Source organism: Photorhabdus sp. RM322S (assembly GCF_042879395.1).
In the GTDB taxonomy this organism is placed as follows: Bacteria; Pseudomonadota; Gammaproteobacteria; order Enterobacterales; family Enterobacteriaceae; genus Photorhabdus; species Photorhabdus khanii.
Genome location: NZ_JBHFKW010000017.1, coordinates 1 through 57,671 on the forward strand (window position 1 = coordinate 1; position 57,671 = coordinate 57,671).

The 57,671-nt window shown below is 41.1% G+C and carries 47 protein-coding genes and 1 pseudogene (1 of these 48 running past the window's edge); 37 read left to right on the top strand and 11 right to left on the bottom strand.

Annotated features, from left to right (window positions below; translation table 11 throughout):
• From ACGF63_RS11745 to ACGF63_RS11780, 8 genes are all read left to right on the top strand, one after another.
• Nucleotides 1–490: DNA/RNA non-specific endonuclease (locus ACGF63_RS11745; protein WP_387630922.1), on the top strand; the 490-nt coding region annotated here is incomplete at its 5' end.
• A gap of 3 nt (nt 491–493) precedes the next feature.
• Nucleotides 494–1,024 (top strand): SMI1/KNR4 family protein, encoded by a 531-nt coding sequence (locus ACGF63_RS11750; protein WP_387630924.1) that lies wholly within the window; start codon nt 494–496, stop codon nt 1,022–1,024.
• Between the two features lie 1,017 nt (nt 1,025–2,041).
• Nucleotides 2,042–3,586, top strand: a complete 1,545-nt coding sequence (istA, locus tag ACGF63_RS11755) for an IS21 family transposase (protein WP_387630927.1) — start codon at nt 2,042–2,044, stop codon at nt 3,584–3,586.
• Nucleotides 3,587–3,601: 15 nt separating this feature from the next.
• Nucleotides 3,602–4,354 carry an IS21-like element helper ATPase IstB gene (istB, locus tag ACGF63_RS11760; RefSeq protein ID WP_387630930.1) on the top strand — a complete coding sequence of 251 codons (753 nt, stop codon included), beginning with the start codon at nt 3,602–3,604 and terminating at the stop codon, nt 4,352–4,354.
• Between the two features lie 1,038 nt (nt 4,355–5,392).
• The gene (locus tag ACGF63_RS11765; protein WP_162524193.1) at nt 5,393–6,967 is read left to right on the top strand and encodes an Eco57I restriction-modification methylase domain-containing protein; all 1,575 of its coding nucleotides are present in this window, start codon (nt 5,393–5,395) and stop codon (nt 6,965–6,967) included.
• Nucleotides 6,891–7,886 carry a BsuBI/PstI family type II restriction endonuclease gene (locus ACGF63_RS11770; RefSeq protein WP_152963338.1) on the top strand — a complete coding sequence of 332 codons (996 nt, stop codon included), beginning with the start codon at nt 6,891–6,893 and terminating at the stop codon, nt 7,884–7,886. The genes ACGF63_RS11765 and ACGF63_RS11770 overlap by 77 nt, the downstream gene beginning before the upstream one ends.
• A gap of 558 nt (nt 7,887–8,444) precedes the next feature.
• A complete protein-coding gene (locus tag ACGF63_RS11775; RefSeq protein ID WP_239002484.1) occupies nt 8,445–8,687 on the top strand; it encodes a hypothetical protein in 243 nt (80 codons plus the stop codon).
• A gap of 846 nt (nt 8,688–9,533) precedes the next feature.
• Complete coding sequence (locus tag ACGF63_RS11780; RefSeq protein WP_132355232.1) at nt 9,534–10,550, top strand: formamidase; 1,017 nt, start codon at nt 9,534–9,536, stop codon at nt 10,548–10,550.
• A 132-nt stretch (nt 10,551–10,682) separates the two neighbouring features.
• Here the strand turns inward: ACGF63_RS11780 and ACGF63_RS11785 are convergent, their stop codons facing one another.
• Together ACGF63_RS11785 and ACGF63_RS11790 are read right to left on the bottom strand one after the other, a co-directional pair.
• Nucleotides 10,683–11,855 carry a MalY/PatB family protein gene (locus ACGF63_RS11785; RefSeq protein ID WP_387630936.1) on the bottom strand — a complete coding sequence of 391 codons (1,173 nt, stop codon included), beginning with the start codon at nt 11,853–11,855 and terminating at the stop codon, nt 10,683–10,685.
• A gap of 577 nt (nt 11,856–12,432) precedes the next feature.
• Entirely contained in the window at nt 12,433–13,161 is a 729-nt protein-coding gene (locus ACGF63_RS11790; protein WP_387630939.1) for a LuxR family transcriptional regulator, read from the bottom strand.
• Nucleotides 13,162–13,657: 496 nt separating this feature from the next.
• On the opposite strand from ACGF63_RS11790, the gene ACGF63_RS11795 reads away from it, so the two are divergent.
• Nucleotides 13,658–14,248: an AidA/PixA family protein gene (locus ACGF63_RS11795; RefSeq protein ID WP_166290224.1), complete on the top strand. Its 591-nt coding sequence runs from the start codon at nt 13,658–13,660 to the stop codon at nt 14,246–14,248.
• Between the two features lie 689 nt (nt 14,249–14,937).
• On the opposite strand, the gene ACGF63_RS11800 is transcribed toward ACGF63_RS11795, so the two are convergent.
• Entirely contained in the window at nt 14,938–15,669 is a 732-nt protein-coding gene (locus ACGF63_RS11800; protein ID WP_387630942.1) for an autoinducer binding domain-containing protein, read from the bottom strand.
• A gap of 643 nt (nt 15,670–16,312) precedes the next feature.
• Here ACGF63_RS11800 and ACGF63_RS11805 point away from each other — a divergent pair.
• The 22 genes from ACGF63_RS11805 to ACGF63_RS11910 all read left to right on the top strand — a co-directional run bounded on the left by ACGF63_RS11805 (nt 16,313) and on the right by ACGF63_RS11910 (nt 42,020).
• Entirely contained in the window at nt 16,313–16,834 is a 522-nt protein-coding gene (locus ACGF63_RS11805; RefSeq protein ID WP_166290228.1) for an AidA/PixA family protein, read from the top strand.
• A gap of 16 nt (nt 16,835–16,850) precedes the next feature.
• Nucleotides 16,851–17,492, top strand: a complete 642-nt coding sequence (locus ACGF63_RS11810) for an AidA/PixA family protein (RefSeq protein ID WP_387630946.1) — start codon at nt 16,851–16,853, stop codon at nt 17,490–17,492.
• Between the two features lie 194 nt (nt 17,493–17,686).
• On the top strand, nt 17,687–18,235 hold the full coding sequence (locus ACGF63_RS11815; protein WP_387630949.1) for an AidA/PixA family protein: 549 nt from the start codon (nt 17,687–17,689) through the stop codon (nt 18,233–18,235).
• Nucleotides 18,236–18,268: 33 nt separating this feature from the next.
• Nucleotides 18,269–18,826 carry an AidA/PixA family protein gene (locus tag ACGF63_RS11820; RefSeq protein ID WP_387630952.1) on the top strand — a complete coding sequence of 186 codons (558 nt, stop codon included), beginning with the start codon at nt 18,269–18,271 and terminating at the stop codon, nt 18,824–18,826.
• Between the two features lie 839 nt (nt 18,827–19,665).
• Nucleotides 19,666–21,333: a ShlB/FhaC/HecB family hemolysin secretion/activation protein gene (locus ACGF63_RS11825; protein WP_387630955.1), complete on the top strand. Its 1,668-nt coding sequence runs from the start codon at nt 19,666–19,668 to the stop codon at nt 21,331–21,333.
• Nucleotides 21,334–21,395: 62 nt separating this feature from the next.
• Nucleotides 21,396–25,838 (top strand): hemagglutinin repeat-containing protein, encoded by a 4,443-nt coding sequence (locus ACGF63_RS11830; protein ID WP_387630957.1) that lies wholly within the window; start codon nt 21,396–21,398, stop codon nt 25,836–25,838.
• 447 nt (nt 25,839–26,285) lie between these two features.
• A complete protein-coding gene (locus ACGF63_RS11835; RefSeq protein ID WP_387630960.1) occupies nt 26,286–27,533 on the top strand; it encodes an ATP-grasp domain-containing protein in 1,248 nt (415 codons plus the stop codon).
• On the top strand, nt 27,530–28,456 hold the full coding sequence (locus ACGF63_RS11840; RefSeq protein ID WP_162524191.1) for a DMT family transporter: 927 nt from the start codon (nt 27,530–27,532) through the stop codon (nt 28,454–28,456). The genes ACGF63_RS11835 and ACGF63_RS11840 overlap by 4 nt, the downstream gene beginning before the upstream one ends.
• Nucleotides 28,457–28,459: 3 nt before the next feature.
• Entirely contained in the window at nt 28,460–28,942 is a 483-nt protein-coding gene (locus ACGF63_RS11845) for a GNAT family N-acetyltransferase (protein WP_132355224.1), read from the top strand.
• A gap of 44 nt (nt 28,943–28,986) precedes the next feature.
• Nucleotides 28,987–30,291 (top strand): diaminobutyrate--2-oxoglutarate transaminase, encoded by a 1,305-nt coding sequence (gene ectB, locus ACGF63_RS11850; protein ID WP_152963326.1) that lies wholly within the window; start codon nt 28,987–28,989, stop codon nt 30,289–30,291.
• Nucleotides 30,288–31,598 carry a SidA/IucD/PvdA family monooxygenase gene (locus ACGF63_RS11855; protein WP_387630965.1) on the top strand — a complete coding sequence of 437 codons (1,311 nt, stop codon included), beginning with the start codon at nt 30,288–30,290 and terminating at the stop codon, nt 31,596–31,598. The genes ectB and ACGF63_RS11855 overlap by 4 nt, the downstream gene beginning before the upstream one ends.
• A gap of 5 nt (nt 31,599–31,603) precedes the next feature.
• Nucleotides 31,604–32,002 carry a cupin domain-containing protein gene (locus ACGF63_RS11860; protein WP_387630967.1) on the top strand — a complete coding sequence of 133 codons (399 nt, stop codon included), beginning with the start codon at nt 31,604–31,606 and terminating at the stop codon, nt 32,000–32,002.
• Nucleotides 32,003–32,028: 26 nt separating this feature from the next.
• The gene (locus ACGF63_RS11865) at nt 32,029–33,594 is read left to right on the top strand and encodes a class I tRNA ligase family protein (protein ID WP_152963323.1); all 1,566 of its coding nucleotides are present in this window, start codon (nt 32,029–32,031) and stop codon (nt 33,592–33,594) included.
• 6 nt (nt 33,595–33,600) lie between these two features.
• On the top strand, nt 33,601–34,173 hold the full coding sequence (locus ACGF63_RS11870) for a DUF3291 domain-containing protein (RefSeq protein ID WP_203448957.1): 573 nt from the start codon (nt 33,601–33,603) through the stop codon (nt 34,171–34,173).
• Nucleotides 34,174–34,283: 110 nt separating this feature from the next.
• Nucleotides 34,284–34,655 (top strand): cupin domain-containing protein, encoded by a 372-nt coding sequence (locus ACGF63_RS11875; RefSeq protein WP_387630971.1) that lies wholly within the window; start codon nt 34,284–34,286, stop codon nt 34,653–34,655.
• Nucleotides 34,656–34,658: 3 nt separating this feature from the next.
• On the top strand, nt 34,659–35,720 hold the full coding sequence (locus ACGF63_RS11880; RefSeq protein ID WP_387630973.1) for an NAD(P)/FAD-dependent oxidoreductase: 1,062 nt from the start codon (nt 34,659–34,661) through the stop codon (nt 35,718–35,720).
• A gap of 113 nt (nt 35,721–35,833) precedes the next feature.
• A complete protein-coding gene (gene yhjD, locus ACGF63_RS11885; protein WP_387630976.1) occupies nt 35,834–36,829 on the top strand; it encodes an inner membrane protein YhjD in 996 nt (331 codons plus the stop codon).
• Between the two features lie 54 nt (nt 36,830–36,883).
• The gene (locus ACGF63_RS11890; RefSeq protein ID WP_036846083.1) at nt 36,884–37,090 is read left to right on the top strand and encodes a 2-hydroxymuconate tautomerase family protein; all 207 of its coding nucleotides are present in this window, start codon (nt 36,884–36,886) and stop codon (nt 37,088–37,090) included.
• A gap of 441 nt (nt 37,091–37,531) precedes the next feature.
• Complete coding sequence (locus ACGF63_RS11895; RefSeq protein ID WP_387630980.1) at nt 37,532–38,206, top strand: helix-turn-helix transcriptional regulator; 675 nt, start codon at nt 37,532–37,534, stop codon at nt 38,204–38,206.
• A gap of 74 nt (nt 38,207–38,280) precedes the next feature.
• Nucleotides 38,281–39,282, top strand: a complete 1,002-nt coding sequence (locus ACGF63_RS11900) for a LacI family DNA-binding transcriptional regulator (RefSeq protein WP_387630982.1) — start codon at nt 38,281–38,283, stop codon at nt 39,280–39,282.
• 121 nt (nt 39,283–39,403) lie between these two features.
• The gene (gene nhaC / locus ACGF63_RS11905) at nt 39,404–40,858 is read left to right on the top strand and encodes a Na+/H+ antiporter NhaC (RefSeq protein WP_387630985.1); all 1,455 of its coding nucleotides are present in this window, start codon (nt 39,404–39,406) and stop codon (nt 40,856–40,858) included.
• A complete protein-coding gene (locus ACGF63_RS11910) occupies nt 40,845–42,020 on the top strand; it encodes a MalY/PatB family protein (RefSeq protein WP_387630987.1) in 1,176 nt (391 codons plus the stop codon). Before nhaC ends, ACGF63_RS11910 begins: the two co-directional genes overlap by 14 nt.
• Nucleotides 42,021–42,267: 247 nt before the next feature.
• Here the strand turns inward: ACGF63_RS11910 and xreR2 are convergent, their stop codons facing one another.
• A complete protein-coding gene (xreR2, locus tag ACGF63_RS11915; protein WP_387631080.1) occupies nt 42,268–42,477 on the bottom strand; it encodes a cell morphology transcriptional regulator XreR2 in 210 nt (69 codons plus the stop codon).
• Nucleotides 42,478–43,361: 884 nt separating this feature from the next.
• On the opposite strand from xreR2, the gene ACGF63_RS11920 reads away from it, so the two are divergent.
• The 3 genes and pseudogenes from ACGF63_RS11920 to ACGF63_RS11930 form a co-directional block, all read left to right on the top strand.
• The gene (locus ACGF63_RS11920; protein ID WP_152963318.1) at nt 43,362–44,036 is read left to right on the top strand and encodes a PAS domain-containing protein; all 675 of its coding nucleotides are present in this window, start codon (nt 43,362–43,364) and stop codon (nt 44,034–44,036) included.
• Nucleotides 44,037–44,070: 34 nt separating this feature from the next.
• Nucleotides 44,071–44,751, top strand: a complete 681-nt coding sequence (locus ACGF63_RS11925; protein WP_036846106.1) for a PAS and helix-turn-helix domain-containing protein — start codon at nt 44,071–44,073, stop codon at nt 44,749–44,751.
• 63 nt (nt 44,752–44,814) lie between these two features.
• Nucleotides 44,815–45,022, top strand: a pseudogene (locus ACGF63_RS11930) (hypothetical protein); the annotation flags it as partial.
• 24 nt (nt 45,023–45,046) lie between these two features.
• On the opposite strand, the gene ACGF63_RS11935 reads toward ACGF63_RS11930, so the two are convergent.
• The 7 genes from ACGF63_RS11935 to dppA all read right to left on the bottom strand — a co-directional run bounded on the left by ACGF63_RS11935 (nt 45,047) and on the right by dppA (nt 53,422).
• On the bottom strand, nt 45,047–46,537 hold the full coding sequence (locus ACGF63_RS11935; protein ID WP_387630992.1) for an insulinase family protein: 1,491 nt from the start codon (nt 46,535–46,537) through the stop codon (nt 45,047–45,049).
• 178 nt (nt 46,538–46,715) lie between these two features.
• Nucleotides 46,716–47,423, bottom strand: a complete 708-nt coding sequence (locus ACGF63_RS11940; RefSeq protein WP_387630995.1) for a HAMP domain-containing protein — start codon at nt 47,421–47,423, stop codon at nt 46,716–46,718.
• A gap of 235 nt (nt 47,424–47,658) precedes the next feature.
• Nucleotides 47,659–48,678: a dipeptide ABC transporter ATP-binding subunit DppF gene (gene dppF, locus ACGF63_RS11945; protein ID WP_387630998.1), complete on the bottom strand. Its 1,020-nt coding sequence runs from the start codon at nt 48,676–48,678 to the stop codon at nt 47,659–47,661.
• Nucleotides 48,675–49,655, bottom strand: coding sequence for a dipeptide ABC transporter ATP-binding protein (gene dppD / locus ACGF63_RS11950; RefSeq protein ID WP_036846118.1), 981 nt, complete (start codon nt 49,653–49,655; stop codon nt 48,675–48,677). The genes dppF and dppD overlap by 4 nt, the downstream gene beginning before the upstream one ends.
• Before the next feature lie 12 nt (nt 49,656–49,667).
• Nucleotides 49,668–50,567, bottom strand: a complete 900-nt coding sequence (gene dppC / locus ACGF63_RS11955) for a dipeptide ABC transporter permease DppC (protein ID WP_152963313.1) — start codon at nt 50,565–50,567, stop codon at nt 49,668–49,670.
• A 10-nt stretch (nt 50,568–50,577) separates the two neighbouring features.
• Nucleotides 50,578–51,597, bottom strand: coding sequence for a dipeptide ABC transporter permease DppB (dppB, locus tag ACGF63_RS11960; RefSeq protein WP_132355211.1), 1,020 nt, complete (start codon nt 51,595–51,597; stop codon nt 50,578–50,580).
• A gap of 214 nt (nt 51,598–51,811) precedes the next feature.
• Nucleotides 51,812–53,422 carry a dipeptide ABC transporter periplasmic-binding protein DppA gene (gene dppA / locus ACGF63_RS11965; RefSeq protein ID WP_152963312.1) on the bottom strand — a complete coding sequence of 537 codons (1,611 nt, stop codon included), beginning with the start codon at nt 53,420–53,422 and terminating at the stop codon, nt 51,812–51,814.
• A gap of 1,115 nt (nt 53,423–54,537) precedes the next feature.
• On the opposite strand from dppA, the gene ACGF63_RS11970 reads away from it, so the two are divergent.
• The 3 genes from ACGF63_RS11970 to ACGF63_RS11980 form a co-directional block, all read left to right on the top strand.
• Nucleotides 54,538–55,311: a tRNA-dependent cyclodipeptide synthase gene (locus ACGF63_RS11970; protein ID WP_239002482.1), complete on the top strand. Its 774-nt coding sequence runs from the start codon at nt 54,538–54,540 to the stop codon at nt 55,309–55,311.
• A 65-nt stretch (nt 55,312–55,376) separates the two neighbouring features.
• Complete coding sequence (locus ACGF63_RS11975; RefSeq protein WP_152963311.1) at nt 55,377–56,651, top strand: cytochrome P450, cyclodipeptide synthase-associated; 1,275 nt, start codon at nt 55,377–55,379, stop codon at nt 56,649–56,651.
• A 321-nt stretch (nt 56,652–56,972) separates the two neighbouring features.
• A protein-coding gene (locus ACGF63_RS11980) for a DHA2 family efflux MFS transporter permease subunit (RefSeq protein WP_152963310.1) crosses the window boundary here: on the top strand, nt 56,973–57,671 show its 5' portion. It continues 684 nt past the right edge of the window; the window shows 699 of its 1,383 coding nt (coding positions 1–699); its start codon is at nt 56,973–56,975; the stop codon falls past the right edge of the window.

A 57,671-nucleotide genomic window follows, 5' to 3' on the forward strand; every position in this document is an offset into this window, starting at 1 on the left:
GGGCCTGAATCCGTATGCGTATGTCCATAACCCGGCAAACTGGATTGACCCTCTGGGGCTAAGTGGGTGTCCAAATATTAAATATGGAGAATTAGATCATTTAGGTCGGCCCACTGGTGTGCAGGCTACATTAAATAAAAGTCATATTAATACTGGCACTCATGCTAATCCAAACGTACAGCCTCCGGGATTCATTACTGGAAAAGGTTCCAATAGGGCCAGAGGTCATTTACTCGGACGACAATTAGGTGGATCTGGTGATGATGTAAGGAATTTGGTTACTCTTCAACAAAGACCAGTTAATACTCCTGTAATGAGTAAGATTGAAGGCGATATAAGAAAAGCTTTAGAACGTGGAGAAATAGTTGAGATGAGTTCAATTCCTATTTATAAAGGACCCTCCAGAATTCCGGCTGGAGTTACAATAAAAGCTGAAGGTTCAGATGGTTTCTTTACACATGTAACTGTCCTTAACCCCCCAGGAATGTAAACTATGAGCATATTTAATTTAAAAACTATATTACCTCCTCCTGTATCTCCGAATGAAGCAGGTCAAAAGGGGAAATGGCCATTGATAGATAATAACTACCATTTTCCTAATGATTTCATTGAGTTCATAAATTGCTATGGAACAGGAAGAATAGCTAGTTTTATTAATATATTTAATCCATTTAGTGAAAATGATGATCTAAATTTCTTCAATCAGAAGGATTTGATTATTGAAGACTTTAATTATTTAATTGAGGATGATAAAGATTATTATCGGTTTTCTCTTTATCCTAATAAAGATGGATTACTTCCAATAGGAGTGACTGATAATGGTGATTATATATTTTGGGTTATATCACCAACAGATAACAGTGATTCATGGAAAATAGCAATTATTGCCTCAAGATCTCCAGAAGTCGAATACAGGCAAGAAGATCTAACATCTTTTTTAGAAGGTGTTTTATCCAAGAAAATAAAATGCAGGTCATTTCCCGATAATTTCCCACCTAATAATATAGTATTTGAAAGCATGTAAAAAATAAGCCGGAAAGATCCTTGTGATCTTCCGGCCTTATTGATGATCTATATCTACCGTGGCGCATACCCACGGTAAGCCAGAGCGGATTGAAGCTTAGAGATCGCATCCTTAATCTGATATGCTTCCTCGTCATTCACGGCACAGGCGCGTATCTCAGACCAACACAGCCTCTTAACCAGTTGAGCCAAGGCCAGTGCTTCAATGTGGGTTAAATGTACTTCCTTTTTGTGGACAATATGAGGACAAAAAAAGTGGTTTATTTTATAAAAGGACAGTTAATGGCATTTAATCGAAAATCATTTAACCGTTAATAAAGGGTTAAAAAGAAACCCGAACGTAAAAAATATTATCCGATAACGATGAAACTTAACAAAAAGCCGGGGTTAAAAGTGATAAAAACGACGATTAAAAATTGATACCAATTAAAACCATCAGTTAAAAAATGACTTTTAATCACAGGCTAAATCCTGTCCATTATAAAACGCAGGATAGGATCTCACTTTTTTACTCTGCCCTGTTTAATTTACTTACTAATAATTCTATTCTCCACTTATTTTATATTTGCCTAACCCACTATAATCATTTAAAAGCGCGAATATCGAAGTATTAAATCTATTATATCAAGACGGATTTGACACAATAAATGCAATTTTTCAGAAGGCGAGTTAATGATCTTTAATCGAAAATCATTAACCGTTAATAGCGAGTTGAAAAAAAACCTGTACGTAAAAGGATATTATCCGAACAGATGGGTATTCAAACACTTTATTATCGGTTATTTAACCGTTCCAGTAAAGATAAAGTGAATATTGGGTATTTTCATCCAAGCAGATCACCCAATAACATTCATCAAGATCATCTAATACCATCCAACGAGATCACCTAATAACATCGATGGAGATCACTTTTGTGTTCCAATGTTATTGGGTGAGCTCCATTAATGGGATTTTCTCCCTGCTCATAGGTTGTCTTTCACCTATCCTGAGGCTATTTCAACTGACCTCCAGGATGACTATGCCAACGCCGACTATCACTATGAGAAAACTGAAAGAGATACTCCGCCTGAAATACGGTGCTGAACTTACTCACCGGCAGATTGCACGAAGCCTGGCTATTTCGCCTTCCGTCGTCTCACGCTATGCCAACCGCGCTGCTCAGCTGGGGATCACCCAGTGGCCGTTACCTGCGCACTGGAATGACGCCACGCTCAAGCGTGAGTTTTTAAAAACGAAAGTCCAGCGCAGGAAGTACACGTTGCCGGACTGGGCAGAGGTGCATAAAGCGCTGTCGGCCAAAACCGTCACCCTGCAACTCCTGTGGGAAGAGTATGCCGAACGCCATCCGGGCGGGCATTACAGCTATAACCACTATTGCCGACTGTATAAAGCCTGGACAAAAACCCTATCGCTCTCTATGCGTCAGGTGCATAAAGCTGGGGAAAAGTTATTCATTGATTATTGCGGCCCTACGCTGCCCGTTATCAACCCTGACACTGGCGAATATCGTCAGGCCCAGGTCTTTGTCGCCACACTCGGGGCGTCCAGTTACACCTATGCGGAAGCCACCTGGAGCCAGACGTTGGAAGACTGGGTCATGAGCCACGTTCGCTGCTTTGATTACCTCGGGGGGACACCTGTTATGGTTGTCCCTGACAATCTGAAGAGCAGTACTTCCCGGGCTTGCCGTTATGATCCGGATATCAATCCGACTTACCAGCAGATGCTGGCTCACTATCAGGTTGCGGTGATACCGGCCAGACCGGCCAAACCCAAAGACAAAGCAAAAGTGGAGTCGGCGGTTCAGGTGGTTGAGCGTTGGATCATGGGCAAACTTCGCTATGAGACGTTCTTCACGCTTCAGGCACTGAACCAGCGCATCACCGAACTGCTTGAAAACCTGAACCAAAAGCCGATGCAAAAACGCAAAGACTCCCGCAAGGCATTGTTCGAGCAACTGGATAAACCTGCGCTAAATCCTTTACCCCAACAATCGTATCAGTACACGCAGGTGAAAAAAGTCCGGGTACATGTTGATTATCATATTGATATCGATAGACATTATTACTCTGTCCCCTATCAGCTGATGCGGGAACACCTGGAAGCGCATATCAGCAACGAATTGGTCACTTTGTATCATCATGGCGAGGTCGTCGCCATCCATCCCCGGCAACGCCACTCTGGTTACAGCACCCAGGAAAAACATATGCCAGCGGCCCACCGCCATCAGGGGAAATGGACGCCAGAAAGCCTGATTGAATGGGCTTCCATGGCAGGAGAGCACGTCAAAGCCTATGTGACCCATATTCTGGAGACCCGCTCCCATCCGGAGCAAGGATATCGTTATGTGCTTGGCGTGATAGGATTATACAAACGTTATGGCTATGCCCGTCTCGACAAGGCCTGCCAGCGTGCGCAGGCCACGGGAATTTATCGGCTGAAAGGACTCAAATCCATTCTCGAAAAAGGACTGGATAAACACGCCATTGTGCCAACACCGGCCTCGGATCCCCTTGCTGAACTTGACCACGATAATGTGCGTGGCAGCCATTATTACCACTGATAAAGGAAATGCCTGATGAATACCCTTTATGAACATCTCACTTGTCTTAGGCTCTCCGGTTTTCGTGATGCCCTGCGCCAGCAAGTTTCGTTGCCTTCTTCGTATAACGAACTGGGCTTCGAAGAACGTCTATTGTTGCTTGTTGAGGAGGAACTGACTCACCGTGAAAACCAGAAAGCCGACAGGCTCATCAAGCAGGCGCACTTCCGGCTTCGGGGAGAACTGGAAGCGTTGGATTACAGAGCCAGCCGGGGGCTGGAAAAATCGCAGGTCAGAAGCTTGTCACAAGGGCACTGGTTAAAACACTGCCAGAATCTGCTGCTGACAGGGGCAACGGGAAGCGGGAAAACGTATCTTGCCTGTGCGCTGGGGCGGCATTACTGCCGCCAGGGATATGTCGTGTATTACTACCGTTTAAAGGGCTTGCTGGAGCTTTGCAGACAATGCCATGGTGATGGAAGCTATCCCCGGCTGTTAAATAAACTGAGCTGTAGTCAGTTGTTAATCCTGGATGACTGGGGTCTGGAGGTACTGACCTCAGATCAACGCAGTGACCTACTGGAGATAGTCGATCAGTTCTATCAACGGGGCTCAGTGTTGCTGGTAAGCCAACTTCCTATTGAGAAATGGTATCAAATGATAGGTGATGCCACACACGCTGATGCGATCCTGGACAGACTGGTTCACGGGAGTATTAAAGTCGAATTAAAGGGTGAATCAATGCGTAAAGTGTGTTCAACGTTGACTGATGGAGATCAGTCAATATAGTTTATTAGCAGGTTCTATGAGTGGGGTAAATAGCGATCTCTATCGATGTTATTAACTGATCTCTTTCATGGTAATACTCAAATATGATTAGCGTTCATTAAACGTCATCCGACAATGATTAAACTTAACAAAAAGCCGGGGTTAAAAGTGATAAAAACGACGGTTAAAATTTTATACCGATTAAAATCATCAGTTAAAAAATGACTTTTAATCACAAGTTAAATCCTGCCAATTATAAAACGCAGGGCGGGATCCATTTTGGTTTACCCTTCCCTATTTAATCCATTTATCAGTGTTCCAATCCTCCATTTATTTTACATTTACCTAACTTGTCATAATCATTTAAAAACGCGGATATCGAAGTGTTGAAATTTTTATATCAAGAACGGATTTAACTCAATAAATGCAACTTTTCAGAAAAAGGGTTCATTACATTAATCGAAACCCATCAGACATAACGCAAACTCTATTAACGCGAAAGTTAAATATTTCAATAAGGTCATAAAAACCTATAATAGTTCTGTTTCTTATTATAACATCATGGAATATATCCTGTATTAACAGAATTCTTTATCTGAATCTGAGTGGCCTGTATCCCGGTAGCGTCAGCCAGCGTTTGTTGAGATAACCCTTTTTATTTACATAGAGAAAAAATTCAAATACCGACAGTCATAATATCTGCCTTCGTTAAGTAAAGTTATCCATAATTCTATATTTTTAGATCATTTTCCTGAACGCAACTCATTCAATCTAATTAGTCACATGAGATACGAAAATCATAGTCAATGAAATCATTTCATGGTCAAAATAAACTAAACCAGTAACACTCATAAATATATTTCATCTTAGAAGATATAGATGCAAACAGGAGAGTTAACTTATAAAATGATATTATTCTCTGGGAACTTTAAGAATATTCATGGTTTCCTTATTATTATCATTATCGTATAAGTAATATAAAAACGTATTTGGTGGTTGATATTTATCGGCATTCAAATTAGCATGAACCGCATTTAATGATTGATGGAACATTGGCAAATGATAGAAGCTGTTGCGCTTACTCAAGCCGACTACTTGACCAACAAACCTAAAACCATGCGTAAAGAGCTTGGGCAATATTTCACTGGCAGTGTTGTAGCAGACTACATGGCATCGTTGCTAACCCCTGTAAAAGCTTCCATTATTCGTATTCTTGATGCGGGAGCGGGAGCGGGTATCCTAACCGTTTCTGCCGCTATGCACTGTTTGGCTCTTGGCAGTAATCAGGTTCATGCTGTTCTTTATGAAATCGACGAAGATATTTTATCTGACCTTGAAATGAACATGTATAAAGTCGCCAAGGCTTTCAAAGAACAAGGAGGAAAATTTACCTTCAATGTCCATCATGAAGACTTTGTCCTGGCAAGGCCAGATCGAACAGAAGACCCCTTTCATATTTCTTCAATCAATCCGCCTTATTTTAAATATAATTCAAAAACATCACCTTATTCAGAAGCCACGGCAGACCTATTTCCGGGTAATCCGAACATTTATGCATCTTTTATGGCAATTGTAGCGGCCTGCATGGCCGACAACGGCCAGATGATAGCCATTGTCCCACGCAGCTTCACTAATGGCTTGTACTTCAAAGGCTTTCGACAATACCTAAACCGTACCATGAACCTTGAAAAGATCCATATTTTCCGATCAAGGAATCAATTATTCAAAGAACTTAACGTTCTTCAAGAAAACGTCATTTGTTCCTACCGAAAAAGCCAGCAAGGCGAAGCTATTGATATTTGTGCATCAAACGGACACGTTGACTTTAACCAGGCAGAAATAAATACCTATCCAACAAAGCAAATAATAGACAGTTCTAATACGCACGAAATAATCCGTATCCCAGAATCACGAGAAGATGCTCAGATATTGAGAAACGTAGAACTCTGGGCATCCAGCTTTCAGGATAATGGATATTTTATTTCTACCGGGCCCGTAGTAGAACATCGGACAAGAGAATACATCGTTAGTCCAGATAACAAAGCTGGCAGCATTCCATTACTGAGAATGCACAATATCAAAGCCTTTAAGACAGAGTGGACGGGCACGAATAAGAAAGATGTCCGCTTCCTGTTACTTGATGGCCATGAAAAGCATACCTCGAAAAATCAACCCTATGTCATCTTGAAGCGTTTTAGTTCAAAAAATGAAAAACGTCGATTAGTGGCTGGAGTACACAGCCCAAATACCATCAAAAGCAATCTGATTGCTCTGGAAAACCACTTAAACTACATTGGTCATAATGAAGGCCCTCTCAGCCAAGCCGAGGCATACGGATTGGCATTGCTATTTAATTCAACCTTACTGGATAAGTATTTTCGGTGCATATCCGGCAGCACACAAGTGAACGCAACAGAGATCAGGCTATTAAAACTTCCTACCCGCGACATAATCCAACAAATTGGGCTGGCTTATCAAACAAACAAAGCTATTACACAAGTACAAACCGATGCTCTGATAGAGCATTTTTTAAAAATAATAGGAACGCAATCTAAACATGGACAAAAGAGAAGAAAAACTGCAACAAGCTCAAATATTACTCAAAACACTTGGGTTGCCAAAACAGCAATATAACAACCGCTCAGCATGGGTTTTCCTTGCCTTAGCAAATATTAAACCAACAGATGACTGGAGCAATGCACAAGCCCCCATGCTCCCCACCGTAGATATTATGCAATTTATCCGGGAACATTACGGACAGGACTATAAGCCCAATTCCAGAGAAACAATACGACGCCAGACACTTCATCAATTCGAACAAGCTCGCATTATAGATCGCAACCGAGACGATTTATCCAGAGCAACCAACAGCAAGGATAACAACTATTCATTGAACCAGCCCATTCTTGAAGTATTGCGCGAGTTCCCCAATGGACAATGGCAACAAAAGATTGAGGAATACAAAGCTGACTTACAAAACCTCCAGGAACTTTACCGACGTACCCTAAACATGCAGAAGATCCCGGTAACACTGCCCAACGGACAGAAAATCAAGCTATCCCCAGGTAAGCATAACCAACTACATGCTGACATTGTGCATGAATTTTGTCCCAGATTTATTGGTGAAGGTGGAGTAATACTCTACATAGGTGACACAGCTAGCAGTCGTGAAGAAGGTGGCAAATTGATGATACTGGAAGAAGCAACATTGGTAGCATTAGGCGTCCCTCCAATGTCACATGACAAACTGCCTGATATTGTGGTTTACGACGAAAAAAGGAAATGGCTATTCCTTATCGAAGCTGTGACCAGTCACGGCCCCATATCACCAAAACGCTGGGTTGAACTAGAAAACACTTTAGCAAACTGCAAAATAGGCCGAGTTTATGTAACAGCCTTCCCAAATACAGCAGAATTTCGTAAACATGCAGCGGATATTGCTTGGGAAACTGAAGCTTGGATTGCTGACAATCCAGATCACATGATCCATTTTAATGGTGATCGTTTCTTAGGACCGCATCAAAAACAAAGTAACAACGATAATCAAGAGTAACGAGAATACCTCAATTTGCTGCCATACGCAGTTACGCATATTGGTAAAAATGAACTGGCGAGCGGCCCGGGAACCGGGAGGCTGATAACCCGACGGCCATCAGCAGCTTTGCCCCTTACACACTCCTGATGATAAAGCTGAGTCAGCCCTCCATTTGTAAGCGGTGCATTCAGACCGTATTAGCGGTGGCTAAGAAGTGAGATCGACCTTCCAAGGCAGCAGTTTATGCACCCGGTTTGCAGGCCAATCCGCGATATGACTGATGACATGGTAGCCAGATCTATTAAATAAGATTCGCTCCTACAGCCCGTTTAATTCTAACGACTCTACCTATAAAATAGCAGGCGATAGCACTGAATGGGGTAATAATATTAATCTTAAAGAGCTTATTAATATGAATAAAAATATGTATCCAGAAGTCATATTTAAATGCACTTAAAAGACAACCATATGAAAAATAATGACAAAATAATAGAATGGATTTTTATTTAATTATTTTATGACAACTTACCCCGTTATCATAATAGCTTAACCCGTCTGATAGATAATAATGATGATGTGTATGATAAGGCCAGGAAATCATTATCAAAATTAGATGATCAAGACAAAAAAGCTATTTTTTACCTCTTCAAGATAGTAATATCTGATACATCATCAACTATATTTGGAGCCATTGATGGTTCTCACTTTCCACCCAATATAGATGGTGATTTTACGTTAACCTATGAAGACGAAGAAATACAAGGAAGTTTACAAGACTTATTCATAGAAAAAGCTGAGAATAAAGGTATTTTTAATTAAAAAAGTAAGGCTGAAAGATACGCATGATCTTCCAGCCTTCTTATGATCTACCGTGGCGCATACCCACATTGAAACTTATAGATTACATCCTTAATCCAGGCAACGAGTAGTTCTGCCGTGAAAGCCGGTAATCATAGTTTTATAGAGAGCCTGAACAATCAGGCAAAAGTGGTTATAGCAACAACGTGAACAGATACCACGATTGGGAAGGAAAAATTTTCCCAATTAGCTCTTTATAAATCAGTAAAAAAGTTGTCATAGAAATAAAAATGGCTCACCGAAATGAAGTGGGCCATTTTTTTGTACATTTTTATTCAGAAATTATTTATGAGTTTTATTTGTTAATACTTTTATTAGTCAAATCTGCCATGTGTAATTACTTTCACTGTAATTTTATATTGTTTTTATATGATCATATTAAGGAATTAATTTATCATCATAAATTCAAATAAAAATACAGAAACTATTGATAGGCTATTTTTTCGTACAAGTTTCTATTAGCAAAAATGAATATAATTATTAGGATAAAGCCGATCAATACATACTCAATGTTTTGAACCCATCTTTCCACATGTCCCCATTCGACTAACTAGTCCGTTTACTCTCTCATCAGTGACTCATCCAAGGCAAGCTCATACTAATGTTAGTAAAAGTATTTTTTACTACAAAGTAATTAATTTTTTTATTTGATGTTGCAGATCGCATTTTGGTGATCAAAAGAGGCGCTATTATGCATTAGTAAAATCGCTTAACGGCGGATAAAGATAAAACCGCACTCTATTTGCCCGTATAACGATGAAACTTGCCATTCAATCTTAATCATTACTATTCATTCAGAGGTCTATTATGGGCAGTACCGGGAGTGTAAGTGCGTGGGATGAAGCATTATTAATTGCGGCTATTCAATATCCTGTTCCTGTGATTAAGGGACCTGAAGATATTCAGGTTCAGGTGCAGCAAATCTGTAAAACGATAGATTCAACTAAAGCCGGTTATCCTGATCTGGATTTAATTGTATTTCCTGAATATTCTGCTCAAGGGCTGAATACTAAAATCTGGACCTATGATGAAATGTTGTTATCACTGGACAGTCCAGAAGTTGATAGTTTTCGCCAGGCTTGTATTCGCAACGATATCTGGGGCGTGTTTTCGTTAATGGAGCGTAATGAAGATCCATCACAGCCACCTTATAACACGGCGATCATTATTAATAATAGCGGTGAGATTACGCTGCATTACCGCAAGTTGCAGCCTTGGGTGCCAATTGAACCCTGGATGCCGGGCAATCTGGGCTTGCCGGTCTGTGAGGGGCCTAAAGGTGCAAAACTGGCAGTGTGTATTTGTCATGATGGTATGTTTCCTGAGCTGGCGCGCGAAGCGGCCTATAAAGGCTGTAACGTTTTTATCCGCATTTCCGGTTATTCTACTCAAGTCAACGACCAGTGGATCTGGACTAACCGCACTAATGCCTGGCAGAACTTAATGTATACCGTATCGGTTAATCTGGCAGGCTACGATGAGGTTTTTTATTATTTCGGCGAAGGTACAATTTGTAATTATGACGGTAATATTATCCAACAAGGGCAGCGTAACCCTTGGGAAATTGTTACCGCCGAACTGTTCCCGCGTCTGGCAGATAAGGCTCGTGAAAACTGGGCGTTAGAGAACAGTATTTTTAATCTCGGTTGTCGAGGTTATGTTGGTAAACCCGGTGGAGAGAGAGCTAATTATTTGACCTGGGTGCGCGATCTGGCAAACGGTGAATATAAACTGCCTTGGGATGAAAACATTCGTATTCGTGATGGTTGGAAATACTATCCAGAAGGTGTGAAATTGGGGCCATTACCGAAAGTTGATAATTGACTGCTCAGTCTGGTATTTTCCTGATATGAAAGGTAAAGCTGAGTTCCGTTAATTACAGAACCCAGCCCTTATTTGTTTATCCTCTGACCGTAAATATAATAGAAACAGTTTACTTGCCAGAATTAATCATTCTCAGCAAAGCTTTTCCAATGCTGAGATTAATTTCCGGATACCCAATTCAACTTTGCTACGAGGACATCCTGCATTAAAACGCAGGAAACCATTACCAGCTTCACCATAAATTCTACCCGGCATAATGGCAACTTTCTCTTCATGGATAAGTATCTGCTGCAATTTATCATCGTCAATATGCAGATTACGCAAGTCGATCCAGGCCAAATAAGTCGCCTGTGGCGGCTGCCAGTTCAATTGTGGAAATGCTGCATTCAGTTCCTGAGCAATATAATTCAAGTTACCACTCAGGTAATCGCGTAGTGCATCAAGCCAGGATTGCCCTTCCCGGTAAGCCGCAATATGGGCTGATATCGAGAAAATAGCAGGAGAAGATAATCCATCACAATGCATTAATTGATGGGAATATGCCGCACGACTATGATCATCATAAATAAAACCATAAGCCCCCGTCAGCGCAGTAAGATTAAATGTCTTAGATGCCGAAGTGATTAATGCCCAGCGAGTCGTAGCAACTTCACTCCAGGGAATATGTTTCGTTTCTCCCCTGAGTATATCCATATGAATTTCATCACTGATGACACTGACATTATAACGCTTACACAATTCAGACATTGTTTTAAGTTCAGAATAACTCCAGACTTTGCCAGTTGGATTATGCGGACTGCACAGCAATAATATTTTTGTTTCCGGTTGAGCGAGCAAGGCTTCAAGTTGATCCATATCACACACCCAATCATTGCCTTGTTTCTCAAACGGGCAAGAAAGCAGTTGCCGCTGGTTCTCTTGAATAATTTTATAAAATTTATTGTAAGCAGGAGTATGGACAACAATACCTTCACCGGGTTCAGACCAAATTCGGATTAACTGCGAAACCATGTACATCACAGAAGGGCCATAAACCATCCAATTTGTATTGATTTCACAATTAAATTGTTGCTGATACCAATGACGTATAGCACCAAGAAATTCTTCATGCTGCCAGCTGCTATAACCTAATATGCCATGATCCACACGTTTCTGTAATGCCTGAATAACACAGGGCGCGGTGGCAAAATCCATATCAGCGATAGTAAAAGGGAGAAGATCGTCAGCACCAAAAAGATCTCCAACATAGTCCCATTGAATACACCAAGTACCGCGGCGATCAATAGGGGTATCAAAGTCAAACATTATTTTTTTCCTTTAAATTAATGCATCAAGCTCATCTTTTACCGACTGAACTTGCGGCCCGATAACAGTTTGTGAAGCATAATAACATCATGACTGCTGAGGGAAGTCCTCATCCCCAACATAATGACTTTAACGGGTATTGCTAAATATTGTTTAATAAATAGCACCACGGATCATTGGGTAAAATTACCCATCATCAATAAAAATTACAGAATAAAGTCTGACATTTACCGTTTGTTGGCTTAACAGGCGCATTACAACGACTTGAACTGTCATTAACAACCCCATCATACATATATTAAGCAGAGAACAGGCGGAATCGTAATATTACAATTCCGCCCAGGGAGAAGTACATTTAGCTGAAAATGTTTTTATATTTTTAATAAATATCATTTTTATCTCGTCAGGGAAAATCTTTCCAACTCCTATTTACAATAGTACTAATAAAGATACGGAGGTAAAAAGTCATTTTCTGTTAAAATTCTCCTATCAATTCATTTGCGTAATAATATTAATATTTCAAATTGATTTATGAAGTAAAAAATATAAACATCTGATAATTTCAAATTGATATTAATTATATATAACCAAGTAATATAGCTTTAGCTATCGCCTGAAATTTGTTTCTACAGCCAAGCTTCTTAACAATATTCATTAGGTGAAAATCAACTGTACCTTTAGTTACACAAATGGTTGCTGCAATTTCACTTGATATCATCCCATCTGCGGTATATCTTAGTATTTCTAATTCTCTCTTTGAAAATGAAGTTTTATCTATATAGAGCGATTGCAAATATTTTGCGTTTGATGTCAAATACCTTATTATCCTAATATATACTCCTAAAATTTCTCCACTGCATTTATACATTGTTTCGTTATCAATATGCCCATCTTTCCCCGCAACAGAAAATATTCCGTAAGTTCCTGAAAATGCAGGAATCCCAAAGGTGATCCCAGAGCGAAACCCATGTTTCTGACTTACATACCAGAGTTTTTGCCCATTAGATTCTGAAAAAAAATCTAAGTCCCATACTTTTGCAAAAGAAGGTGGAACAGGTCGGAAATTTAGAACGGGATCAATCATCCAATACTTCTTTTCTATATAAATGGTTCTCCAAGATTCATTATAGTTATTAAATAAATACACTTCACGGTTAGATATAGGAAAGCGTGACTTTAATATAAGAGAGAACAAACTAAATCCCGAAATTTTATTAATAATTTCACAAATTTCAGCCACAAAATGAGCATCTACGTCTAATTCGTGAAATTTATAGGGTAAGGTATATGACCGATAAATATTCATTCAATGTCCTCTTAAAAATTAAGAATATTGATAGTGAATCCCTGTATTTATTATAGTAGCAAAACTTTTACTCAATGGAAAATAATCACTTACTGTTATGCAGAAACAAAGTATCTGATAAGTCACAATGTACTTGTACTACCCGTAAACAAGATAAACCATATCAATATAATTGAAATTTTAATAATCTGGCAAAAAAACATATATAAGTATAATATATTCATATGAAACTATTTAAATAATTACCCAACATATTAATCTAAAGATTATCTTTTGTTTTTATAACAAAAAGTTAACTTAAAAATTTAACTATATAACACAATCCCTGATAAATATACCAGTAATTCTCCCGTATAAACTATGATTTATACCAGTGGATGTTTCGGCCTTAATAGTTAATTATTAAAAAAAAAGAAAATTATTAAAATAATAACTAGCAATCAAAATAATCTTACAATTTCCAACAGATAATTTACGTATGTAAAGAGGTGTTATAATGAGTGAGATCATTCAAGATAAAGATCATACTATTGAAGCCAGGAGCTCTGTTACCGCTGATGTTACTTTTGTTATCGATGTTGATTCAATTGTTGAATATATTAATGATAGTCAGATTAAAAGCTCTCTGGATCCTAAAAACCCAACAACAATCAAGCAGTATGTCTATATAGCAAGTTATACTCCAGAGTATGGACTGGTAGTTAGTAGTTCATCTGGTGCCCGTGTCATTGTTCCTATTAATGCCAACATAAGATGGAGAGCTACAACTGTATCTAATAATTTCGACTATACTATTATATTGTATAAATTCAAAAAGCTTAACCCAGAAGAGGATATTATCTCTATTCCATCACAAATATGGTCACATAACCCTAAAGGTAAAAAAATCCCAATGATCCCGTCAGGGGTAAACGCAGATGAGGATGAACCTAAACCAATTTTTGTTGAATCTCAAGATAGTTATTTTCAAGCAACAGCCTATAAAACCGGTGTGGAACGATATACATGGTTTTTTGCCGCTTATGACGGTACAAAGCTCCTGGGTTATTATCGATACGATCCATATATTGAAGTGAAAAGTAACTAATAGCTAAACATTTGTATACTGTCATTTCCTACTGGAAAATTATTAAAATAGTTTTCCAGTATTTTTATTTTCTACTTTATTAATTTTACCTAAATATCTCTAACTAACACCAACTTATATAATAATGGAACTTGGTTTCGCATAGTAAGTGCAACATCATTATTCTACGAGCAAATAGGTCCGTATTTATTTAAATAATTCGTTGGGAATTTTATCATATCGAGTTTTTCATGAACATAATTTTCTGTTTTTTCTGTGCGGACATAATGACTCCAGACGAGTGTTGTCTATATATCATTTGACGAAGTTGCTCGCTTCCGATAAGCATTTCAGAACAGCATTTGACGTTTGCCCTTTATTGGATCTTGAATCTATATCGAAAATTAAGCAAAGAACAAGCAGAACTGTAATATTACAATTCTGCCCAAAGAGAAGAGTGTTTGATTGAATGTGTTTTCCAGTTTTAAACAAATATTATTTCAATTTTGTCAGATAAAATCACTCCTGATCCCTATTCACAATTGTGACAATAAAACCAACAATAGTGAAATCGTCAAATATTTGTTCAAACTCACTCTTTAATCCATTCAAGTCGTTATCTATAACCACCATCGATATGATTGTAGTAATAATATATAGATTGTTTTATAAAGTAAAAGATATAATAACCTGAAAATTTCTAATTGATACTATTCTATATAACCAAGTAATGCTGCTTTAGCGATTGCCTGGAATTTATTCCTACAACCAAGCTTCTTAACGATATTCATTAGATGAAAATCAACGGTACTTTTAGTTACGCAAATCGTTGAAGCAATCTCACTTGAAATCATGCCATCTGCGGTATACCGTAGCACTTCTAATTCTCTATTCGAAAATGAAGTTTCATCTATATAGAACGTCTGCAAATACTTTGTATGTGATGTTAAATATCTTATTATCCTAATATATATTTTTAGAATCTCCCCACTACACTTATACATTGTATCGTTATCAATCGGCCCATCTTTCCCCGAAACAGAGAATATTCCGTACGTTCCCGATAATGCCGAAAGCCCAAATGTAATCCCAGATCGAAACCCATGCTTCTGTATCATATACCACAGCTCTTGCCCATTAGATTCTGAGAAAAAATTCAAGTTCCATACTCTTGAAAAAGAAGGGGGCACAGGTCGGAAATGTAGAACAGGATCAATCATCCAATATCTTTTTTCCATATAAAGAGTTCTCCAAGATTCGTGATAATTATCAAAAAAATACACTTCACGGCTAGATATCGGGAAACGGGTCTTTAAGACCAGCGAAAATAAACTAAATCCTGAAATTTTGTCAATAAGTTCACAAATTTCAGTTACAAAGTGAGCATCTACATCTAATTCATGAAATTTATAGGATGAGATATACGGTCGATAAATATTCATTCAATTCCCTCTTAAAGACTCAGAATATTGATAGAGAACACTAATATTTATTATAGTAGCAGAACTCCTATTTGATAAATAAAATTTTTATTTATTGTGATAAAGAAGAAAAAAATTTGGTAGCCAGCAATGTTTTATCCATTAATTGGAAAAACTATATCAATGTGATTGAGTTTTCCATAATCAAGCCATATAGAATATATACAAACATAATAACACTCTAGAAAGCATATTGAGCTATTTTAAAAAACATAAGCATTCACCTTAGTGCATTATATCAAAAATAAATTATTTTTAATTTTAAAATAATAAGTTAACAAGGAAGCAGACCAGGGTAAGATCACGAACATTTACCAACCACAAAATGATCAATTAACGCACTGAAATTAATTAATTAATGAACTTCATTAGTCATTAATGGGCCTTGAATGTTCAAAGCTTAACCAATGCGAGCAATAAATGCACACTCATGCTCTCACCCTGGGTGAGCAGACTATATCTAAGATAGTCTGTGATAAATATGTGAATAATTTCCTTATATAAACTATGATTTATATCAGTTGTTATTTCAACCTTAATGGTCAATTATTACAGAGTGATAACTAACCCTCCAAGAATCTTAATTCAATGAAGGAGCATAGAAATGAGTGATATTGTAGATATTCTTATCTGTGTAGATGTCAGATCTATTATTGAAAAATACCCTTCTTTAAGCCAAGATCCTGAAAATCCCACTCTAATAAACGATGAATTATTTTACTATATAGTTAGCATAGGCAATCTTTACATTCCCGGAAATAATGCTACAGGGAAAATGGAAATAAAAGCTTATGTTGGTGATAATATTAGATGGAGAAGCGTATCTTTAACACAACAATTTGAATATACAACGATTTTATATGAGATGACAGGAACAATTATTAATGAAACTATAACAATTCCAAAATTATATCAAAGTGAAATTAATTCTGGTTATATTTCAAACAACAGTGATAGATTAGATATAGAACAAGAACTAATAAAGAGATATTATTTTCAATCAATAGCTATAAGATCAGGCGGTGGAAAATGTTCTTGGATAATAGCCATATATCAACAAAAAGAATTAAAGGGATATGTTCAACATACTCCGTTAGAAATAGGTAAAATAATACTCCCTATGTAATTATTAGGATAACATTATGAAGAATATATATAATGCAGAAAACTTTATAGCTCTTAAAGATAATAGTGACCAATCCATTAACATCATTGATGTTCTTATCGCTGTTGATGTAGAACTTATCATACAAGATATCCAAACATCGGGATTAAGTTTTAGCCAAGACTACAAAGAACCAACCATAAGTGATGGTAGATATCTTTATTATATTACCAGCCAACAACAAATATATAACAATAACGGCCAATATAACAAAAATATAGATAAACTTAAAATTACAGGAAACATACATGACAAAGTTATATGGCGAGCTTTGAGTTTATCTGCCCAATCTGAATACCAAGTATTTTTATATGATATGAAAGAAATAACCGGTGATAATAATATTTATTTGTCTGAAAATATTATTAAAAATTCCCCTAACATTCCAATCCCACAAGAAAATAGAGGAATCCCCTCTATTACCTATCAAAAGGAGCATATTTCCTATCAGGAATGGATTTTACTCAACTCCGGCTTTTCCTACTGTACATTATATCTAGCCATTTATAATAGATCGAAGCTTATCGGTTATTATTCTCATGGTCCATCAAACAAGGAGTCCCTACAAAGCATAAAAGGTCTACCACTTGATGTCACAGTTAACAAATCCAATGCCTGAATACTGTGATTGAATATAGTTAAAAGCAAGACTCAATTATATTTCAAAAAGACATTGGTAAATATATAAGCAGTTTTCTTTTATAAACTATTAATTATACTAGTAGCTTCTTCAGCACTAATGATTAATTATATAAATAGTTATTGAACGACCTGAAACTAACAATCTAGCGCTTTTAGTGAAGGAGTATAGAAATGAGTAATATTGTAGATATTCTTGTTTGTGTAGATGCAGAATCTATCGTTAACAACTGTCTTCTGAGCCAAGACCCTAATCAAGGTATTCAGATAGATAATAAATACGTATACTATATAGTTAGAAGTAAAATTGACGATACATATCTTTATGCTCCAGAAGATAATGCTACTGGAGAAATGAAACTAACAGTCAATGTCGATGATACTATCAGATGGAGACCAATATCTCTAACTCAACAAATGAAATATTCAGTACTTTTATACAAGATGGACGGTGGAGAAGTAGGGGATCCAAAGAATTCAAGTGCACATATAACCTATCCAGAACTTCATTATGGTGAAATTAAAGTTCCTTATATGACTGATGAAAATACTTATGATGGGCATAGTGTAACAAGCTATTACCATCAGTCAGATGCTTTCAGAGCAACTTCAGAACAATTTGATACAACTCAAAATTATATTTGGCATATGTCTATATATAAAGGTTCAAATTTAGCTGGATATATTTGGCATGATCCTTTCATTATCGTTAAAAAGTCATAATATATAAAAATATCAAACAATGGAGAAAAAATTATGAGCCAAAGTACTGTTGATATTCTTGTTGCCATTGATGTAGAATCTATCTTATCTGACCACAAGAATTTGAGCAAAGATCCAGAAAATCCAACTAAAATTGATGGTAAATATTTTTATTATATTACCACTCAACACCAAACATACTCACCGAGTTATAATGCCTCAGAAAAACTTCAAATCAAAGGTAGGGTAGGTGATATAGTTAGATGGAGGACTACTAGTCTAACAGCCCAATTTGATTATCAAGTATTTTTATATCAAATGCACACAAAAAACCAAAGTTTCATTTCCACACCATCGTTCAAACCAGAAATATCTGATGTTGCTGCTCCCAGTAAAAACTCATCATCAATAGACAACGAAATATATCCTATTGAATCCAGCGAGATCCAAAATTCCTACCATGAAGCTACACTGGTTGCTTCAGGTGAAGTTGAATACACATGGTATATATCCATCTACAATAGATGGGAGGGTCTTGGAGAGCCGGATGAAGGATTGCTTGGTTATTGTACGTATATATCAGATGATGCAGTAATTAATATCCATAATTAATTTAAATATTATTCATGCTACTAACTAATGAATAAATACTTATACCCTATGGATTTCAAGATGCATCGCGACGGCAAGGGAGCGAATCCCCGGGAGCATAGCGAACTATGTGACCGGGGTGAGTGAGTGCAGCCAACAAAGAGGCAACTTGAAAGATGACGGGTATAGATGTAATAACTCTGTACTGGAAAATTATCAAAGTAATTTTCTAGTACTTTTATCCCTCATTTTCTAAGATTCACTTAATCCTTTTATAAAATAGCAAATTATATAATAGTAAAATAATATTACTATCCTAGAAAAACTTTCATCACATAAGTAAATTTTATTCCCCTCCATAAATTCAGCAATCCTCCGACAATTATTCTGTCATCAATTCAGAGGATATTCTTTCTATTATCTATTTCTTTAGCTAAAATAACTTACAGGAACTATTACATCTGACATTATCGTCTATCAAGCTAAATAACAGTGAATTAAAATTTAGCTTATTATTACTTACTTAGATTAAGCTTTAATTTCTTTAAAAATCTTCCTAGCACAGCCTTATCTATTATTAAAAAAACACCACCCGTTACTTATTCCACTTAAGTTAATTCATTAATAAGCCGTAAAATAAGTGTTCTTATTAACTAATTATTATCCTAATAACCGACTAATTAAAATTTCTGATAGAAAATCGAGATATAAAAGAAACGTCATCCATTAATCAGAGCAAGATATAACCCGGAGTGTGCTTTAATAACGAATAAATTAGCCAATATGTATGTCATTACTATCAGGCTATCACCCTATATTTATGTTTTATGGAATAAAATATCATCCTTATCGGTGAATGTATGATAAAAAGAATATCTATTTTAATATTGTGTGCTATTTCCTTTCAAATAACCGCTTCACCAGCAGAATTAAATGATAATCTGCCGATGACTGAGGCCAGGAGAACGTTGCAAGATAGTTCCCGGGAAATTAACCAACTGATAGAACAACGCCGATATCAGCAATTAAAACAGCAGGCTAATACAGTCCCTGAGTCAACGCCTGCGCCTGTACTGCCAGAATCCAGGCAATGTCTGCCGTTAACAGGTGTTTATCTGAAAGGGATCTCGCTTCTTTCTGTTCGGGAGTTAAATACTCTCAGTGCTTTATCCCCGGAGTGTATCAGTAGTCATGATATCAACCGACTCAGCCATGAGCTGACTAAGTTGTATATCAGTAAAGGCTATGTTACCGCCCGTATTCAGTTTATTGCTCCCGATGCCGACGGAGAGTTAGGGCTAAATGTTATTGAAGGATTTATTGAGAAAATCGAAGGGGGCGATCGTTGGGTTAACAGCAGGATGTTATTCCCCGGTCTGGAAAAACAGCCTCTTAATATCACGCAACTTGATCAGGGTTTAGATCAGGCTAACCGGTTACAGTCCAATAAAACCACTCTGGATATTTTACCGGGGACAGTTAATGGTGGCTCAGTCGTTAAACTGCATAATCAGCACAGTAAACCCTGGTTGCTGAATATCATCACCGATAATTATGGGCAGAAAAGTACTGGAAAATGGCTAACTCGCACCAATGCAAGCTTCGATAGCCCGTTTGGTTTATCTGACTTTATCAGCGTGAATGCCAGCAGCACGTTGGATAGCCCATCCCATCGCTACAACCGCGCAGCTACCCTTCTCTATTCAGTGCCCTACGGCGCAGCAACATTCAGTGGGTTTGGTAGTTATTCCCAATATGTCAGCCGCCCACATTTACAAATGAGAACCATAAAGATTTATGGTGATACTCAGCAAATCGGCATGCGTTCCGATTTTGCCTTCTATCGCAATCAGTCTCAGATTAATACGATCAGCGGGCAGCTTATTTATAAGAATTACAATAACTATATCAATGATGCCAAGATAGGTATCAGCAGCCAGACGCTGAGTGTGTTTGAACTCGGTGTCAATCATTTACACATTATTCCAACCGGATTAATCACCCTGAATCTGAGTGTTGAACAGGGTTTGCCTTGGTTTGGTGCTCAAACCGCCACAACTTATCTCGATAAGCAATTCACCAAAGGTAAGTTGATGGTCAACCTACATCAGCGTTTTATGCTGTTCAATTCATCTTACCAACTCAATAACCTGCTTTTTGGGCAATACAACCGGCACAGCCTGCCCGGCGTTGAATGGCTGAATATTACTGATCGCAACGCGGTCCGGGGATTCAGCAAAAATACACTATCCGGGGATAACGGCTGGTATCTGCAAAATACGTTGTCCCGCAACTTCCCAATTGCCAGCAGTACGTTATCTGTACATATCGGTATTGATGCCGGTCAGGTTCAAGGCTATCGCAGCCCTCAAGGCTGGCAAAGCAGTGCAGGATTCAGTTCTGGCGCCACGCTGAGATATCAGCACATGGTATTTGATATCGAAGCCAGCCGTGGAAAATTGCTTTCCAGCCGTAATTCATCTGTTGAACCCGTGCAGGTTCTAACCCGTTTTTCTTACACCTTTTGATGGTTTTTAGCAGTGCCCAACGTTGTACACAGTAATATAACTAAATATATAGAGACTCATGTATGAAAAATAAAAAATTCAGGTTATCTCCTACCGGCAAGCTTGCCGCTTCTATGGCAATCATTCTTGTTTCCTGCTCTACCAGCTTTGCCAACAACATCGTTGGTGGTGGCGATCCGGCACATCATCCCGATATTTTAGCTATCGAAGGTAAAGCAACTGTGGTGAATATCGTGACGCCCTCCTCTTCCGGGTTGTCACATAACCAATATCTGGATTATAACGTCGGCCAGTTGGGTGCCGTCCTGAATAACGCTCTGGAGGATGGGAAATCACAATTAGCAGGCCAGCTCACCGCTAACCCCAATTTAAATGGTCAAGCCGCCAACCTGATCCTCAATGAGGTTATCAGCAGGAACCCTTCCCTATTATTAGGTCAACAAGAGGTGTTTGGTATCGCAGCAGATTATGTGCTGGCAAACCCCAATGGCATCACCTGTAATGGATGTGGTTTTATCAATACTAACCGCGCTGCTCTGGTCGTTGGTAATCCATTAGTAGAACAGGGTAATTTGCAAGGTTTCAGCACTTTTGATAATCAAAATAGTCTGAAAATTAAATCAGATGGCTTAATCGCTAACGCGGTTCTTGATCTTATTGCGCCTAAAATTGATAGCCGGGGAACCGTCACCGCTCAAAAAGAGATTAATGCTCTCAGCGGTGAAAATAAAATCTCCGCCACGGGAGAAGTGCTCGATTCTCAGCAAAAATTAACCGGGGTGCTGGATAGTTATTATCTTGGCAGTATGCAAGCCGGGCGCATCCATTTGCTGAATACCGCCAAAGGCAGCGGGGTAAATCTGCAAGGTTCTCTTACCGGGAGTGACAAGATTATTGTTGATTCTCACGGCAACCTTAATTTAGAAGCCGCACATCTGCAAGGTGGTGATGTTGAGCTTCTGGGCGACAATATTCAGGTAAAAGGCAAAGTCAGCGAATCAAAATATAGCCGTGACGGTAGTAATAATTACCAAAGCTATTTCCGCAGTTCTTATACCAATGACAGTAAAAGCAGCCAGTCACTGGCCCGCACTAAACTGGAAGGTAAAAATATTTCATTGGTTGCTAAAAACAATAATCAGATGACGGCCACGGATATCGTGGGTGACAATGTTAATCTGAGTGGCGCTAATTTAACTTTAGATGGACAGCGATTAATTCAATCCACTAAAAATGTTGATAACCAACGGGGTTATTCTTGGCGGCATGAGGTTACTCAGGAGAGTGAAAAACAACATCAGGCAAGGAATACGATAGAAGCCCGGCAGAACGTTAATTTACATGCCATTGCAGGTGACGTTAAGGTCTTTGGCAGCCAAATAAATGCCAAAAATAAACTGGCTATTACAGCGAAAAAAGATGTGCAGATTGCGGGTCTGACTGAAACAGAAAAAACATCAGAAAAAGGTTACAAGAAAAATCACACGGCTAAGTTGCAAACGGGAAGTTGGGAAGAGAATAAACAGACTCAACGCCTGATTGCCAGTGAATTGCACGCAGGTGGTGATCTTGATATTAAGGCCGGAGCTCAGGCCGAACTGCTTGGAACAAAGGTTCACTCAGGTCAGAAACTAACAGTGGCAGCCGGTAAACAACTGCAAATCAATGTTCAGAAAATTGCTGACAGCCGTGCTGTACGTGATGATAAGCAATATTGGGGCGGTATCGGCGGCGGCGATAATAAAGACAACAGCGAGTTGAAAGAAACCAGCCATGCGTCGGAACTGACCGCCAATGGGCGTTTATTGCTGTCAGGTCAGGAGGGAATATCCATTACCGGCAGCAAAGTCAAAGCGGCTCACGGTGCTTTTGTACATGCTAATAGTGGCAAGTTAACTATCGATAATGCAGTCAGTCATCTCAATCAGAAAATTGATGAGCGAACGGGTACGGTATTCAACATTACCAACGGTTCACAAAGAACCAACAGCAATCAACAGAAATCTCATGGCAGTGAGTTAGTTTCTGAGGCTGATCTCAAATTACTCGGCGATGAAGATCTGAATGTGGTTGGCAGCCTGGTGCAAAGTGCCGGTGCCCTTAGCCTGAATACATCCGGTCATATCAAGGTACTCTCTTATGGCGAACAGAAACAGGTTGATAAGCAAAACACTTCTCTGGATCTGCAAAGTCAATTCCAGCAAAAGGGAGATAAGCAGTATCGCGCCGGCGTGGGTATTGAACATACCAGCAACGGTCAGAAAAATCAGACGACAACACAGCAAGCTTCTACGTTGAGTGGAGGGAGTATCACTATTGATACTGATAAAGACGTCACCCTCAGTGGTTCCAATCTGATGACAACCAAAGGTGATGCTAAAATCACCGGCGCAAATGTTCATCTGTTAGCCGCGAATAACAAAAAATCTGAAGAGAAATCTCAGAGTAAAGAGCACGTTGGTGTCTATCTTACCGGAGGAATCGATAAAGTGGGTTCCGGTATTCATGGTGGCTATGAAGGTAATAACAACAATCATACCCGCACCACCGCCGTTGTGTCCGGTTCGAAGATCGCGGGTGATTTGAACATTAAAGCCAACGGGGAATTAGTTCAGGAAGGTGCAAGCCATAAAGTCAATGGCACTTATACTGCTGAGGCAGGCAAAGTCAGCAATCTGGCGGTATCCAATACTGAATCAAATTCCAACAGTAAACTACAGGTTGGTACGGATATTGGCGTCAATATAGATTATAGCGCTGTCACCCGTCCGGTTGAGAAAGCAGTGAAAGAGCCCGTAAAATCAGCTCTGGATGGCACATTCGCCAAGAAAGGTACACCCAATCTGGGAGCGGATATTGCAGCCAACGGCAGTAGCATCCAGACAGCAAGCAAAAAGTCCGACGCTGTTGTGACATCTGTCAAGGCCAGCAATGTGGTTATTAAAACCAATAGCGAACTGTATGATCAAGGCACTGAATATCACGCCAGCAAGGGGAATGTCACATTAGAAGCCGGCAGCCATACCAGTGAAGCAGCACAGAATCACCGCGAAAACAGCCACAGTGAAACCAGCGGCAATGCTGACCTGCGTGTCTATACCACCACCGGTGAAGATATTTCTGCTAACGGTAAAGGCAAAGGCGGCACACAAAGCAACCAAACTTCCACAACCGAAGCCGTCACCAGCCAAATTACCGCAACAGATGACATTAATATCCATGTCGAGAGAGATGCCGAATATCAGGGTACATCCCTGAATGCCGGTGCCGGCAAAACCAGCGTAGAGGCTAAAGGTAATATCCGTTTTGATAACGCCACTAACAGCACGACGAAAACAGCGACCGGTTATAACGGTGAAGTATCAGCTAAAGGAGGAACCACCCCAGAAGGCAAGAATATCCATATCGGTCTTGGCGGCGGTTACAACACGGATAGCAAAAACAGCACCACAGCTCAGGTAAGTAAGATTGGCGGTAAGCAAGGTGTCAATCTGAGTGCGGGCAATAACCTGATGCTGAAAGGCGCTGAAGTGACAGGTAAGCAGCTCGATCTGAATGCCAAACAAGGAAATATCGAACTGGTCTCTGCTCAGGATCGGATTAATAACGATGGTTGGGAATTGAACCTGAAAGGCAGTGGCGGTAATGCAAGCTCGGTTAAAAAAGCTGAGGATGACAGTACAACCACTACCACAAAACATAACTTTGGCGGGGAAGTCAAAGTGGGTGTTGATCGCCTGCAAGCAACAACCCAACATAATAGTCATATCAAAGGCGAAAATGTCGTCATCAGCAGTGGAGGTGACACAACAGTAAGCGGAGCACGAATAGAGGCTGATCAGGTAAAAGGCAGTATTGGCGGTGACTTGCGTGCTGAAAGCCGGAAAGATACTGAACATGGGTTAAATGTCGGTGTTGATGCCGGTATTAATTACACGAAAGAATCTAAAGTCAAAAGTGATGACATTCCCAAAGATGAAGCAACTAAGGATAATGCACCTCAAGATGAAACCTCTAAAGATGATGTGTCGAAAGATGATCCATCGAAAAACACCACAGAAGAACCACAGCAGAAAGGATTACAAGAAAGACTAACCTCCGCGTTTAATAGCCTTAATAATATTAAAGGGATTAATGGTGTTACAGGTAAATTCAAAAGTAATGTTGATATTAAAGATCGGGAAACTGTCAGTGAACAATCGGTAATTTCCGGTAATCAGAGCGTTAATCTGGATGTAAAAGGAGATACCCATCTGATTGGTGGGCAAATTGGCAGTACGCAAGGTAATGTCATTCTTAACACCCAAAATGTGGAACAACAATCTGTCACCGGCTATGACAATGGTAAAGGTGGCAGCCTTGTATTACCTGATTCTGTTGGCGGAATTATTAAGGAAGTCCAGGAAGGTGTCCTGTCCGGTAAAATACCTTTGGTTAAAACCTATAGTAATGAAACTGAAAACGGCACAATTAATGGCGAAATAATTAACCGTAAATCTCATTAATTTGTTATTAATTTATTTATAAAAGATCCTTCAAATGAAGGATCTTTTTATTGCTATTTATATTTCATGTCCAATATTATTTTTACCAGACAAGCAAGGTAAGCCTTCATAAATTATATTGCCCATCCGTTTATATCTGAGCAATCCAATCAGGCCCCACTGTAATAGCCGATATTGACAGTGAAGACATAGCCATAGACATTAATATTATTCGGACAGTTAAATCATTATCACCGCTGCTCTATATTTGTTTCCTGATGTATAAACGCTGATTTATTATTTCAATGGTTGATATTATACCCATACCATCAATTAAGCGGGGCAGAATAGATTTTATCTACATAAGTCACAAAATATATAGTTTTGTTCTCTTAATGCAATAAGCCTATTTACTTTATGTATTTTTTATGCTTGGATGAATTTTAGTAAATATCGATGGAGTATCCCATGAAAACTGTTGCGATTGTTGACCCCTATTCCAGCGGGCAATATCTCGCGGGTGAATTTTATTCGCGAGGATTTTCAAGCATTTGCATTAAAAGCGGTGTAAATATACCGGCAGTTTATGCGGCCTCCTACAATAAAGATAACTTTATCAAAGAATTGCCTTATACCATATCTAATTTTGACAAATTGGTCAATAAAATTAATGAATATGGCTGTCAGGCAGTGGTGCCAGGGGCTGAAAGTGGTGTATTGCTGGCGAACACACTGGCTCATCACCTGGGTTTACCCTGTTGTGATCCGAACACTCTCCTCTGCTTGCGTGATAAATACCTGATGCAAGAGCGGGTAGCGGAAGCTGGGTTACGATCTATATCACAAATTAAAGTATCAAGCTTTGAAGAATTGAAGCCGTGGCTAGAACACAATTTATCATCAACCATAGTCATTAAACCCCTCAGTTCAGCCGGTACAGACAGCGTTAAATTTTGCCAGACTTACGCTGAGATAGAACAGGCGATCTCTGACATTGTGGGTAAGTGCGACGCGTTGGGAAATCGCAACGAATATGTCCTGGTCCAGCAATTTATCAAAGGGAAAGAATATGTCGTCGATAGCGTGAGTTTGAATAAAACACACTACATCACCAATACATCTCTGTACAAAAAACAAATATTGCCAAGTGGTGCAATTGTTTATTCGGAAGAACTTTTTATTCATCCTTCAGAAAAAGAGGTCAAAGACGTTATTGAATACGCAGTGAATGTCATGAATGTGCTGGGTATCCACTTTGGCGCTGCGCATTTTGAAATTATGGTCGATGAACGTGGACCCGTACTGATCGAAGTGGGTGCGCGGTTACATGGCGCGAAGGCACCAAGAAATGTTCAGTTTTTCTCAAATGTATCACAGCTTGATCTCCTGGTTGACGCGGCCATCGATCCGGAGCGTTTCCATCAACGTACACAATCGCCACCGGTTTACTATAAACATTCAAAAGCGGTGTCTTTGATTAACTATGATAAAGGGATAATCGTCGATATTCCTGGCATGAAATGGGCTGAAACACTGTCTTCCTATACCACGGCATTCTGGAATATTAATATTGGCCAACAATTATTACCAACCAGCAATCTGTTTGATAGCCCTGGTGGAATTTTCTTGGCTAACCAAGATCCCCGTGCATTGGAATATGATACCCAACGCATTCGGGAAATGGAAAAATCCGGTAAATTATGGGTGTTAAAATGAACAAGGGAATATTATTTGTTCTGACCTTTGATGTGTTGTCAGCAGCACAATCAGTCTGGCTCGGTTCCCTGCTACAGGGAATTAATGTCTATAATATTTTATTTATCAACTTTTCCATTATCACGATTATTTTTGCCATACTAAACTACTTTCACCGAGATAATCAGGCTGTACTGAATTTACGTAGCGTAATGAATTTCTTAATACTCAATGTCGCGACGCTTGGATCATGGCTCTTTTTATATATTTCATTACGATATATGGAGCCAGCGCTTACTGCCGCAACATTGTACGGGATTAATCCGTTGGCGACGCTAATTATCTCTGTTATTTTATTAAAACAAATGAGAAATTTGACACCTGTAAAATTACTGCTCAGTATTTTCACCATCATCTGTATGTTATTAGTTGGGTATACGGTATCGGAAGGTCATTCTGGTCTCGCTAATGTCGAACATCAACAATTGATTTTGGGCTTTATAATGGCAATATTAACCGGCTTTTGTATGGCTACCGTTAACGTTGTGTCAAAAAAAATCTATGATAGTGGCTTTACTCTTTATCAATTAATGTCGATGCGCTTTTTCTTGTTGCTTATCGTATCGTTTTATTTCAGTAAGGAGCTGACCATTGATCTTAATACACACCTGACCGCGTTCATGATCATTGCCATATTCGGAAATGTGGTGCCGTTATTTATGTTACAGAAAGGTATTGCTTTAATTTCTCCTGTACAAGTTTCTTATATCTTATTATTAACGCCACTTTTTGTATTTGCTTTCCAGATATTTGACAGTCGTCTGGCACTCTCCATCTACTCACTTATCGCAATTATCAGCGTGGTAGTCATTTCATTTATCGGTTTAAGGATAGAAAAAAAGCAGGAAGAGAAAACGAAACAACAATTACAACAAGAGGAATAATCTGTGACACAACTATCTGATTTACAAACACCGTGGAAAATAGTCTCTGTCGATGAGAATAATTTTTCCAGTCTACTGAAACTGGTGGCGGATTATCAAAGGTTCTATGGTGTCAGTGAACCTGATGAGAAAAAGAATAGGCTATTCTTTTCTCAATTTATCCATAATAAAGAGAAAGGCCGGCAATATCTTTGTTTGAATGAACAGGATGATGCTATAGGATTTTCGACAATTTATTATATTCTCTCCAGTGTTAATGCGGTGGAAAATGCATTATTAAATGATTTATATGTTATTCCAGATTATCGTGGCAGAGGAGTAGGAAAGAGCCTTATTTTACATGCACTGCAATGGGCAGAACAGCAAGGGAAATACTTTTCCCTGGACTGGACAACTCAGAAAAATAATACAACCGCCCAGCGGTTATATGACAGCATCTCGGACAGTAGAACCAGTTGGTATCATTATAAAATTGAATGTCGTTAATATTCTGCTTTTACCGGGAAACATTTATATCATAGAGGTTACTTATGAACCTTTCTGTTTTTGAAAACATAGAATCTGAGGTCAGAAGTTATTGCCGGAATTTTCCCTCTATTTTTTCGCGAGGAAAAAATGCCTTACTATTTGATAAACAGGGTAATGAATATTTAGATTTTCTTGCCGGAGCAGGCTCTGTCAATTATGGACATAATGATCCCTCCATGATTGAAGCGGCAATACATTATTTAAGTGAAAATGGCATTATTCAGGGGCTGGATATGCATACTGAAGCCAAGGAAATCTTTCTTACCACTTTACACGAATATATTTTGGCACCACGCCATTTACGATACAAAGTTCAGTTTACCGGACCGACAGGAACCAATGCTATTGAAGCCGCACTGAAACTGGCACGTAAGGTCACTGGACGACACACTATCGCCTGTTTTTCTGGCGGTTACCACGGCATGTCTTTAGGTTCGCTTTCCATTACAGCGAATCCTGCCAAGCGGCAGTCTACTGGTCTGCAAATACCGGGGGTATTACGATTGCCTTACGATCAATTTTCCGTCACAGATGCTGGGCAGCAATTAAGTTTCATGAGAGATATGCTGTGTAAGCCTGGCAATGGTATTGATCTGCCTGCCGCATTCATCCTGGAGTGTGTTCAGGGTGAAGGAGGACTCAACTGCGCCTCCGCAGCCTGGCTACAAGGGCTTACCACATTGGCCCGGGAAATTGGATCTCTGCTTATCATTGATGATATCCAGGCTGGCTGTGGCCGGACGGGAAACTTTTTTAGCTTTGAAGAGGCTGGCATTACTCCGGATATTGTCTGCATTTCAAAATCGATCAGCGGTTCTGGATTACCCATGTCAATCAACCTTATCTCTCCGTATCTCGATAAATGGTACCCAGGTGAACACAACGGCACCTTCCGTGGCAATAATCTCGCCATGACCACCGCAACCGTAGCTCTGAAGAAATATTGGGGAGACGCAAGCTTTTCGCAGCAGATAAAGAAAAAAGAGCAGTTTCTGAAAACTATTTTTCAGTCCGAACTACAAGATCTGGACACACCATTCTCCATTGTAGGCAAAGGATTGATGGTAGGAATTAAATTTACCGATTCAGTTCTGGCTAAAAAAATTAGTCGCTCTCTTTTCAAAAGCAAACTTCTGATTGAAACCTGTGGACCACAAAACGAGGTCGTTAAGTGTATGCCACCTTTAACCATTGAAGATGAAAGGTTACAAGAAGGGGCAGAGCGAATCATTGCGACGACCCGAAATATTATTCAGTCATTAAGGCATGCTGAAACAACAATATCCATCAAGAAGGTGAGCCTGTGAGTGATATTATTGAAGAATTCGACGTGATCGGTATAGGGTTTGGGCCGGGTAATATTTCCCTTGCCGTGTCATTAGAAGAAAAACAGACCACAGATTCGGTGTTATTTCTGGAAAGTAACACCGCACCGGACTGGCAACCTGAAATGCTACTGGCGGGTTCGGATATACAGCACAACCCGTTGCGCGACTTTGTCACACCGCGTAACCCCATTAGTCCCTACGGCTTTCTTAGCTATCTGAAAAGTGAAAACCGCTTGTTTGAGTATCTCAATCTTGGGTTGGAGTTTGCTTTAAGGAAAGATTATGCCCGCTATGTACGCTGGGTAGCACGTCATTTTGATCGCTGGGTGAGCTATGGAGAGACAGTCATCACCATTATGCTGGACAGCACCTTTTCCGATAGATACCGGATTGAAACCAGCCTCGGAAGAAGCTTGCGTGCGAAAGTGGTCTCTTTCGGGCCAGGAAGGACACCCTATATTCCACCACAATTCGAGCAGTGTCATTCATCGCGGATCGTTCATTTTACCCGCGTGACTTCAGCACTGTCTCAATGGCAAGCGGAAAGTCATTTAACATCTGTTGCAGTGATTGGTAATAGCCAGAGTGCCATAGAATTAATATTGGATCTTTCCTCCCGTTATCCACATCTGCGAATACATAATATTTTTCGAGGCTATTCTTATCAGCTCAAAGATGTTAGCCCTTTTACTGAACATATCTATTTTCCTGAATTTGTTGATGAGTTTTATCAGCTCAATATTGAGCAGCAAAAAGCGCTCACTCGAGAATTGTGGCGTAGTAATTACAGTTCCGCAGATCACGATGTGATCAAAATGCTTTATGTAAAACTTTACGAACAGAAGCTGGACGGACGAGAACATATTACGCTGCACAATATGACCGATATTTCCCAAGTTACAGAGAATAAGTCGGGCATAGAAATTTATTATAAAAATAAAATCTCTGACAAAGTCAGGAAATTACAGGTTGATGGCGTCATTCTTGCCACCGGCTTCAAAAATATGGGCAATGAGGAAAATCAGGAGCGTAATCATCCATTACTCTTCAATGTAGCTGACCATTTTAAGCGCCGGGAAGATGGATCTCTGCATGTGGCGCGGGATTATTGTTTAGAAAGCAATGATAAACCGTTATCGCCTTTTTTTCTTAACGGCTTATGTGAATCAACTCATGGTTTTGGTGACGCGGGTTCATTCAGTTTGCTTTCAATTCGCTCCTGGTTAATAGCAGAGAAAATCGAGCATTTTCTGACAAACCAGGTACAGAAACCACAGCATGGGTGAATGATATGTCAGAAGTTACTAACCGTAAAATTGAAACCCTGATCCGCCGTAAAGCAGATATCCAATATACCGATGAATATAACTGCAAACTCCGGCGGTTATTTCCCTGGAAAGAAAAAGTTAACACACAACGACCACTGACTGAATTTGGCTGTATCTGGGTGATGGTTGAACCCGGTGAAGATGTTGACCGGCATTCACATGACGAAGAAGAGACATTTATTGTTATCAGTGGTGAGGCTGAGTTATTCATCGACGGGGAGACGACCACCATATCCTATGGTGATGTGGTTTATTTGCCACGTTTTTCAGAACATCAGTTACGCAACCGTTCAGAAAAGATCCCATTTGTGATGTTAGATATTTACTGGGATATGGGCGGTAGTTCTGATTCCGTTTTTTAAATGATGATCAAATTAAGGCAGCCAAAATGACACCAACCGGTTTTATTATCACATTACCGCCTCCAACACCTAACGGCGGGCTACATGTTGGGCACATGAGTGGGCCGTTTCTGGCGGGTGATGTATTTGCCCGGGCAGCACGTTTGCAAGGCCAACACAGCTTTGTGACCTGTTACAGCGATATTAATCAATCTTATGTACGCGTGACGGCGGAACGTCAGCAGCGCGATCCGGAAACGCTGTATCGTTACTGGACCGATGATATTATTAAAACTCTTAAACTCTATCATATTGATGTAGCGGATTATTTCTCACCGGAAGAGGAAGCGGTAACTTGGGTGCGGGATCTTTTCCATCAGCTTTATCAGCGTGGTGTTTTAGTTAAAAAACGCTTTCCATTCTTTTACAGTGAAAAAGAACAAATCTGGCACGATGAAGCGGGTATTTCAGGTTACTGTCCGATCTGTTTAGCCACCTGTAAATGTGGCATCTGTGAAGCCTGTGGTAATTTGACGAATGCTGAAACCATTATTAAGCCGCGTGTGACAAACAGCGGGTCAACCGAGGTGACGATTCGCAACGCAAAGGTATTAGTACTCGAACTGGAGCGTTTCCGCCAGCCGATTACGCAATTCTATCAGCAAAACAAGCGATTTCGTCAGCGCTACCAATGGCTTGCAGAAGATGCCCTGTCTACGACTCTGCCGGATTTCCCGGTCACTATGCCGGGAAATTGGGGTATCTCTATGGCTCATGCTGATTTCCCTAGTCAGGTGATCAATGCCTGGCCGGAAATTATGGCTGAGTTGTTGTACAGTTATCAACGGGCTATTGAGCGGGATCCACAGCTAAATGATTTTCCTGTACCCGTTAATTTCTTTGGCTTTGATAACGCCTATTTTTACGCAGTGGTGCATGTCGCCATGCTGTCGCAAATCGATAACGGACGCTGGCTGCCTTGGGCAACGATGATTAATGAGTTCTATAATCTCGATCACGCCAAGTTCTCTACCAGCAACAATCATCTCGTGTGGGCATCTGACTTGGCGCAACGTTGCCGTGTGGATGCCATTCGCTTTTATGCAGCGTTTAATGCCCCAGGTTTTGAAAAAGCCAACTTTAATGAAGCGGATATGATGAGGGTGCTTGATAACTCTCTGGAAAAGAGTTGGCTAAACATTACCGCAGCATGGAATCAAAAAGTGGCAACCTGCGTTACGCCATTGCCGCCGCTGTCAGCAACATGGCGCCAAATTGGTGAATCTGCCCGTCAGCGGATTTTAGCCAGCTATACCCTGGAACGTTTTCATTTGCGGCAAGCAGCGGAAGACTTATTACATCTGATGAAATTTATTGAGATGACATTATCCCAATATCATGATGCAGAGACATTACGGGGGGTTGGCTGGTTACTGCAATGCTTCTCGCAGGCTGCCTGGCCTTTAATGCCACAGAGTAGTGAAAAATTATTCCGTCTGTTAACGGGAATAGACCAGATGACGCTGAATACTACAGACTTTCTTCACCTGTGCGATTTACCTTCGTCATTTTTTTCTACTCGTATCAGTGATCCACCTGAGCAAAGAGGTTAAAAGTGTATGACTTCCAAAGCTTGCCTGATGACCTTTTCCATACTTCGTACTCCATATGGCGATATACAGGTTCAGGAGTTTGACGATCGCACCCCCGATGTTTTTCTTGAAGCAGAAAAATCGGAAGGCTTTATCGACCGGGCCAAACCGGTGGAAGATATTGTCTGGATGGCAAACTACCAGAAAGACTGGGGACGATGGGGACCATTCGCCGTGCCGCGCTTTTATCTTGATGGAATATGCAATGGTCATACTAAACAGGCACAAACCCTTTCTCTTTGGCGTGATCTGGAAAGTGTTTATCACTTCGCCTATTACGGGCCATTACATAAAGAGGCATTACGGCTTCGCAAAGACTGGTTTGGCAAACAAAACTGGCCTATCTACGTCGTCTGGTGGGTATCTGAACATCATCAGCCATGCTGGCGTGAGGCTTGTCACCGGCTTGAGCATTTACACGATTATGGTGTTACACCCTATGCATTTACCTTCAAGCAGCCGTTTGATGCTCAGAGTGAGCCTTACGTATTACGCAGCGGAGTGAACCAGGAAAACAGAGATGTTACCAGAATAGATTAACCATGCCGGCTGTCTTCATGGTGGCAGTCAAGAGTTTTCCATCGGGCTAATGCAGCGATATGCCTTTTCTCATTAATTCTGCCTATTTTGAATACCGGGAGCAATGCAAGATGAGTGTAGTATCTAATACAAATATTCCTGACGATATTTTACATATCAATGAGTCTGAAACAGCTACCTTCCTTCCTGGCCTGCCACAGCCTTTTGCCGTGCTATTTGAAAGAGGGCAGCTCTCCGTTGAGCTCTTTTCTCCTGTCGGAGTGGATACTCAAACACCGCATGACAGGGACGAAATTTATATCGTCAGTTCTGGTCATGGTGTTTTCCGTCGGGGTGAAACCTATGTCAATTTCTCGGCTGGAGATTTTCTATTTGTTCCTGCTTATGTTGATCATCGCTTTGAGTCGTTCAGCCGCGATTTTAGAACATGGGTGATTTTCTTTGGCCCTGTTGGGGGCAACAGCATCCAAAACAGAGGGTGAGACATGGCTTCACAATGGGACCTCATTATCGTTGGGGGAGGACTGGCGGGTAGTGCATTGGCATCCTGGTGCAGTCAATTACCACTGAAAATTTTGCTGCTGGAAGCGACAGTGCCCGGTGCCGGAGGGGCAACAGCACATTCACGGGGGATCGTGCGCGTCTATGATCCATTGTATGCTTTGATGGCAAAGAGTATCCAGGGCATTAAGGTATGGAGCGAGATCGCAGTAACGCATCCCGATGTCTTTACCCGCTGTGGCCTGGTTTACCTGCTAAAAGCCGAACATCAGGCACTGGCTCGTGATCGGATTGCCGAGTTTTCTTCCGATGAGTACCCCATTCATATGCTAAGTGAAGCCGAATCTGCCTGCCGCTTTCCTGCGCTGCAACATCACTGCTTTTCCGACGGGCGCATTGTATTGTGGGAGCCGCTTGGCGGATATGTTAATCCTCGGCAAACGGCGCGGATTTTCGTCGATGAAGCGCGTTTTCATGGTGTAGAAATTCTCGAAGGCTCACCCGTCAAAGCGGTGCGGGAAGTGCCGGGCGGAGTTGAGGTGATCACCGGGATAGGTACAAAACTTCCGGCCAGGCTGGCAGTGATTGCAACCGGAGCTCACACACCACAACTGTATCCTGAGAGTCAGATCTTCAGTCGAACCATCCCGCTCAGTTGTCTGCAAAGTATGCAATCCGATGCACCTGAGCAGTGCATTATTGATGAATATTCAGGAGGCTACCTGCGCCCTGAATCTTCCTCTTTTTTCTTTGTGGGTGGAGCTACCCAGTATGATGCTTCGGATCCCGACCAGCTTCACTGGCAGCCAGAACAAGCGAATGCACGTCATCACCAGTTGGCAAATCAATTCCTTCTCTGTCAGAGCACCGTCGTAGACGGGCGAAATGGATATGATGGCTACACCGCCAACTATCTGCCAGAAATGCAGTGTCTACCTGATCACGATATTGCCATCTTCAGCGGTTTCTCCGGAAGGGGAGCCAAATATATTCCTTGGGCTGCACGTGAATTCAGCCGACAGTTAGCTGAACGCCTAGGCATTTAGTCCTGTAACATTTTAATATTTAAGTACCTGGGTATGTTGAATTGTTAATAATCATCTTAAAGTGGCATTATGAGATCACTCATGTTTATTCAAGGTCACTATTGAGGCTATTCATGCCAAAGGATATAGAAAGACAGAAAATAACAGAACATCAGCCGGAAAGGTTATCCAAAACACCTTTGGATAAGGGAATTCATCACGGTAAAAAAGCGATTTCTCTGACCGTCAGAGCAGGAAATTATATCCGTAATATTCCTATCATCGCTCACTTTATCCGGGCAACGCTACGCTTTAATGATCGGATGGGTAATCAGTTTGGGGCGGCAATCACCTATTTTTCGTTCTTATCTCTTATCCCCATCCTGATGCTCTCTTTCGCCATTGCGGGTTTTATTCTGGCTTCTAATCCTGATTTACTGGCAAGGCTAATCAATGGTATCGCAAACAGTATTAGTGATCCGACACTCGCCAATACGCTGAAAAATAGTGTCGATACTGCGATTAAACAGCGAACTACCGTGGGATTAACCGGTTTAGCGATTGCTCTTTATTCCGGTGTAAACTGGGTAAGCAATTTACGTCAGGCAATTCTCGCCCAGTTCCAGCCTGTCTGGGTAGGGAATCAGGAAGATAACGAGAAAATCTATTTTAAATATATTCGTGATGCCATTTCTCTGATTGGGCTATTGTTAGCTCTGGTGATCACACTGTCACTGACCTCTATCGCCGGCTCCGCTCAGGCAACCATCGTTAAGATATTAGGGTTAGATGGCATTGAGTGGCTGCGTCCATCGTGGTTCCTGATTGGCCTGACAATTTCTATTTCAGCCAACTATCTGCTTTTCCTGTGGCTATTCTGGGTATTACCCCGCCACCAGCCAGAACGCAAAGCATTGTTGAAAGGGACACTGATGGCAGCTATAGGTTTTGAAGTTATCAAATATATTATGACCATGACGCTGCCACGCCTCGCCAGCTCTCCTTCCGGCGCGGCTTTTGGCTCTGTTATCGGCCTGATGACATTTTTCTATCTCTTTGCCCGCTTAACGCTGTTCTGCGCTGCCTGGATAGCCACTGCGGATCATCATCAAGATAAAAATACCGAATAAATGTGCCCTGGCAGAGCCAATCTGCCAATAATAACCGTTGAAAAGGAGCTGTTTATGCCGTTTGTAAATATCAGAATTACCCGTGAAGGTGCTACAGCAGAGCAAAAAAAGCAATTAATTGAAGGAGCTACCCAGTTACTGGTCGATGTATTGGGAAAAAATCCTGCAACAACCTTTGTTATTATTGATGAAGTCGAAACTGATAACTGGGGAATTGGCGGTAAAAATGTAACTGAACTCAGAGCCGAGGCTAAAAAGTAGTCTTCCGAGCATGATAAAGGGCGGTATTCCCCTGAGGGATCCCCCTCCTGAGTCACGAAGTGTGAAGGTGGGGGAGGATGTCAATGAAGTATTACCCTAAAAAATTAGGGGATATTGCCGTTACTCGGTTATAAGCAAGACCTAAAATTGATATATAAATCACATTTTCACACTTCATGAAACCGGTTACATGAACAGCAAACTTATCTCACATTTCATCTAAACTGGATTTGTTACTCTATTGTAACAAACAATTCGAAACTGGAGTTTGAACGTTATGATTAAGAACAATCTTAATCTGGGACCACTCATGCTATTGAAATCATAGCAATACTATAACTTCCAATTATGAGGGAGTCATTCCCTATAGAACGAATAGCTGTTCTTACTGATTGTTGAAAGACTTTTCTACTTATATTCAATAATTATTGAAGGTCATATATGAGTCAAATTACTCCTCAGTTAACAAATATGTGGGATAGAAGTCATGAATCATGGTTTGTAAAAGATAAGAAATTTCGTTTTATATATGCAAACAAAGTATTTATTAAACTAAGTAAGTTACCTGAACACTTTAATGTCACAGGATATACCGCCAAAGAATTACCTACACCGTTTAATCATCTTGTTCACCTTTTTGAAGAACATGACCGTAAGGTATTACAATCTATGCAACGAGTATCCTCTATTGGGGCTTATCTTCAAAGTAATAACCAACAACTCAAGCCCTATTTTTGCGAAAAATACCCGTTAATGGATGAAAAGAATCACTGTATTGGAATAATTTGTCACATTAAAGAAATAAACCATTTTTCAGTCCACCATTATATTAAAAATGATACAACTATATCTGTTAAGCTTAGCCCCCCCAATAATATATTGACAGAAAAAGAATGGATAATAATCTTTTTATTCTGCCGCGGCATCAGTAATCAATGTATTGCTTATGAAATGAAAATTTCATACCGTACCGTGGAAAAGTACTTCCAAGATATCTATGAGAAATTATCAATCGGATCAATTATTGAGTTGAAACTATTTTGCGAAAAAAATAATTATAATCTATATATTCCACCAAAATACTTTAAATCTATGAACCATTTTTTGCTGGATTAAGAATGATGCCTGTGCTCTATATTATTCTATTAATTGGGATATGATTTATTTTACATAACTGCTGAGGAGAAAGCATGACTACTATGAAAGACGTAGCATATCAAGCTGGAGTATCCGTAGCCACTGTAAGCCGCGTCATCAATAGTACGGCTTATGTCGAACCAGGCACCCGTGAGCGTGTAGAAAAAGCCATGCGTGAGCTCAATTATCACCGTAATTTTGCCGCACTTGCACTGGCAAAACGATGCGGGAACATGTTGGGTTTACTCACTGGCAATCTGGCTGATCCTTTTTTTTCCCTTTTGGCGCGCGGGGTTGAAAAAATTGCCCGGCAGGAAGAGGTCAAGCTGATGGTTTGTAGTGGAGGATATCAAGCCGAACTTGAGAGATCTGCCTTAGATTTTTTAATTAATCAGGGATGCGAAGCAATAGTCGCTCATGTTAGTAGAATGAGCGATACAGATGTATTACGTTATGCCGCTCATACGCCAGGATTAGTGATTATTAATCGATATTTCCCTGCTATCGCCAACCGGTGCATTTGGTTAGATAATGTCAGTGCTTCTCAGGCTGCTACCCATTATCTTCTTCAAAATGGTCATCGAAAAATTGCTTGTGTAACAGCAGATCTACCAATCGATAATAGAAGGCTCCGCCTGGAAGGGTATCATGCCGCAATGACTAATGCGGGTATCACAGTACCTGGCAATTGGGTTATTAGCGTTCCATTCAACGAAAAGGGTGGGGAACTGGCAACAGAAAAGCTCTTAGACAGCGGCATCGGCTTTACTGCGGCGGTAACATTTAATGACGTTATGGCTGCCGGTATGATGCGATCCCTACATCAACGGAAAATCAAATTACCAGAACAACTGTCGATTGTTGGGTTTGATGATATTGTCCCGGCCCAATATCTCTATCCACCCTTAACTACCGTACACAACCCAATAGAACGAATGGCTCAGAGGGCCGCTAATCTGGCATTGCAGATCAATGCCAAAAAAGAAGTAGCTCCACAAATGAATATGTTTTCAGCCGAACTTGTCATCAGAGATTCCGTTTTTCTAATAGAGTAATAAAAAGCATCACACATAAACATAAGAGTAAAGAATAAGTAATATCTGTCACATCTCATTCAAAATAAATTCATTATTCTATTCTGTTTCAATAATTCATCTGGAACTGGAGTTTTAAAATATGGATGACAAGAAAAAGATTAATCTGGGACTTGCCATACTGCCAATCGCAGCAATGCTCTTACTGTTGGTTATTGGGTACGGTCAATTGAATTTACGCATCGAATCCCTATTGCTCATATCAGCAGGAATAGCAGCTACCTTGGCATATTGGCAAGGCTATCGCTGGAATGACATTATCGATACTATTGTGGCAAAGCTAGCTAAAGCAATGCCGGTGATGATGATACTGATTTGCGTAGGCGGGTTAATTGGGACCTGGATGTTCAGCGGAACCATACCTTACATGGTGTATTGGGGGTTAAAGCTGATTAGCCCTCAATACATACTTATTGCTGCTTTCTTTATCACGAGCGTTATCTCAGTTTGTACCGGTACGTCATGGGGGGCAGCCGGAACAGTTGGCGTAGCGCTAATGGGCGTCGCCGCTGGCCTCGATGTGCCTCTGGCGGCAGCGGCGGGCGCGGTTGTTTCAGGTGCGTATTTCGGTGATAAAATTTCACCGTTATCTGACTCGACTAACTTCGCTGCCATCGTCGCCGATACCGATCTTTACAGTCATATTCAACATTTGATGTATACCACTATTCCCGGCTTTGTTTTAGCCGCTATTGTTTATTTTATTGCGGGTCATACAAGCTTAACAGGTAGCGTAGCAACACCTGAAAAAGTCACAGACATCCTTCAATCTCTTGAAAGCCTGTATCACTTCAATTTATTGATGATTTTGCCACCAATACTGGTTTTGTGGGGAGCAATAACAAAACGGCCGGTGATACCCGTCATGCTGGCTGGCTGTGCATTGGCTATTGTGCTTGGTATAGGTCTCCAGGGACTCACCCTTAAACAGGGCCTTAATGCGTTGATAGAGGGTTTCAATCTCTCTATGTTCTCTGATCAGAGACACAATATCACCGGGGTTGTTAGCGACGTCCCACGTCTGCTCAATCGGGGGGGCATGTCTTCGATGATGAGTACCATCCTGCTTGCATTTTGTGCATTCGCGTTCGCCGGTGCTTTAGCACTCACTGGCGCCCTGACCGTCATCATCAACTCACTTCTACAAGTTGTTCGCACAACAGGGCAACTTATCGCTGCAACCCTGGCAACCACTATTCTGGTAACGGGCGCAACCTGCAACGGAAAGTTGGGTCTCCTCATCCCGGCGGAGCTGTTCAAAGGGGCCTATCATCGTATGGGACTGGATAATAAAAATCTGTCACGGACAATAGAAGATGGCTGTACCGTCATAGAACCGTTAATCCCCTGGACTGCTGCCGGTATTTATATGGCGACTACATTGGGTGTCAGTACGCTTGATCTGCTACCTTGGGCTATCCAGTGCTATGCTGCCGTCTTCCTGGCTCTCATCTATGGCTTTACCGGTTTTGGTATTGCAAGAGTCACACCGGAAAATGCCCTGAATAAAAAGGAAACCCAACGTGAAATCGCCTGATTTCAACCAGATAATCGATCGCCACAATACAAGCTCTGTTAAGTGGGACTTTTTAGGTCGTGACTTGCACTTAGACAAAACTGACCTGCTTCCAATGTGGGTGTCCGATTTCGATTTTCAATGTCCGGAAGCGGTCCTGCAAACACTCTACTCCCGAATTGAACATGGCATCTTCGGTTATAGCGAACGCGACGATCACTATTACCAGGCAGCAATAGACTGGTTTTCAAGGCACCATAAATTGACCTTGTGCCGCGACTGGTTCACGTCAATAGAAGGTGTCATACCTGGACTGGCTTTACTGATACAGATGCTGAGTAAACCGGGGGAAGGTGTGGTTGTACAAGGGCCCTATTATGCTTCATTCGCCAAAATTATTACTATGAACGGCAGAATGATGATTGAAAACCCACTTCTTGAAAGTCTGGACGGTTATAAGATTAATTATGATCATCTGGAACAGATGTTGGAGCAACACAGACCACCTCTGCTAGTGTTATGTAATCCACATAACCCTACGGGTAGATGCTGGAATAGTGACGAACTACGCCGGCTATTGATACTCTGCAAAAGGTACGGTACGACCGTAATTTCCGATGAAATTTGGGCTGATTTAATTTTGCCTGGGGAAAAATTCACCTCAATACTGCATCTGGGGAACGAATGGCATAGCAACGTCATTGCCGCCACCTCAGCAAGTAAAACATTTGGACTCTCATCACTTCGTATATCGAACTTTCTCATTCCCAATCCCGAACTTCGACGTGCCTTTAAAGCGCGGCTGGATGCTCATGGACTGGATGTATTCAACGCGCTATCTATGACTGCGGCTACAGCCGCATATCAACATGGGGATGTATGGCTTGATGAACTACAACATTACCTGGCAGAAAACCGTTGCTGGTTCGGGCAGGCTTTAACGTCTGCCGTTCCTTGGTGCCGAATGACTAAAGCGGAAGGTACATATCTGGCCTGGCTGGATTGTCGCGATTTGGGCTTGGATGATGACACCCTGCAACGGGCCTTATTACAAAAAGCCAAAATAGTCGTTTCAATGGGATGGAGTTTTGGTGATAAGGGGGAAGGGTTTATCAGAGTAAATTTAGGTTGTCCCCGCGAATACCTTGAAAAGGCAATTGCTGGTTTGGTTCAGGTGACATGATTAAAATAAAAAGGTATCCACGGAATTAGTAGAAATATAGGTGGATGTCAACACAAGATAAAAAATTAACGATTAATGTAGAAAAGGCATTCCGATGATAAATATCCTGAATTGGCCTGATTATATATTTTAATCAGAGCACGATAACAAAGCAGAGCGTTAATAGCTCTGCTTTTATTCTATTATCCTGCCTGAAGCTTTCCACGAGACATAAGATAAATTTCAGGTACTTAATCTCTTTTCATTATTATTTAGAATATCTACTTGGCCATATTTTGAAAGGCTCACAGTCTAAAGCGGTAGCAATGAGTCGTTCACCCTTAGGCCAGGGCCGGTGCAGCGCATTACTTAACGTGGATGATGCTAGCCCCGCTTCTCTTGAAACAGCAGATAATGACGTTCCCCGTTTTTTAAGTCCCGCAATAATATCCGCTGGGTGCCAGTCGATTTTTACAATCATTTCTTTCTTCTCTCCTCAGTTTGGTTATTCAAGGTGCTATATTCATACTCTCTTCAGATTGATATTTTTATGTTGTTACAGCTTTTTCCCTGAGTCCGCATTGGGCGGAATGCTAAAAAATGGCTGTACAAAAACATTAAACCCCGCCAAGTACAGCCAAATATTCTCCGAATAGGAAAATGTTATGTCTAACGACAAAAAGGTCATAAATGAACGTTAAATGTTCAGGAATGTTCTTTTGCGGATACTAAAATGTTTAAAAAGTTTAGTTATTTTTGTAAATGCTGTAAACGTATGAAATACTTTAACGAATGTCTTAAAAGAAGCTCTTCAGTTACGAGGAATGACACCAACAAAGTTAGCTCATTGGCTCGTATTCCATATTTATGTACAGATAAAGATGATGATCTATTTGCAATATCAATATCTCAAAATGACTTATTTGAGGAAGGGGCAACTATGGTTGTTAACAAGCAGGGAAAAGGAAACGTTTTTTTTCTTATTGAAGATTATTCAATTCACGTGTAGAAGAAAAACTTCTAAATGATCACGCAAGGTTCCGATTTGATACCAAATTTAAAAATTTTTATGTGATATATGACAACATAATATATCATATCTTTATAAAGCAATCCATCTTAACAGATTGCAATGTTATGTGCGTGAAATTTTTAACTGGTAAAATAAATCACTTAAATAGCATAATAAAAATAATATTTTTTTATTATGCTATTTAGTACTGATAATACCATCATGAAATTAATGAACATACAGTCTTTGGCTGGATAATTGTTATACTATATTATATAGTTAAGTTATTTTATGTATAACCAGAAAACAATTCATTCAGATAATGACTTAATCATAATTAAGGAGTTACTATGTCAAATAATATCGACCAGCAATTAATTCATATGTGGGAAAAAAGTCATGAACCTTGTGGAGTTAAAGATCTGCAATCAAGGTTTATCTATGCTAATCCGGCTTTCTATCAACTGCTCAACTTGCCCGAAGATTTCGATATTACGGGGCTTTCAGCAGGAGAATTACCCTCATCTATTGCAGAATATGAAAAAGAATATTACCGTCAGGATCAAAAAGTTATTCAAACTATGCAAAAAGTATCTTCAATGGAAACTCATCCATTTGGAGAAAATAAAACTAAGCAAACCTATATTTGTGACAAATATCCCCTTTGTGATGAAAAGGGGGATTGCATGGGGATTATTTTTCACATGTCCAAAATTCAAAACTTTTCTACGGCTTACTACTATGAAAGAACATCTCCGGTGACGCAGGAATTCACACCGCCTAACGATATACTGACGCAAACTGAGTGGGAAGTGCTCTTTTTGACTCTGCGCTTACTGGATGAAGAAAGTATCAGCGAAGCATTAATGATGAATACAGAGGATGTTGTTAATCATATTCAGTCAATTTACCGAAAATTCAATTTGCCCTTACATGCAGAACTAAAGGATTTCTGTAAAGAAAATAAACTTGATCTCTATGTCCCTGAAAGATTTGTCACTATTGGTAGTAGAGAATTAAGCTGATTAATGTCATTTAAACATAATAAGGAATGATGATATGAATAATAAAGTAATCATTTCCCCTCAAATCATTAACACAATGCAGCAAAGTAATGAGCCCTGGGGGATCAAAGATAAAAATTCATGCTTTATTTATGGCAATCTGGCACTTAAACATCTTGAAAATCTGCCAGACTCATTTGATTACGAAGGGCGATATGATTATGAACTTCCTTGGGATGGTGCTGAGTTTGCAAAGGAATTTGTTCTTCATGATCAAAGTGTAATGAAGAGCGAAACAACAGTATGTTCGCTTGAAACACATATGTTTGGCAAAGATAAATTTTTATCATCTCATTTTTGTGAAAAATACCCACTATATAATGATGAAAACGAATGTGTCGGAATCATTTTCCACGGACGGGAAGCCCAGGATTTCTCATTAACCCGTCTATTTTATGGAAAACTCCCTGCATCTATTATATTTCAACCACCTACTCATTTATTTACTCCACGGGAATGGGATGTCATTTTTCTCTCTTTACATAAAAATACCAGTAAACAAATTGGCAGAATATTAAACATTTCCTACCGTACTGTTGAACACTATACGGCACAAATATACAGAAAGGTTGGTGTTAAGTCTGCTCAGCAATTGGAGGAATATTGTCGCTTTAATGATTATGATCTTTATGTACCCAAAAGATTTTTACATCCTGAAAGCAGTATTTTGGTTTGAATCTCAAATTTTAGCGATGTTCACGGCAGGAAGTGGCCGAACTGAGTTATCGTTATATGCTCGCAGATTGAGAAAAAATCGACCGGCAATGAAAAGCCCCCGGAGTTTGCGTTGGATGTGGCGGCATTAGGCGGTATGTATGCGCATAAAATTATGCTGGTGGGCACTGAAACCGGCGTGGGGGTACGTAATGCCGGCAACATTGGTGCCGCGGCGGGTGAAGTGCATATTACCGCGGAGGGGCCGGATTGAAAACCGGGGAACCGTCAGCGGTATCCCCACCCTTTTTACTGCCTTAAGAAGCCTTTTCTTCTGGCTTAAATACCGGCGGCTGTGCCTGTGCCGGAGTATCAATCTTATGTGGCTCCAGCGACATAATCTGATTAAAACCATTTCTTAACTGGTTTACATCCACTTCTGCTTCCCCTTTCGGCTGAATCAGAACAAACGCGACTTCTTGTGAAAGGATCTGTTTCAGTTCATGGTTAAGCATTTCAGGTGTCAGGGAAGCTAAAAATGCTTGTCTCAGACGTTGATACTGTTCAGGAGCAATATCCACAACATTACTTTGTTGAGACAAAAGACGCTGATTAATCAGAATATCCGTGCTGGTATGGGCATACATGGCAAACAATTGGCTGAGTTGGGCTTGTTTCTGCGCATACAGCTCATCAAACTGTGCCTTTGGCAACCCCTTATCACGGAGTGTTACCAATTCAGCCGCCAGATACTCCATCGCCGGTTTTAAATTACCTGCCGACGTGTTGAGATTCAGAGCACAACTCGCACGCTGATACTGAACTTTGCAATCCAGCCCCAGTTTCAGCGCCTTATCATTTCTTCTCTCCAGCCCAAGTTGCAGGTAACGATAAAGTGCCTCACGGGTAATATCACTGATCCAATAGCGGCTCAACACATGTGAATCATTCATCGGCTGCCAGTTGAGATCCCAAATCAAGGATAAGGTATCTTCTTTCTTTTTGTCACTGATCATCCCTAGCGTATCCGGTTTCATAGGTAACAACGCCGCGATCGTTGCCGGAGTATGGCGCTTACCCTTCAATGATGAAAACACCTGGTTGATATTTTCCAGTAAAGTTCGGCTATCCACGTGGCCCGCGATATACAGCGTCATCATGTCAGGGGTATACCACTGCCGGTAAAATTGTTTAAGTTTATCCAAATCGATAGGTTGAGCAGTGGCCTGTGCCGGATCATGCCCCAACAACGTTGAACCTTGTAAACGTCTACGCCACACCGGGTCTTGTATATCTTGAGGATAGGTCGCTACCGATGTACCCGCCATTTTCATGGCATGTTGTAGTGTCTCTGGTGTAAATACCGTTTTACCCGCCGCGTCAGCCAGCCAACTCAACGCACTTTTTAACAGTTCAGGACGATTATGCGGCAAACTCAGGCTATAAAGCGTGAAATCATATGAAACAATTGCAGGAGGCAGCGGGTATTTAGGATCGACGGCACTATTCCATAATTGTTCCAGTTTGGCGGAAGACAAACTTTTACTGCTGAATAACGCGACTTTCGGAATCAACCAGGTATAACCCGTTTGCTGAGTTTTTTCCGCCAGCGAACCTGTTTTCACTACAAGGCGCAACTGTATTCTGTCGTTAGGACGTTGTGGCGTCTGCAAAATTTGCCAGTTAAAACCGTTTTCCAGTTTGCCTTGTTGCCAGGCAGGGTCAGGTTGCAAAGCTTCTGCCTGCACCTGGCCCACAATGACCAGCATTATCCCACCAATAAAATAACGAATTTTCGTACCCTGCATGTGAACCCCTATAGATGTCTATCCTTGGTTTTAGCCTTCGGCGGTTTAACCAGTGATGACAGAATATGTTCCCTTCGACCAATAACAACGGCAGAAAAAGCAAAAACCTGAGTTTTAGCAGGTGAAATCCTGTCAGAATTATAACTGAGGGTTAGACCTCAAACCGCCCCGGATGGTTTCATGATGACGGAGGTTTATGTTTATCAAATTGACGATTATATCCCCTGATCAACAGACCCAGTTCATCATCCTGGTGGCCTTTCGGGCAAATCATTGGCTCAGGTGGTTGATCGTTATTAAGATCCCGCGCAATGTTACGCAATGGGTGCACAATAATCCGGTTGATACACCAGCTTATCGACACAGTCAGAATAAGCGCTAACAATAAATACGTTGTCAACATCAGTGCCAACGCATTAATAGCAAAACGATATACCCGATTAGAATCCACCTGTAAAATCAAATGCCCCAGCGGTTTAGCATCTATTGGCGCTGAACCATAAGCATGGAGGGGAATACTCACCTCCACAGGGATCCCAAAAATACGTTTAGCCAATTCGGGAATTGGACGATGGGTGGCAAAGCTCAATCGTATCACCCGGATATCCTCCGGTAACACCACATCTGCCCGCCCTAAAATACCCGCGGTACGTAGCCCTATCAGTAACTCTTTTGCTTTACTGAGATCGGAACTGAGCAGCGCTTCGGTTAAAGGCACCTGGACCTGAACTGCCGCATTATTAAGCTGACTGATATAATCATCTTTACGTTGCTGTATAAGATGACACAATTGAATAGTAATAAAAATAGCAATGGTCACCAGCGTGACGCCGGTCACTGCGGCCATCTGTTTAATGGTTAACGAACGTTTGACGCGCAATTTCATTTTCACTCAAACCAATGCCTATGAGATATCGCAGTTATAACATGTGATCAGTGGAATTGAGTATACTTGATTTTATCGCTAACAGCCCTGTTTCACTTATCCAAGTCGTTATTTTTCTGAAATAATTACCTTTAATGGCTGTCTGTGACGACTAAAGACAAAAGTAAATATTTAAATGGTGATAATGGTTAAACCATTATCACCAAGAATGTTTTAACTCATGCTGACCAAGCAATTACTCCACCGCAACATTTTCATCCTGATCAACGGCAAAACAGGCAATCAGTTGCTCACCATATTGATTCAATTTTGGCTGAAACTGCGTACAGGTGCTAAATGCCCGACGACAACGAGCCGCAAACGCACAACCGGGTGGTGGATTCATCGGGCTTGGCAATTCACCTGTCAATTTTATCCGTTCACGGCGTAATTCAGGATTTAGTCTTGGCGTTGCTGATAACAGCGCCTGTGTATACGGATGACGTGGATTACTGAAAATCATCTCCTTATTGCCTTTTTCCACACAGCGGCCAAGGTACATCACCATCACTTCATCAGCGATATGCTCAACCACAGATAAGTCATGGGAAATGAACACATAAGACAACCCTAAATCCTGCTGCAAATCCATCATCAAGTTCAACACCTGTGCCCGCACCGAGACATCCAGCGCAGAAACCGGCTCATCCGCGATCAACACATCCGGGTCCAACATCAAACCACGGGCAATCGCGATTCGCTGGCGCTGACCACCAGAGAACATATGCGGGTAACGGCTGTAGTGTTCGGTTTTCAACCCGACTTTCGCCATCATCTGCAACACTTTCTCTTTACGCTCATGCGTATTCAGTTTGGTATTGATCAGCAAAGGTTCCTCCAGGATTTGCCCAACTTTCTTACGCGGGTTGAGCGAACCATAAGGATTCTGGAACACAATCTGGATTTTCTGGCGGCGCAACTTTTCAGCATCTTTATTTGGCACCAGCAGATCCTGCCCCTGATAATAAAGTTCACCGTCAGTTGGCTTTTCTATCATGGTCAGCAATCGCCCCAATGTGGATTTACCACACCCCGATTCACCAACCACTGCCAGCGTTTTGCCTTTCTCCAGTTCGAAAGAGATACCATCCAATGCTTTTACAGTACGAGCAGGTGAGAATAATCCCCCTTTGATCGGGTAATATTTTTTCAGTTCTGTCGCTTTTAACAACGGCGCCGTTGATGTTTCCCGCGCCTGATAAATATGTTCACTCATATTGTCGGCCTCCCCGCATCATCCAGCGGTGTATGGCATTTCACCTGACGTTCCCCTACCGTTCGTAATTCCGGCTCCATCTGGCGGCAATGGTCATTCGCATATGGACAACGCGGATTCAGCAGGCAACCAATAGGCCGGTCATATTTCCCCGGCACAACGCCCGGTAAAGAGGCAAGACGGGATTTATCCGTAGCAAATTCAGGTAATGCCCTGAGCAACGCCTGAGTATACGGATGACGTGGCGCACGGAAGATTTCTGATGCCTTACCGGATTCCACCACCTGCCCGGCATACATCACGATAATATGATGGGCAGCTTCTGCGACTAATGCCAGATCATGAGTAATTAATACCAGCGCCATATTTTCCCGTTGTTGCAACTCCAGCAACAGTTCAATAACCTGCGCTTGAATGGTGACATCCAAAGCCGTTGTCGGTTCATCAGCAATCAGCAATTTTGGCCGGCAAGCAATGGCCATTGCGATCATCACCCGTTGGCTCATACCACCGGATAATTGGTGCGGATAAATATCCAGACGCGATGCAGGATCAGGAATACCAACCAATGTCAGCAGATCAATCGCCCGCTGGCGGCGGGTGCGACGGTTGCCACCCTGATGCACTTTCAGCGCCTCCATAATCTGATATCCAACGGTATAACAGGGATTCAGGCTGGTCATCGGATCCTGGAAGATCATTGCCACTTCCGCACCAACCAGCTGGCGGCGCTCTTTCTCCGAGATTTTGGTCAGATCACGCTGGTTAAATTCCAGTTTATCAGCCATCACCCGGCCCGGATAATCAATCAATCCCATGACTGCCAATGAGCTGACTGACTTACCGGAACCGGATTCTCCGACAATCCCGACAACCTGCCCCTGCTCAACACGGTAGCTGATGCGATCAACAGCGCGGAATGGCGCATCTTCTTCACCGAAGTGAACCGATAATTTTTCTACATTTAACAATGCCATTTCGCTACCTCACTACTGCTTGAGTTTAGGATCAAGTGCATCACGCAAACCGTCACCCATCAGGTTAAACGCCAACACTGTCAGCAAAATTGCCAGACCTGGGAAAGTCACCACCCACCAGGCACTTTGTGCAAACTGCAATACATCAGACAGCATCGTTCCCCATTCCGGCGTGGGTGGCTGCGCCCCCATCCCCAGAAAACCCAAAGCAGCCATATCGAGAATAGCATTGGAAAAACCTAAAGAAGCCTGCACAATCAGCGGTGCCAGACAGTTAGGCAGGATATTGATAAACATCTGGCGCACGGCACCCGCCCCAGCCACTTGTGAAGCCGTGACATAATCGCGATTAACCTCCACCAGCACCGCAGCACGAGTTAAACGGATGTAATGGGGCAAAGCCACAAAGGTCAGCGCCAAAGAGGCATTGACAATTGATGGCCCAAATATCGCCACCAGCACCAACGCTAACAGCAGGCTTGGCAATGCCAGCATAATATCAACGATACGCATGATGATAATATCCACCACGCCACCGAAATAACCGGCCAGCACCCCCAGCACAACCCCCATTAACAGGGATAACACCACAACCAGACATCCCACCAGCAGTGAAAGCCGGGCACCATACATCAGACGCGAAAGTAAATCACGGCCGACATCATCAGTACCAAGAATAAACTGCCAGCTTCCCCCTTCCTGCCATACCGGCGGAGTCAACAAGGAATCACGAAACTGCTCCGCCGCACCATGCGGCGCGAGAACCCCCGCTAGCAAAGCAATCAACAACATCAGCACAATATAAACCAGGCCGGCAACTGCCCCCTTATTGCGCTTAAAGTAATACCAGAACTCCTGCATCGGCGTCATAATCTTAGGCGCATTGTTTGCAGGCTCAGTCACTTGAGACATAATGCGCTCCCTATTTCTTATGACGGATACGCGGGTTAACTACGCCGTACAGCACGTCAACCACCAAGTTAACCAGGATAATCATGATCGCCACCAGCAATATCCCTCCCTGAACCACCGGATAATCCCGGCGTTGAAGGGCATCGATCAGCCAGCGTCCAAGCCCCGGCCAGGAGAAGATGGTTTCAGTCAGAATTGCCCCCGCCAGCATGATACCCACCTGCAAGCCGATAACGGTCACAACCGGCAGCAACGCATTGCGCAACGCATGAACCACTATCACACGGATGCGGCTCAAACCTTTTGCGCGGGCAGTACGGATATAATCTTCACCCAATACTTCCAACATAGAAGAGCGGGTCATACGGACAATCACTGCCAGAGGAATCGTTCCCAGGACAATGGCAGGTAAGATCATATGCATCACGGCATCTTTAAAATCACCTTCTTCACCCCAGAACAGGGTGTCGATCAGCATAAAACCCGTCAGCGGATGACTGTCATCAAGGAAAATACTGTCGCTTATCCTGCCAGATACCGGTGTCAGATCTAACTGAACAGAAACCAGCATGATCAACATGATCCCCCACCAGAAGATCGGCATAGAGTATCCGGTCAGGGAAAGACCTATCGAAGTATGATCAAAAACCGACCCACGCTTTACCGCCGCCAGTACGCCAACCGGAATACCGACCGCAATAGCAAACAGCATGGCGCATATCCCCAGTTCAAGGGTTGCCTGGAAACGGGGAACAAATTCTTCCCACACAGAGATGCGACTTTTCATGGAGACACCCAGATCACCATGTAACACATTACTTACATAATGAAAATATTGCTGCCAGAGTGGCTTATCTAGCCCCATTTCAGCCATTAACTGAGCATAGCGCTCAGCAGATATTCCACGTTCCCCGGCCATAATGGTCACCGGGTCTCCGGGGATCATATGGACAAAAGCAAAAGTCAGCAAAGTAATGCCAATAAACGTTGGGATAACTAGCCCCAGACGTCGGAGTATGAACTGCAACATATTCCGAACTCTCTTTATTTAAATGCCGGTTACAGCTCTCAGGCCGTTTGGCTTGATAAGGGAGAGGACTTTCCCCCTTTCGCTCACAACTCAATGAATTCCTTGCCTCTACTTTTCTTGTTAGCTTTCCTCCAGCGATGACTGGCTGGGAAAAACCACCATCTCCGCTAAAAAAATCAGGGAGATGGCATATCACAGCCGAGTAAAAACAGGATTATTCAAGAGACACTTTATCGAAATGATGTTTATTACCTAATGGATCAACCACATAACCTTTGACCTCTTTACGAATAGGTTCATAAACAACGGAATAAGCAATGATCAGCGCCGGAACCTGCTCATGCATCACAACCTGAGCCTGTTTATAAAGCTCGACACGTTTGGCGTGATCAGCGGTCACACGCGCTGGCTGAATAATGTCCTCGAACGGCTTGTAGCACCATTTTGAATAGTTGGAACCCCGTTCTTTAGCTGCACAGCTAAACAAGGTTGCGAAGAAGTTATCCGGATCACCATTATCACCAATCCACCCCATCATCACAGCCTGATGCTCGCCGTCCTTAGCCCGTTTCAGGTATTCACCCCATTCGTAGCTGACAATTTTGGCCTTAACACCAATTTTCGCCCAGTCAGCTTGGATCATTTCAGCCATACGGCGAGCATTGGGGTTATACGGACGCTGTACCGGCATCGCCCACAGATCGATGGTAAAACCATTTTCCAAGCCAGCTTCTTTTAGTAACTGTTTCGCTTTTTCCGGATCATATGGATAGTCTTTAATACTCTCGTTGTAACCCCATATTGTCGGCGGGATCAGGTTTGTCGCTTTCTGACCTGCCCCCTGATAAACCGCCTCAATAATAGCGTCTTTATTTACAGACATTGTCAGCGCCTGGCGAACTTTAACGTTATCCAGTGGTTTTTTAGTCACGTTGAAAGAAACATAACCAACGTTCAAGCCAGGTTGCTCGATCATTACGATATTTTTATCCTGCTTTATACGGGCAATATCAGCCGGATTTGGATATGGCATGACCTGACATTCATTTTTCTGTAATTTTGCATAACGAACAGAAGCATCGGGGGTGATGGAGAAAACCAAGCGGTCAATTTTCGGTTTACCCCCCCAATATTCATTGAACGCTTTATACAGGATGCGGGAATCTTTCTGATATTGCAGCAACTGGAATGGACCCGTACCAATTGGGTTCAGGTCTACGTTCTGCGGTGTACCTGCTTTCATCATTTTATCTGCGTATTCCGCTGACAAAATAGAAGCAAAATCCATCCCTATGTCAGCCAGGAATGGGGCTTCCGGGCGGCTCAATTCAAACCGGACAGTGTAATCGTCTACTTTTACAACCTTATCGATCATCTCACTCATCCCCATACCAGTGAAATACTCATAGCTGCCGCCTGAGACTTTATGATATGGATGGTTTGTATCTTTCTGACGCATAAAAGAATAGAGCACATCGTCAGCATTAAAATCACGGCTTGGCTTGAACTCTTTATTAGAGTGCCATTTAACGCCTTTTCGCAGATGGAAAGTATAAGTCTTACCATCATCACTGACGTCCCATTTCTCCGCCAATCCAGGTATGACTTCCGTCGTACCTATTTTGAACTCAACCAAACGGTTAAACAGTGGTATCGAGCTGGCATCATAAGTAGTGCCAGCAGTGAACAATTGTGGGTTAAATCCTTCTGGTGAACCTTCAGAACAGTAAACCAATGTTTTTGCCTGAACGCTGGCGGTTACTGCCAATGCAACCAAGCTGATCCCCAGCTTTAATAACCCTGTTTTTCTAGAGGAAGTTGTCATTCTCTTGCACTCCATTTGTGATGTTGTTGTGTACAGCCAGAACCTGCATTTTCTGCCAGGAACTACACTGTTTGGGTATTGTTTGTTATTTTTCGGCTTATCAATTAAGCAACTGTTGTCCCCTGCGTCAATAAGATCTCAACAGATGTCATAAACAACAGAAAAACACAAAAGAAACCAATAATTAACAAAATTAGCACAAAAACATGACATGATGCACATTTTGTAGCCAAAAAGACCATAAAAAGGCAATGGTTGCAGTATGAATAACTCTTGATCAATATGAGATATTTGTGACCATGCGACTAATTAATAAACGATTGTTCCGATAGAAAAGAGGATAGATGGCATAAAATGCTGTGTGCTAAATAAAACCAACACTGGACAAGTAAATTAAATAGGCATGATACTAATAACATTATTTAATAATAAAAACCAGTTACCCGTTTATCTAATTTTATATCCGCTGATTTCATTAAATAGTATATCGACAAACAGATGGGCTCCAAACTACGGTTATCCCGGATTACGTTTCCGATCAACGGCCATACCATAATCAGGCATAGCCGTTGAAAAGTGTAACCAGATGAACATACCCACAACAATTAAATATTTTTCAAATACCCACCAGATTCTTCAATTCTTCTGATTTTTTCGTAATCGTAAATACTGGTATTAGTAATAAATAGAATTTCATAATACCGATACAGTTGGTCTATTCGATTGATATCTCAAAATGGCCACTCTGACGTCTGATGAACCGCTTTGTGCTATGCATACTGTGTAAGGTGTTGGCGAGGAGTATCACTATTTTGAAAAATTATTTATAGTGAATAGATATAAAAAAGTTTAATTATTTTCTGCGCGAGATAAATAGGAAATCAGAGTGCGACAATAATAGATATTACATTGCTTCAACGGTAGCTCGTGAATTGACTTAGTGTTAGTGGTAAGTGTTTCTAGCAACCAAATGACAAGATAAGTAGTGCAATAGAAAAATAGCAAGACAAAAACTAAAATGATGATTTATGAATACGTAATTAATCCTATATAAAATTAAAGAATTTTATATAGGATTAGATGACATTATATTAAAAAATGGGGAACCAATCGGAATGTTATCCACTGAAAGAACATGTTTTGAAGAAACGAACAATCAAACATTATCTGTCCATCCAGAGTTGTTACATAAGAATTCATCATCATTTACTATCCAAGGTGAAACTCCCCGTTGTGACCAAATTATTCAAAGGGGTGATCATGCGCTAGTAGGGATAAGCCCCTTTAATTCACGTTTTTCAAAAGACTATATTGTAGATCTCATTCAGTGGTCAAGTGATCACTTTCGGCAAGTCGACGTATTGTTACCTTGTGAACATGAAGCTTCACGCCTTTTAGTTGCTAGTGGAATTGAGGACGCTAAGGCTATCAAGAAAACACAACGCGAAATTAGACGTCATTTACGTAATCTTGATTCTATTATTTCAGTGGCAACAATATTAAAAAGTAAACCAATCAGAGTCATTCAATTTAACGATTTTGCACTAAACCATGATTACCAATCTCTTAGAACACAGGTTGAAAACGCTTTCAATGAATCAGAGTCTTTTAGAAAAATCTGCCTTGATATGTCTTTTCAAGCCATAAAAGGGCGACTAAAAGGTACTGGACAATCCTTTGGTCAAATTGACCTACAGTTGGTATATAAAGCGTTGCCATATATTTTCGCTGAAATCCCCTTTTACCTCGATACCCCTCGATTACTTGGGGTAAAACATTCTACACTGCTCTATCATCGCCCTTGGCCTATAGGAAAAGGCTTGTTTGACGGTAGTTATCCTATACAAGTAGGAGGTAAACAGAGTTACGGAATCGTCACTCAATTATAGAAAATAAAGAATCAAATTAGATAGGTTCTTAGTACTCAACATCGTTTAAATAAAGAAATAAAATAATGGCTAAATTAAATTCTTTCAGCATTCACAATCCTAAATTTATAGAAAATCCTTACGATTTTTACGACACCTTGCATGAGCAAGATTTAATTTATTTTGATCAATTTCAAAATAGCTATTTTATCGGCAAATATGAGGATGTTGACACTATTTTAAAATCCTCAATTTTCAATACACAGCCATTGATTGAGCGAGCTGAACCTGTTATGGGAGATCGTGTTCTTGCTCAAATGGAAGGTGAAGAACATGCGCGTAAACGAAAACTCGTGATGCAAGGACTTTCAAAAGATTATTTTGATAACCACTACGAACCCATGATTCGAAAGCTCACAGAAAATCTCCTACAACCTCATATTGAAAAAGGAAATATAGACCTTGTTAATGACTTTGGCCGAGATTATGCCGTATTAGTAACATTAGATATTCTTGGACTGCCAAGTGATAACTATCGTGACATAGCTGAATGGCACAAGGGTATCGCCAATTTTATTACCCAATTTGACCAAACAGAGCCAGAGAAAATGCACAGCCTTGAATGTAGTCAGAAATTGATCCGCTTACTAAATCCTATAGTGGACCAGCGGCGGTGTAATCCCAGTGGAGACTTTATATCTATACTTTGTGGTGGTAACGGGCAAGATACAGAGATGTCTACAAGTGAAATTACGGCATTGTGTTTAAATATTCTGTTAGCTGCCACAGAACCTGCTGACAAAACACTAGCAATGATGTTTAACCATTTAATATCTAATCCAAGTATGTTTGATGCAGTTGTTAAAGATCGTAGTCTAGTTCGAGACGCACTTGAAGAAACTTTACGTCTGACATCCCCCGTACAGCTAATTCCGAGAAAAGTGGGTGAAAATGTCACTATTTCTGGTATCAATATCCCCAAAGGTGCCCTAGTATTTTGTATGATTGGTGCCGCTAATCGCGATCCATCAGTTTTTTACAAACCAAATGAATTTGATCTATATCGACGAAAGAATACAATTTCTCAACAGAAAGCAAATCGAAGGAAACAATTGGCCTTTGGTACAGGTATGCATGCCTGTGTTGGTGCTGCATTTTCACTCCGTCAGTTGGAGATTTCATCCAATATTATTTTGGATCGCCTGTGCAATTTACGTTTTGCTGATAACTATCATTATCAAGAAACAGGAGTGTATACACGAGGGCCTTCTAAACTCCTTTTGAGTTTTGATCCAATAATATCCTCTACTTCAGCGAATGGTTGTGCTGAGCTGAAAATTACTGTGGAAAAGATGGAATAGGAACATAAAGTTCACGCTGTGGTGTAACAAGGAACGCTGTCACCTATACAGTACAGTGATATAATGGTGAGTATGTGGCAGTTCTGAAAAAACATCAGACTTGCATGAAATAACTCAAAGGATCCATCTGAAATGCTGGTCAAAGGGGAGACAGAAGTAGGCATCTCTTGAAACAATGATACTTAATCCCAAGCTAGGGAAAATACCATTAAAACAAACCGCTTTAAAATCAGCTGAGGTAACAACCTGTATGTTTACCTGTAATTATCTTGCCAATTCGCGTTCAGAGAAGAAAAACTTTATTGGCGGCGGAGATATATCATGACCAAAAATAGTTGTTCTGAGCAATCAACACCTTTAAATCGATACCAACTCTGGGTTATTACATGTCTTGTCATCGGGATTTGTTTGCCTCTATTAGATGCAACAATCATTGGAGTTGCCATTCCGTCTCTGACAGTCAATCTTTCGGCTTCAGTTGCTCAGTTACAGTGGGTTTCAACACTGTATACCTTGAGTGCGACAGTCACAGTCACGATTTGTGCTTGGGCGACACGCCGAGTGGGAGCTAAGAACCTTTGGCTAACCGGTCTGGTCGTTTTTACGTTAGGTTCGTTACTTTGCGGTTTTTCCTCTCACATTGATTTTCTTTTAGCCAGTAGAGTCATACAGGGCATAGGCGCCGGTATGCTGATGCCTGTGATGCAAACAGTATTGGTTAACGCAGTTGGCAAGCAAAATTTGAAAGGGGCTATGGCAACTATTGCTGTACCCACAGTTATTGCTCCTATCGCTGGGCCTATCGTTGCAGGCTATTTATTGCACATTGGTGATTGGCGCTTAATCTTCTTTATCAATGTACCCATTGGGATAGCAGCCATTGCACTCAGCGCCGTATGTATCACCAAAAATGATAAATCGGAATCTATACGTTTTGATCTAATGGGATTTTTACTGCTAACACCATCGCTATTGTTCATGATTTACAGTCTGTCATTGCTGGCGAAAGCAGATACAATG

Coding starts and splice junctions, on each gene's coding strand:
- ACGF63_RS11750 (WP_387630924.1), top strand. CDS start 494: ATGAGCATATTTAATTTAAAAACTATATTACCTCCTCCTGTATCTCCG.
- istA (WP_387630927.1), top strand. CDS start 2,042: ATGCCAACGCCGACTATCACTATGAGAAAACTGAAAGAGATACTCCGC.
- istB (WP_387630930.1), top strand. CDS start 3,602: ATGAATACCCTTTATGAACATCTCACTTGTCTTAGGCTCTCCGGTTTT.
- ACGF63_RS11765 (WP_162524193.1), top strand. CDS start 5,393: ATGATAGAAGCTGTTGCGCTTACTCAAGCCGACTACTTGACCAACAAA.
- ACGF63_RS11770 (WP_152963338.1), top strand. CDS start 6,891: ATGGACAAAAGAGAAGAAAAACTGCAACAAGCTCAAATATTACTCAAA.
- ACGF63_RS11780 (WP_132355232.1), top strand. CDS start 9,534: ATGGGCAGTACCGGGAGTGTAAGTGCGTGGGATGAAGCATTATTAATT.
- ACGF63_RS11785 (WP_387630936.1), bottom strand. CDS start 11,855: ATGTTTGACTTTGATACCCCTATTGATCGCCGCGGTACTTGGTGTATT.
- ACGF63_RS11790 (WP_387630939.1), bottom strand. CDS start 13,161: ATGAATATTTATCGGTCATATACCTTACCCTATAAATTTCACGAATTA.
- ACGF63_RS11795 (WP_166290224.1), top strand. CDS start 13,658: ATGAGTGAGATCATTCAAGATAAAGATCATACTATTGAAGCCAGGAGC.
- ACGF63_RS11800 (WP_387630942.1), bottom strand. CDS start 15,669: ATGAATATTTATCGACCGTATATCTCATCCTATAAATTTCATGAATTA.
- ACGF63_RS11805 (WP_166290228.1), top strand. CDS start 16,313: ATGAGTGATATTGTAGATATTCTTATCTGTGTAGATGTCAGATCTATT.
- ACGF63_RS11810 (WP_387630946.1), top strand. CDS start 16,851: ATGAAGAATATATATAATGCAGAAAACTTTATAGCTCTTAAAGATAAT.
- ACGF63_RS11815 (WP_387630949.1), top strand. CDS start 17,687: ATGAGTAATATTGTAGATATTCTTGTTTGTGTAGATGCAGAATCTATC.
- ACGF63_RS11820 (WP_387630952.1), top strand. CDS start 18,269: ATGAGCCAAAGTACTGTTGATATTCTTGTTGCCATTGATGTAGAATCT.
- ACGF63_RS11825 (WP_387630955.1), top strand. CDS start 19,666: ATGATAAAAAGAATATCTATTTTAATATTGTGTGCTATTTCCTTTCAA.
- ACGF63_RS11830 (WP_387630957.1), top strand. CDS start 21,396: ATGAAAAATAAAAAATTCAGGTTATCTCCTACCGGCAAGCTTGCCGCT.
- ACGF63_RS11835 (WP_387630960.1), top strand. CDS start 26,286: ATGAAAACTGTTGCGATTGTTGACCCCTATTCCAGCGGGCAATATCTC.
- ACGF63_RS11840 (WP_162524191.1), top strand. CDS start 27,530: ATGAACAAGGGAATATTATTTGTTCTGACCTTTGATGTGTTGTCAGCA.
- ectB (WP_152963326.1), top strand. CDS start 28,987: ATGAACCTTTCTGTTTTTGAAAACATAGAATCTGAGGTCAGAAGTTAT.
- ACGF63_RS11860 (WP_387630967.1), top strand. CDS start 31,604: ATGTCAGAAGTTACTAACCGTAAAATTGAAACCCTGATCCGCCGTAAA.
- ACGF63_RS11865 (WP_152963323.1), top strand. CDS start 32,029: ATGACACCAACCGGTTTTATTATCACATTACCGCCTCCAACACCTAAC.
- ACGF63_RS11870 (WP_203448957.1), top strand. CDS start 33,601: ATGACTTCCAAAGCTTGCCTGATGACCTTTTCCATACTTCGTACTCCA.
- ACGF63_RS11875 (WP_387630971.1), top strand. CDS start 34,284: ATGAGTGTAGTATCTAATACAAATATTCCTGACGATATTTTACATATC.
- ACGF63_RS11880 (WP_387630973.1), top strand. CDS start 34,659: ATGGCTTCACAATGGGACCTCATTATCGTTGGGGGAGGACTGGCGGGT.
- yhjD (WP_387630976.1), top strand. CDS start 35,834: ATGCCAAAGGATATAGAAAGACAGAAAATAACAGAACATCAGCCGGAA.
- ACGF63_RS11890 (WP_036846083.1), top strand. CDS start 36,884: ATGCCGTTTGTAAATATCAGAATTACCCGTGAAGGTGCTACAGCAGAG.
- ACGF63_RS11895 (WP_387630980.1), top strand. CDS start 37,532: ATGAGTCAAATTACTCCTCAGTTAACAAATATGTGGGATAGAAGTCAT.
- ACGF63_RS11900 (WP_387630982.1), top strand. CDS start 38,281: ATGACTACTATGAAAGACGTAGCATATCAAGCTGGAGTATCCGTAGCC.
- nhaC (WP_387630985.1), top strand. CDS start 39,404: ATGGATGACAAGAAAAAGATTAATCTGGGACTTGCCATACTGCCAATC.
- ACGF63_RS11920 (WP_152963318.1), top strand. CDS start 43,362: ATGTCAAATAATATCGACCAGCAATTAATTCATATGTGGGAAAAAAGT.
- ACGF63_RS11925 (WP_036846106.1), top strand. CDS start 44,071: ATGAATAATAAAGTAATCATTTCCCCTCAAATCATTAACACAATGCAG.
- ACGF63_RS11935 (WP_387630992.1), bottom strand. CDS start 46,537: ATGCAGGGTACGAAAATTCGTTATTTTATTGGTGGGATAATGCTGGTC.
- ACGF63_RS11940 (WP_387630995.1), bottom strand. CDS start 47,423: ATGAAATTGCGCGTCAAACGTTCGTTAACCATTAAACAGATGGCCGCA.
- dppF (WP_387630998.1), bottom strand. CDS start 48,678: ATGAGTGAACATATTTATCAGGCGCGGGAAACATCAACGGCGCCGTTG.
- dppD (WP_036846118.1), bottom strand. CDS start 49,655: ATGGCATTGTTAAATGTAGAAAAATTATCGGTTCACTTCGGTGAAGAA.
- dppC (WP_152963313.1), bottom strand. CDS start 50,567: ATGTCTCAAGTGACTGAGCCTGCAAACAATGCGCCTAAGATTATGACG.
- dppB (WP_132355211.1), bottom strand. CDS start 51,597: ATGTTGCAGTTCATACTCCGACGTCTGGGGCTAGTTATCCCAACGTTT.
- dppA (WP_152963312.1), bottom strand. CDS start 53,422: ATGACAACTTCCTCTAGAAAAACAGGGTTATTAAAGCTGGGGATCAGC.
- ACGF63_RS11970 (WP_239002482.1), top strand. CDS start 54,538: ATGTTATCCACTGAAAGAACATGTTTTGAAGAAACGAACAATCAAACA.
- ACGF63_RS11975 (WP_152963311.1), top strand. CDS start 55,377: ATGGCTAAATTAAATTCTTTCAGCATTCACAATCCTAAATTTATAGAA.